Below are 56,163 nucleotides of genomic sequence, written 5' to 3' on the forward strand. Positions count from 1 at the left end.
CGCTGCCGGCGTTCCGCCGGTTCGACGTCGAGGCCGGGGTCCGCGGGGCCTGATACGGTTTCGTGTGAGTCATCACCGGTAGTTCGCCGCCACGGTCCGGCGAACCGCCAGTGGAACAGTTACAGTAATCCGTCTGAGCCGGGGGCGGCTCAGCGCCGGCGAGCTACCGCGGCGGCGGCCAGCGCGAGGAGCGCGGTCACGAACGCGAGCGGACCGAAGCCGGAGCCGTCGCCGCTCGTCGGCGCCGCCGTCGGCGTCGCCGTGGCAGTGGCGGTCGGGCGTTCCGTCGGGGTCGCCGTCGGCGTCGCCGTGGCAGTGGCGGTCGGGCGTTCCGTCGGGGTCGTCGTCGGGGTCGCCGTCCGCGTCCGGCCCACCACCACCGATCGAGTGAACGTGTTCTCGCCGTCGTCGACCTCGAGGGTGTACGTGCCGGGTGTGGCGTCGCTCGGCACCGCCAGCCGCGCCGTCCAGACGCCGTCGGCCGACCACGACGGCGCAGTCACCAACGGGAACGACGCCGCCGACGGCCCCTCGGTCACCTCGACGACGACGGTGGCGTCGTCGGGGTTCCGGTTGGTCGCCCCGCGGACGAGCATCGTCTCGCCGGGTGGGACGGCCAGGACGCCGGTCGCGTCGGGGGTGGACGCCGGCACCACGTCGGTCACCGTCGTCCGGGGACCGGCCAGCCGGAACGTTTCCCGGACTGCGAGGTCGTCGCCGCCAGCGACGGTCAGCACCTGGCCGTCGATCCGGGCGAGGACCTGCTGGCCGGTCGGGCTCCGGTCGCGCTGTGACTCGACGTAGCGCAGGAAGTCGCCCACGGAGTCGAGGGTGATCGACGTCCCGTCGGGCGTGCGCACGCTCCCGCTCCCGAACCGGCCGTCACGGCCGGGGGTCGCGATCAGCGCCGTGACGCGGCCACGCTCCAGGTCGTCGGGCGCGAACGTCACCTCGAAGGTCGTATCGCGGTCGACGCGAACCCGCTCGGTGCGGATCCCGCCGCGCTCGTCGACGAGGACGACCGCGACCTCGGTGGCGCCGGCGGCGGTTCCGCGGACGGTCACGTCGTCGACGTCGGCGACTTCGCCGCCGTGCGTGATCGGCCGGGCGGCGAGGCCGGGCGCGACGGTGCGGATGTTCCGCTGGACGCTCCGGAGGCGGTCGAACTCGGAGCGGGAGACCCGTCGCGGCGGGTCGCTCCCGAGTGCGTCGGCGTCGACGACGGCCAGCCGGTAGGTGCCGGGGATGCTCAACAGCCGACCGCCGTCGCCCTCCCGCGAGAGGACGACCCGCCGCGCCTCCCAGACGCCGTCGGAGTCGACCCGCGTCGTCGCACGGCCGTCGAGCGTCAGGAGGTACCAGTCGCCGCCGTCGCGGACGTACAGGGCTACGCGGTCCGCGTCCTCGCCGGTGCCGCGCACGTCGATTTCGGAGCCGACGGTGTAGGTGAGGTCCCCGACGTTCGTCGAGAGGCCGCCCCGTTCGACGTCGACGGTAACCCCGCGGACCCCGTCCGGCTGGCTGTCCACGCTCGCGACGGCGTCGGCCCGACTCGACCGGGCCGGGTGCAACCGCAGGGACGTCCGCCCGGTGTCGAGCAGTCCCGTGTCGACGGCGCCCACCGCCCGCCCGCTCTCGGGGATTTCGAGGACCGCGTAGACCGCCCGACTCGTGCTCCCGGTCGCCACCACGTCGCCGACGGAGCGGAACAGCCCGGCGGGGTCGGTCGACGAACTCCGGAGCCGGCTCCGATCGACGGAGACGGCGTGGTAGTCGCCCGGCTCGGCCCCCGAGACCGTGTACCGCGACCACTGCCCGCGCGTGACGGTCCGACCGTCGACGCCGATGGTCGGCGACGCGTCGGAGCCGATCCGAACCCGCATCGTCCGGGCGGCCGCCCCCTCGGTGAGGTCGTCGACGCCCTCGACCCGCAGGGTGTAGGTGCCGGAATCGAGGTCGGAGCAGTCGAATAGCCACGCCGCGGTCGGGCGACCGGTGGTCCCCGACCCCTGGACCTCGCGGGCCAGATCCGCCCGCGCGAACCCGTCGGGCAGGGCGGCCAGTTGCTCGCTCGACGCGTCGGTCGACAGGGCCTCGCGTTCGTAGCGGACGCCGTCGCGGACCAGATCGATCTGCAGGTCCTCGGCCTCGGCGAAGTTCCAGTCGGCCCGGAGGAGGAGGCGGCTATCGCGCGGGACGGTCGCGTCGGCACCGAGTTCGACGCCCCGGCGATTGAGCACGCGGAGGGACGTGACCCGCGGCTGGACGACCAGCGCCGACAGCCCCGAGTCCGAATACCGGCCGACCGGCTGTCTGCGGGGGATCGACGCCGAGAGGTCGAGAACCTGCCCCTCGGCGGCCCCGCCCTCGCCGATCAACGACGCCCCCGTCACGTCGGCGTCGTCGCTGGCGCGGCGCCACCGATCCACGTCGCGTTCGCCCTGGTAGATCCGGTAGTAGCTGCCGCCGTCGAGGACGACCTCGCCGCGGCTCGTCGCCGGGTTCCAGCGTCCGCGCGGGGCGAGCGCGCTCGCACCGCCGGTCTGGCTGATCTGTGCCGCCGCGTCCGGGACGTTCGCCGCCGTCTCCGTGCCCTCGACGGCGACGCCGACGCCCACCGTTGACAGCACCACGAACGCCGTCACGAGGACCGTCGCGATTGCGGGGGGTTCCATCGGGGATCGGTAGGCTCATCGACAATATAAACACATCTATTTGTAATTTGATTGACAGCCGGTTCGGCGCGAGCGGGCGATCAGCGCGCGTGGACGATCCGTTCCCCGGTGTCGAGGCCGTTCCGGACGGCGGCGTGGAGGCGGGCTTCGCCGGCGACCCAGTCGCCGAGGACGTAGCAGCCGGCGTCCTCGGCGGGGGTGCGGGCGCCACGGCGGAGCCCCGACTCGGGGAGGGCGTACCGCCAGCCTTGGTGGTCGGTCCACGCGGGGTCGGCCAGGCGCTCGTCGTCGAGGAGGGCGGCCGCGTGGTCGGCCAGGTCGGCGACGTTCCGCGCCGGATCCGCGTCGTAGCGCTCGACGGACCACTCGTGGTTCGCCTGCACCACCAGCACCGACTCGCCGTCGGGGACGTGACCGGGTTTGCACTCCTCGCGGGCGACCCACCCGACGTCGTGTTCCTTGTCGGTGTTCACGAGGGCGTAGTACGGACGGTCGAGTTCGAAGGGGTAGCCGAGGACGGCCGTCCACACCGTGCGGTAGTCAACGTCGCGGGTCGCCGCGAGGAGGTCGTCCCGGGCCGCGGCGTCCCAGTCGGCCGTCTCCAGGAGCGTCGCCGTCTGCGGTGCGGGCGGGTTCAACAGGAGGACGTCGAAAGGGCCACGTGTCCCGCCGTCGTCGTCAGTGAGGGTCCACGCGCCGTCGGATCGAGCGATCCGTTCGACCCGGGTCCGCCGGTGGACCGTCGCGTCGGTGGCGCCGAAGAGGTGTTTCGCCAGGCGGGTCAGGCCGGTCCGGTAGGTCCACTTCCGCTCGTCGGCGTCGCGCCCCTCGCTCACCGTCCCCGAGCGGTCGAAGACGTGGATATCGCCCGCGACCTCCACGAGGCCGTCGTCGAAGGTGGAGACGAGGTCGACCACCCGGTCGTCGTCGTCCTTGAGGTAGTTGGCGCCGTAGTCGTAGGTCACGTCGCCGCGGCGGCGCGTCGCCGCGCGGCCACAGAGCCCGCCCGACTTCTCGAAGACGGTGATCGATGCGTCGGGGAGCGCGCCGTCGATGACGTAGGTGGCGGCCGCGGCGGCCGCGCCCGCGCCCACGATGCCGATGTCGGTCATACCCACAGTACGGGCGGAGCGACAAAACGGCACGGCTTGGTCGACCGGGTCGCCGACGGGCCGCGGATCGGGGTTAGTCGCTCGCGCCGGCGGCGACGTGTGCCCGGCCGACGGCCTTCCAGCGGTTCGACCGCACGCGGGAGACGTTCAGGGCGGCGGGCACCGCCGATTCGACGACCATCGCCCCGAGTAGGGCGGCGGCGCCGAGGGGCGTCACGAGGCCGAGCGCCGCGAGCGGGAGCGCACAGGCGTACCGGCCGAACAGCGAGACGAGGAAGGGGTAGCGGGTGTCGCCCGCACCCCGGAGGGTTCCGGTGGCGGAGCCGTCGACGCCGAGGAAGACGACGCTGACGGCCGCGGCGGCGACGAAGGGGCCGGCGACGCCGATCACGGCGGGGTCGTCGACGAACAGGCCGGCGACGTGCCCCGAGAGCGCGAAGACGAGCGTGCCGGCGACGAGATACACCGTCGCCGAGAGGCGGACGATGGCACGGGCGTAGGCTTCGGCGTCGGCCGCGTCGCCGGCGCCGAGGCGCTGGCCGACGAGCGTGCTCGCGGCGATGGAGAAGCCCCACGAGAAGCTGTCGAGGAGGGTTCGGACCCGCCGGGCCACCTCGTAGGCGGCGACGACGGCGGGACCGAAGGTGGCCGCGATGGCGACCAGCGGGAAGGCGACGAGCATCTCGGCGGTGCGGCGGGCCATCAGTGGCGCGGAGACCGAGAGCAGCCGGCGGGTCAGGGCCGCGAAGCCGTCGAACCCGAGCGTCGAGCGCGTGACTGCGACGGGGCACGCGCCGCGGCCGGCGTACGACCGGCCGGCGAGTCCCCACGCGAAGACGAGGGCGACGACGCCCGTGGCGAGCGAGGTGCCGAGGGCGGCGCCGGCGACGCCGAGGCCGTACCCGAAGATCAGCGTCGCCGAGAAGGCGATGTTCAGCAGGGCACCGCCCGCGCGGATCAGCATGGGCGTCACGGTGTCGCCGACGCCCGCGTAGGTTCGGCTGGCGATCAGGTTCGGGAACTCGAACAGGAGCGCCGGCGCGACGAGGGCGAGGTAGGTGGCCGCGTGCCCCAGCGGTTCGGGGTCGGAGCCGAGGACAGCCACGAGTTCGGGCGCGAACGCGGCATAGAGGGTCGCTATCGGCGTCGCGATCAGGAGCGTGACGGCGAGGGAGACGGCGACGGTCGCGCTGGCCCGCGACGAGTCCCCGGCGCCGTAGGCCTGCGAGACGAGGGTGACCGTCCCGCCCGCGAGGCCGATGCCGAGGTACTTGCCCACCTGCCAGTAGACGTTGGCGAAGGCGAGACCGGCGACGGCCGCCGTCCCCACGTCCCAGCCGACCATCGCCAGATCCACGGTGGATTTGGACAGGATGGCCAGTCCGGTGACGATCCGGGGCCACGAGAGGTCGAACGTCTCGCGGAGACGCGGCGGGTCGATGATCCCGGCGCGGTCGAGGGCCCGGGCGAGCGCGTCGAACGGTCGCGCACCCATCGGCCGTCGTAGTGGTGGGGACGGTTAGTAGGTTGCGACGGCGGCCCCGAGACACGTCGTCGAGCCGACGAAACCGCCGCGCGCATGCTCGACGCAGCGCGCCAAGTGTGTCACGACTGCGGCCACGTCCACAAGGCGGCACCGGTCCCGACCACGTCGGGCAGTGTGGAGCCTGTGGTGGACCGGTCGGCGCGGCGGAACTCGACGACCCGATCGGTCCCTAGGCGACCCGGTTGCGGAGTTCCTCGCCGGCCCGGTGCTGTTCGAAGATCTCCATCACCAGGTCGGCGATGTCGAGGTGATAGCGGTTGGTAGCGGAGCCGCGGTGCGGGGAGATGATGACCTCCTCGAAGTCCCAGAGCGGGTTGTCCTCGGGGAGGGGTTCGGTCTCGAAGACGTCGAGGCCGGCGCCGGCGATGGTCCCGGCGTCGAGGGCCTCGATCAGGCCGTCTTCGTCGACGATGGGGCCGCGGGCGACGTTGATCAGGTAGGCGTCGTCGCGCATGACCTCGAACTCGGGGGTCGAAAACATCCCCTCGGTCTCCGGGGTGTGGGGGACGGCGATGGCGACGAAGCGCGCGCCGTCGATGGCCTCGTGGAGGTCGTCGGGGTGGTAGATCTCCGAGACCCCAGGGACCGACTCCTGGGAGCGCCGGACGCCGACGACGTCCATCCCGAGGGCGTCGGCGCGCTCGGCGATGCCGCGGCCCAGGGTGCCGAGGCCGACGACACAGAGCCGCTCGTTTTCCACGGTAAAGGGCCGTTCGTAGTCGGGTTCGAACCAGTGGTTCTCGTTCTGGTGGTCGCGGTAGACGTGGAGCATCCGGGCCAGCGACACCATGTAGCCGACGGCGATCTCGCCGACGGTCGTGTCGTGGATGCCCGTGCTGTTGGTGAGGGGGACGCCCTCGGCTTCGTAGGCGTCGGTGTCGAACTCGTCGTAGCCGGCGCGGATGCAGTGGACCCAGCCGGCATCGAGGAAGGCATCGCGGGGACGGAACGACGCGACCGCGTCCGTCCGGTCGAAGGTCTCGTCGTCGCCGACGACCTCGACGGGCACGTCGAGGTCGGCGAAGGCCTCGGCGAACCCCTCGACCGGGATCTTTGTCGATACGGACTCGTGGACACAGAGTCGTTCGAGCTGCGGTCTCTCGGGCATGTGTCCGAAATCCGGACTCTCGCTATTCAACGTTTCGACAGATGACGACTGTCGGTTGGACGTCCGTCCCCCAAATCTTCGACAATCGACGACTGCGAGTTAGGTATCTGTCCCTATCTTTAATAAAAATTAACTTTACAACCCCGGAGGTAATGGGTGAACGGTAGGATGAACGTAACAGACGCAGTCGCGGAGATACTGGCCGAGGAAGGTGTCGATCACCTGATCGGATTCCCGAGCAACCCCCTGTTCGACGACGACGCCGCCGAGGAGGCGGGCATCCGCCCCATCGTCGTCCGGCAGGAGCGAACCGGCGCCCACATCCTCGACGGCATCGCCCGGATCACCTCCGGGGACCAGGTCGAGGCGTTCGCCTGCCAGCACGGGCCGGGGACGGAGAACTCGGTGGGCGGGATCGCCCAGGCCTACGCCGAGTCGGCGCCCATCGTCGCGCTCCCGGCGGGCTACTCGCGGGCGAAAACGAACACGGACCCCAAGTTCAGTTCGCTCATCAACTACCAGGCGGTCACGAAGACGACGGAGCAGTTGACCGACCCCGAGGCGACCGGGGAGACGATCCGGCGGGCGTTCCAGGCGGCGCGAAACGGGCGCCAGCGGCCGGGTCTGGTCGAAATTCCGAAGGACGTCTTCTACGAGGAGGTCGACGACATCGACTACGAACCCACGTCGTCGACACGCTCTGGGCCGGACCCCGAGGCCGTCTCCGACGCCGCGGACGCGCTGCTTTCCGCCGACCTGCCGGTCATCAACGCCGGACAGGGCGTCCACTACGCGAAGGCCTGGGAGCCCCTGAAGGAACTCGCGGAACTGCTGGAGGCGCCCGTGGCGACCACGCTCAACGGCAAGAGCGCCTTCCCCGAGGATCACCCGCTCTCGCTCGGCGCGGGGTCGAAGAGCGAACCCCGTCAGCTCAACCACTTCGTCCACGAGGCCGACGTCCTCTTCGGCCTCGGGTGTAGCTTCACCAAGACCGCGTACGGCATCACGCCGCCCACGGAGGACAACACCCTCATCCACTCGACGAACGACCCCGGCGACGTGGACAAGGACTACAAGTCCGACCTCGCGGTCATCGGCGACGCGAAACTCGTCCTCGAGGCCATCGTCGACGAGATCCACAGCCGGATCGACGATACCGACTTCGGCCGGTACGACGACGTGACCGCGGAGATCGCGGCGATCGAATCCGAGTGGCGCGACGACTGGGCCGACGTGCTCGAATCCGACGAGACGCCGATCAACCCCTACCGGGTCGTCCACGAACTGAACGAGACGGTCGACAAGGAGGAGGTCGTCGCCACCGCCGACGCCGGCAACGCCCGCGACTTCATGGCCCCCTTCTTCGAGGTGACCGAACCGCTCTCCTACCTCGGCTGGGGCAAGACCACGCAGCTCGGCTACGGCCTCGGCCTGATGATGGGCGCGAAGCTCGTCCACCCCGAGAAGGTCTGTGTCCACGTCATGGGCGACGGCGCCATCGGCATGACCGGCATGGACTTCGAGACGGCCGTCCGCGAGGACATCCCGGTCCTCGAAATCGTCCTCAACAACTTCGAGATGGCGAGTTACGACACGCCGTTCTCGGGCCACTACGCCGACTTCGCCGAGTCCATGGGCGGCTACGGCGAACGCGTCGAGGACCCCGCGAACGTCGCCGACGCCATCGAACGCGGCGTCGAGAAGACCAAGGAGGGCACGCCGGTCCTGCTCGAGTTCCTCACCGACAAGTACACCGAGCTCTCGCGGCCCGACCTCGAGTAGCCGCCGCTGTTTCGGCCGGGATATAACCACATAGGGTTACGTTCGCCTCTAGAAGTTACTGTTCGTGGTTACACTTATGCCGCGACCGGCCGTAGGACGGGACATGTCCGGGGGCGTCACCGCGCGAACGCCGCGGCAAGCGCGGCGTCGAGCGCTCGTGAAGACGGTCTGTTATCGGCTGTCGATGGTGGCTGTCACCGTCATCGTCGCGTGGGTGGTCGTCGGCGACGTCGGCGACGCCGTCAGCGTCGGCCTCGTGGCCAACCTCGTGAAGACGGGGACCTACTACGGGTACGAACGGGTGTGGGACCGGATCTCGTGGGGGCTGATCGACGCCTGACCGTGGGAAAGGCTAACGGCCGTCGAGCCCGTACGGTCGCCGATGGCCTTCGAACTCGGCTTCCTCGTCGGGTCGCTCGCGATCCTCGGGGTCGTGCTTTACTTCACGCGGATCCGGGGTCCCTCGCTCCCGCACGAGGCGATGGCGGAGGGCGAGGGGGAGGGCCCCGACGGCGACGCGCGTGCAGTGCCCCCCGAGCGCACGGTCCCGGCGTGTGAACTCTGTGGGGAGAACCCGGCGGCCCGCTCCGTCAACGACATGCAGGTCTGCCCGGAGTGTGACGAGGAACTCCTGACGTAGGCTCAGGCCTCCCCCGCCTCGTCGGCGAACCGCTGGCGGGTGTGCGGGAGTTTCCCGCCGGCCGCGAGCAGTTCCCGTTCGCGCTCGTTGGCGTCGAGGCCGACCGTCGCCTCCCAGTCGTCGTCGACGCGGATCGTCAGCGTCTCCTGCCCGCTCTCGACGGCCGCGGCGGCGTCGTCGACGATATCGATCTCGTCGCCCTGGTCGATCCGCTCGTACGTTTCCTCGTCGATCGTCAGCGGGAGAAGCCCGAAGTTGATCAGGTTGGACTTGTGGATGCGGGCGAAGGACTGCGCGAGGACGGCCCCGACCCCCAGATACATCGGACAGAGGGCGGCGTGTTCACGCGAGGAGCCCTGACCGTAGTTCTCGCCGGCGACGAGGACGCCGCCGTCGGCCGCGGCGGCGCGGGCGGCGAACGTCTCGTCGACCCGCTTGAGCGTGAACTCGGAGAGCTTCGGGACGTTCGAGCGGTAGACCGACACCTCCTGGGTGGCCGGGATGATGTGGTCGGTCGTGATGTTGTCGGGCATCTTCAACAGCGCCGGGCCCGACAGATCGCGCCCCAGCGGGTCTTTCAGCGGCACCTCGTCGATGTTCGGTCCCTTGACGAGGCCGTCGTCGACCGCCTCGTCGGGCATGATGAGGTCCGATTCGCTGGCGCCGATGTAGCGTTCGGGGTACTCGAACCCCGGTTCCTCGACGTCGGCCGCGAGATCCCGGGGATCGGTGATCTCCCCCGCCAGCGCCGTCGCCGCGGCCACCTCCGGGGAGCAGAGGTAGACCGCGTCCGCCTCCATCCCCGAACGGCCCTCGAAGTTGCGGTTGAACGTGCGGACGCTCACGGAGTCGCTGGCGGGGACGTGACCGGCGCCGATGCAGGCGCCACACGTCGCCTCCGAGACGCTGACGCCGGCGGCCATCAGTTCCGCGGTGAAGCCGTCGCGTGCGAGCATCTCCGAGGCCTGTTTCGACGCCGGGGCGACGATGGTTTCGGTCCGTTTGGCCACCTCACGGCCGTCGAGCATCTTCGCCACCGGGAGGATGTCCTCGTAGGCGCCGTTGGTACAGGAGCCGACGAGCACCTGATCGACCTCGATCCCCGACACCTCGCGGACGGGCACGACGTTGTCCGGCATCGACGGACAGGCGATCAGCGGCTCCAGCTCCGAGAGGTCGACGACGATCTCGTCGTCGTACTCGGCGTCGGGGTCGGGCGCGAGTTCGACGAAGTCCTCGGGCCGGCCCAGTCGGTCGAAGAACTCCTTCGTGCGCTCGTCGCTCGGGAAGATCGAGGTGGTCGCACCCAGCTCAGTCCCCATGTTCGTGATGACGGTCCGCTCGTGGGCCGAGAGGGTCTCGACGCCCGGGCCGGTGTACTCGAACACCTTGTCGACGCCGAACTTGACGGAGTAGCGGCGCAGCAGTTCGAGGATCACGTCCTTGGCGGTCGTCCACTCGGGCAGTTCACCCTCCAGGCGGACGTTCACCACCTCCGGCACGTCGAGATAGAAGGGCGCACCGCCCATCGCGGTGGCCACGTCGAGACCGCCGGTGCCGATGCCGAGCGATCCCACGCCCCCCGCGGTCGGGGTGTGGGAGTCGGCGCCGAGCAGGGTCTTCCCCGGGGCGGTGAAGTTCTCCTTGTGGACCTGGTGCAGGATGCCGGTCCCCGGGCGTGCGAAGTACGCGCCGTAGGTGCCCGCCGCCGACCGGAGGAAGCGGTGGTCGTCGGAGACCTTGAAGTCCGGCTGGTAGGTCTGGTGGTCACAGTGCTGGCCGGCCACCTCGACTTTCACCTCGTCGAGGCCGAGCGCCTCGAACTGGAGCCACGCCATCGTCCCCGTCAGGTCGTGGGCGATGGTCTGGTCTACCTCGATACCGATCTCCTCGCCGGTCTCGATGTCGCCGTCGACGAGGTGATCGGCGAGGATCTTCTCCGTGAGCGTACGTCCCATAGTAGGTGGCCTTGCGGGCTGTGTCACATAACCGTTTCCTCCGACCGAGGGAGGGTAGCGCGGGCTACCCGCGGAGCACTTCGACGGGGTTGGCCGTCGACGCCTTCCAGGCGGGGTAGAGACCGCTGAGCGTGCTCGCGAGCACCGCGAAGCCGAACCCGAGCGCGAGGAACTCGAGGTTGCGGGGCTGCAAGACGAGGGCGGGCTGGCCGTTGAGGAGGCCGTTGACCGCGTAGCCGATCAGCAGGGAGAGGACGACGCCGACGAGACCGCCGACCACGCCCAGCAGCGTCGCTTCGGCGACGATCATCCGCATCACCTCGCGCCGGCGGATGCCCACGGCCCGGAACACGCCGATCTCGGCCTGTCGCTCGACGACGCTCATCAGCATCACGTTCAGGATGCTGACGCCGGCGACCACCAGCGAGATGGAGCCGACGCCGAGGAGCGCGGCGTTCAGCGTCGCGAAGAAGCCGCTGACGCTCTCCTGGATGTCGGCGGGGGTGAACGTATCGACCACCTCCTCGCGCTGGTTCAACTCCTGGGGAATCTCCGCGGCGAGTCGCTGGGCCGCCTCGCCGTCCTCGGTGACGACGGTCACCTGATCGTAACCGTCCCGGTCGACGTCGTCGAGCGGGACGACCACCGAGACGCCCTGCCCGAAGCCGCCCGGCTCGTCGAGGATGGCGATGATCCGATAGGATCGTCCGCCGATGGAGACCGTCTGGCCGAGTTCCACGCCGAGTTCGTCGGCGAGTTCGGCGTTGAGCAGGGCGCCGCTCCGCATCGGCGTCGGGATGGTCCCCTCGGCCGCGTCGTAGAGGGCGGCCGGCCGGGAGACGGCCTCGACGCTCACCTGCCGTCGCTCCGAGCGCGAGGCCACCTCCATCCGCTCCGAGCGCTGGGGGGCGACCACCGCGCCCGTCGCCACCCGCTCGATGGAGTCGACCTGTTGGTCGGTGATGACGTCGGCGGCGTTCTCCTCGCCGGGGAAGACCGTCACCGTGTTCGAGAGGCCGCCCAACTCCTGTGTGGCGCCGTACTGGAGCGCCGTACCCGTGATGCCGATGCCCGCGATGGCGACGACGCCGATGACGATGCCGAGGGTCGCCAGCCCGGTGCGGAGCGTGTTCCGGCGGAGGTTGAGCCACGCCATCCGGAGCGCCGGGAAATCGAGAGGGTCGATCACTGGATCACTCCGTCGATCAGTTCGACCGTCCGGTCGGTGAACTCCGTGACCAGTTCGTCGTGGGTGACCGACACCACGCCGACCTCCTCCTCGGCGCTGATGCGCTCGAACTCCTCCAAGATGTTGCGCCCGGTGTCGCGGTCGAGGTTGCCCGTCGGCTCGTCGGCCAGGAGGAGTCTGGGCTCGTTCACCAGCGCGCGGGCGATGGCGACGCGCTGGCGCTGGCCGCCCGAGAGCTGGTCGGGGCGGTGGTCGAGTCGGTCGCCCAGCCCCACCCGTTCGAGGAGGCTCCGCGCCCGCGGGCGCTGGTCGCCCTCGACGAACATCGTCGGCACGAGGACGTTCTCGACGGCGGTCAGCATCGGGACGAGGTGAAAGGACTGAAAGACGAAGCCGATGGTGCGCCGGCGGGCCATCGTGCGCGCCTCGTCGTCGTAGTCGGTCACGTCGCCGCCGTCGAGTCGGACCGTCCCCGCGGTGGGGACATCGAGGAGGCCGAGCACGTTGAGGAGCGTGCTCTTGCCGGACCCGCTGGGACCGATGACGGCGACCATCTCGCCGGGGTCGACCGCGAAGTCCACGTCCGCGAGCGCGGCGATGGTCTCGCCGCCGCTCCGGTACTCCCTGGTCACGCCGTCGAGTTCGGCGACCGGTCCGGCCGGTCGCTCGGGGGGCGAGTCGGCCTCGGGGGCGTCGCGGGTTCGCTCGGTCATTGCTCGTCGTCGCCGCGGCGCCGCCACCAGTAGATCACGCCGGCCCCGACGGCGAGGACGGCGGCGAGGCGAAGCAGGAGGCCGACCACGTCGATCCGGCCGACGCCGAGGAAGCCGCCACCGCCGGGCGGGCCGTCGGGCTCCCCCCTGCCAGCCTGCGGACCGGCGGGGGCGCCACCGCCGGCATCGGCGAGGTCGACTTCGACGACCCGGGAGTACTCCCGACCGTCCGCGATGTAGCTGATGCGGACGGGCACCGCGTCGGTCCGGTTCCCGGCCAGGCGCGCGGTCAACTCGAAGGACGTGAACTCGCCGGCGGGGACGTTGCCGACGAAGTAGTCCTTCGCCGGCGAAACCGGCGTCACGCGGTCGGTCCCGACGACGCTCACGACGGCGCCGGTCACGGTCGTCTCGCCGGTGTTCGAGGCGCTACCGGCGAGTCTGATCGAGCCGCCGGCCGGGAGGACCTCGATGCCGGTCAGCGTGATCCGCCCGTCGGTCGTCGGCGCGAAGTCGACGACCGTCGCCGTCTCGTGCGTGTCGCCGGCGGCCTCGTAGACCGCGTGGAGGGTCACCTCGCCGGCCGGCAGGCTGGACTCGCCGATGGAGACGTCACGGGTGGACTCGATCCCCACGTCCCCGACGAGTTTGCGGGCGACCGTCTCGCCGTCCGACTCGGCGCGCAGACGGACCCCCTCCAGCGGGACGTTCCCGAAGTTGGTGAGCGAGGTGTCGATGCGGGCCGTGTCGTTCTCGCGGACCACCTCCGCGTCGAGTTCGGCGTCGACGCGCGCTGGGTCGACGACGAACGTCCGCGTCTCGGTGACGGTGTCCCGGTTCCCGTTCGGGTCGCGATAGCCGAGCGTCGCGGTGAGCGGGTGCCGGCCGGCGCCGTCGAAGGTCACGTCGTACCCGACGACGCGCTCGCGACCGCCGAGGAGCGACGCGTTCACCCGGCTGGCATCCTCGACGGTGGCGTTCGGCCCCGAGAGCGTCAGGCGGAGGTTGGAGACGTTGGTGGCCGCGCCGTTGGCGACGGTGACGTTCACCCGACTCTCGGTCGAGGGGTCGGTCGGCGTCTCCAGCGACAGTTGCACGTCGCCGCCGTGGTCGTTGACCGTCATCGACACCGGATACTCGAGGTTGAACACGTTGCCGTCGGCGCTCACGCCGTAGACGTGGACCGTGAGTTGCTTGCGTCCGGGCGAGTCGAAGGTCGTCGTCAGGGGCAACTCGATCGAGCCGCCGGTGCCGATCGTGCCCGGGTCCTTCGACGTGGTGAGGGTGCGGGTGCCCTGCCGGAGCGACACCTGGTTGATCCGGGCGGCGGTGGTGGCACTCTCGAAGTTGCGGATCGTCGTCCTGACCGTCACGTCCTCGCCGACGCGTGGCGTCTCCGAATCGACAGTCGCGGACTGGATCGCCACCTGGCTGTCCGCCGCAGCGACGCCGGCCCCGAGCGTGAGAGTACTCGCCGTCAAGGCGACGATCAGGGCGAGGACGGTGAGGGAGGAGCGGTCAGGCATGGTGACACCACGTGGCGAGGGACGATCGGTCGACGAAGAGGTCGGGGCGTCCGAGACGAGGGACCATTACCACCCTCTCCGTCGGGGCGGAACTTATGTCGTCGGATAGGTGGAATCTGGATTTTCGTTACGGCCCGCGGCGCGTCACTCCGGATCGTCCGCCGATCCCGGCGGGTCGGCGGCGGGGCCGCGATCCGGAGCGTCGGGAGCGAGCGGCGGGCTCCGAAGCCATCACCTCCCGTGTGCGCCGCCGCACGCGTCTGCCCGCCATCGCGAAGGCTCACAGCAGTCCCTCCTCCCGGGCCAGCAGGACACCCTCGACCGTGGCGTCGTTGGTCGGCTGACGGCGGGCCACGTCGAGGGCCTCCTCGACGGGGACGGGACGGGGGGTGAGGAACTCGTTGCCGTCGAGGTCGCGGTCGGCGGGGGTCAGCCCCTCGGCGAAGACGATGCCGCGGCGGTGTCGGAGGACGCCGGTACAGGTCCAGAACTCCTGGAGGAGCGCGGTCGAGTCCGGAACGAAGCCCGTCTCCTCGCGGAGTTCGCGCGCCGCGGCCGTCGTGAAGGATTCGCCGGACTCGACGATGCCCGCGGGGAGTTCGAGGTGGGTCTCGCGGATCGTCGGCCGGTACTGTTCGACGAAGAGGAGGGACCCCTCGGCGACGGCGACGACGACGGCGGCGGGTGGGAGTTCCGCCCAGTAGTAGCGTTTGGTCGAGCCGTCGGGCTGTTCCACCAGGTCGTAGCCGCCGGTGTACCAGCCGGTCTCGTACTCGGTGACCGACTCGAGCACCGGCCAGTCGTGGTCCTCGCCGTCGTTCACGACCGCGTCACCTCCACTAGGTAGCGATCCTCGCCGTCGACGACGAGGACGCCGCCGTCCCGACGGGCGTCGGGGTTCCGGGCGATCAGTCCCTGTCGCTCGTCGAACGGCGAGTGCGAGAACGCCTCCTTCAGCCCGATAGGTCCGCGGCGGTAGGGGGCCGACCGCCCGGTGTCGATGGCCTCGGTGAGGTAGGGGTACCGACGGTCGGAGAGGTTCGTGGCGTCGACGGCGGGGCCGTCGGCGTCGGTCGGCGTCGCCGTCAGGTAGTATGGCTCGCCGGAGGCCAAAAGCGAGGGGAGGGCGCCGAGGGCGAGGAGGGCGAGGACGACGAACACGAAGCCGACGACCGCGCGGCGGGTGATCGGTCGCACGGTCGCCGTTGGGGCGGTTGGAATAAACTCGTTTCGCCACACCGCCGCGCGCCCGTCGCGTCACGTCCCCGAGACCGACCGGTCGGCGCCCACGTCCTGCCCCGCCGTCGGCAGTGTCACGACGAACACCGCGCCCTCGGGGTCGTTGTCCTCGACCCACACCGCCCCGCCGTAGGCGTCGAGCAGCGTTTGGACGAGATAGAGCCCGAGTCCCGTCCCCCCGCTCTCCAGCCCTTTCTCACCCTGCCCGAAGATCACCTCCTTCTGATCGTCGGGGACACCCGGCCCGTCGTCCGCGACGTAGACGACGACCTCGTCGTCGCGCGTTCGAGCCGAAACGGTGACCGTCGGCGCCGCTTGGTCGTTGTGTTGGACGGCGTTTTTCAGCAGGTTGCGGAACACCGAGTCGAGCATCTCGTCGGCGACGACGTCCACGTCCGGGATCGATCCCTCGACCGAGAACGTCGCCTCGGGGTACGCCGTTCGGATGGCGTCGAGTTCGTCTTCGAGCGCGGGCCGCAGGGGGACGGCGGCTCGCCCCTGCTCGGTGGCCAACATGACGTCGGCCAACTCCCGGGCGGTCTTCGTCAGCTCGACCGCTTGGTCGGCGCTCTCGACGATGGTCTCGACGTATCCACGCTCGTCGTCGACGCGTTCGTCGAGCAGTTCCGCGTACGACGACACCAGCTGGAGGTCGTTGCGGATGTCGTGGCGAACGACCTGATTCAGCAGTTCGAGGTTGTCGCGCTGTTCCCGCAGCCGCTGTTCGTACTCGACGTGGACGGTCCGGTCACGCCCGATTCCGGCCAGCGCGGGCTCGCCACAGGGATCCTCGAAGGTGTTCGCGATGAACTCGTACGGGATCGACTCCCCGTCGTCGGTCAGCAGGGCCAGTTCCATCCGGGTGTCGCCCGTCTCGAAGGCCTCTTCGACGGCCTCGACCGCGGCGTCGGCGTCGTCCGGGCCGAAGAAGTCCGCGATGTGCATGGTTTCGAGGGCCTCCCCGTCGTATCCGGTCACCGCTTCGAACGCCTCGTTCCACCGGCGGAGGTGGCCCGTCGAATCCAAGACGTAGACGATATCGTCGATCCCGTCCAGCAGGTCGTCGATGAGCCGTTTCTGCCGTTTGAGAGCGGTCTGTTGCTCGATCTGATCGAGCGCGACCCGGACGTTCCGCGCCAGCAGTTCCGTGAGCTGGATCTCCCGGTCGGTGAACTCGGTCGTCCCCGTGGCCGCACACGTGAGGACGCCGTGTTCGCCAAGCGGGAGGACGATCGACGACCGCAGGGGGACGTCCGCGGCGGGTGCGTCTCGGGGGAGCGAATCGCGAATCACGGTCTCGCCCGCCTCGAACACGTCCCAGAGCCAGTTACCCCGCGGGTGGGTCGGCGCCGGCGTCCCGGCCTCCTCGAGGAGTGCCTGATGCTCCGGCGAGTTCGCGACGAGGGCGAGTTCGGTCCGGTCGTCGGTGGGGAACCAGACCGAGGGCAACGAGAACCCGAGCAGGTCGGTCGCAGTCTCGACGGCGATCTCGGCGACCTCCGTTTTCGACGCCGCCTCGACGAACTCCCGAGTCGCCCCGTGGAGCGCCGACAGTTGCCGTTCGAACGCCTTGCGGTCGGTGACGTCCTGGATCGCCCCGTCGAACACCGTCTCCTCACCGACGTCCCTCGCGATTGCGGTGACGGCACCCCACAGCGCCTCGCCGTCGAGCGTTTCGAGTTCGATCTCCCGCTCTCTCACGACCGTCTCGTCCGCGAGTCGCTCGCTGAACGCCTCGCGCTCGGCGGAATCGCGGTAGAGGTCGCTGACCGAGTGCTCACGGAGGTGGGCTTTCGAGTCGGCGTCGAACATCTCGACCATCGAACGGTTCAGCAGCCGGAACTCGCCGTTCGGGCCGGCCGTACACCGGTAGACCCCGACCGGAAGGTTCTCGACGAGCCGTTCGTAGCGTTCGAGTTCCCGCTCGCGCTCCTTTCGCGCCGTGACGTCGACGCTGTTGACGATGATACACTCGAGGGACGGGTCGTCGAGACAGTTGGTTCCGAGCGACCGGAGCCAGCGCCACTCGCCGTCTGCGTTCCGGAACCGATACTCGACGACCCGTTCCAGGCCCGGGTTCTCCAGTCCGTTTCGGAACTGCCTGAGGACCCGCTCTCGGTCCTCGGGATGGATGTACTCGAACGCCGTCTCCCCCACCAACTCGTCGGGGTCGTGGCCGAGGACGCGCTCGACGGACGGGCTCTGGTACTCGATGGTCCCCCGCTCGTCGAGGACGGCGACGATGGACGCCGAGTGTTCGAGGAACGCCGCCTGTCGCTCGAGCGTGCGTTGGCGCTCCTTGCGTTCGGAGATATCCCGGCTCAGCGTGAGAAAGTAGTCGTCGCCGTCGAGTTCGATCCGACGGATGGACACCTCGACCGGGAACGTCGAGCCGTCCGCGCGACGGTGGGTCCCCTCCACCGTCTCCCGCTCGTCGGGAGCCATCCCCCGCCAGAGCGACCGTAGCTCCGCGTGACTGTGCGCTCGCTCGACGTCGGCGACGTTCATCGTGCGGAGCTCGGCGCGTTCGAGTCCCAGACTGTCGACCGTTCGGTCGTTGACGTCGATGATGGTGCCCTCGATGTCGTGAAGGATGATCGCGTCGGGCGAGATGTCGAAGAGAGGCTGCAGCCGCTGTCGGTCGACCCCCGAACCGTCCGAACTGGGCATGCTCGGCTATCGACAACCTGCTATGGAAAAAACCCCCTCCGATTCTCAGTGATTGCGAGCGCACGGCCGGTCGCCGTTCACAGACGGTCCCGATACAGCCGGCCGAACGCCTGCCGGCGGAGGGTGGCGACCGCGGCGTCGCGTTCGTCCTGAAACGTGGCGGCGACCGCCGCGTCGGCGAACGGCGCGGCGTGCCAGACCACGTTGTCCACGTCCTCGCTCCCGAGCATCGTCAAGTCCGCGTCGGTCGATGCGCGCCACGATTCGAACGCGTCGCGGTCGGCGACGTGGACGACGAGCAGCGAGGCGAAGATGGCGTCGCGGGCCGTCTCGACCACCTGGCTCGTCACGCGGTCCGCGTACTCCTCGCGGTCGAAGTCCATCGCCGTCGCCGTCTCGCGAACGGCGGTTTGGGCCGCCGGGCCGACCGACTCGTAGGCCTCGCGCGCCGCGTCGAGCGTCTCCGGATCGAAGACCCCCTCGGTGTCCATACGTGTGCCTCCCGGTACCGGGATTTACGCCTTTCCGTCGTCGTCCGCGTCGCCGTCCCCTTCGCCGAGCATCGCCCGCGTCATCTCCTTGGCCGCCGCGAGGGTCCGCTGGGCCTCGGGGTCCAGGTCGGCCGCCTCGAAGGCCGTGGCGCCGCCGGTTGGGGGGGCGTGGTCGTGCCCGTCGTGTCGGTCCGCGGGCATCGACTCCTCGAACACCTCGTCGTAGGGGGTCTCCTCGGCGTGGTCGGCGACGACGGGCGCCAGTTCCGCGGCGCCGTCCGATTCCCATCCCGGCACCGTCTCGTCGAGCCACCGCTCGTGGGCGTCGCCGTGGAGCATGGCGGTGAACGCCAGGTGGTTGGCGAGATGTTCGGCGTCGCGCTGGGGCGTCTCGCACACCGGACAGGCGAATCCCATGGGTGCCGTTGGGACTCCCGGGTGAAACCTCTAGCGCCGTTCCTGCCACTCGGGGACGTCGAGGACCATCACGAGGGCGTCCTCGCCGTCGCGGTAGTACCGGGGGACCCGCCGTGCCGTCTCGAAGCCGACGTCGCGGTAGAGCGTCTGTGCCGGGTCGTTGCTCTCGCGGACCTCCAACTTCACCAGCTTCGCCCCCTCGACGGCGAGGGCCACGAGCGAACGGACGAGGAGCGACCGACCGATGCCCCGCCGTCTGGCGGTCTCGGCGACCGCCAAGTCCTTCACGTGTCCGATATCGCGCCCGAAGTTGGGCGTCACGTCGCCGACGACGTAGCCGACGACCCCGCCGTCGCGGGTGGCGACCAGGAACCCGGGTTCGTCGAGGAACCGCTCGAAGGCGGTGTAGGGCCACGGCTGGCCGAACGACTCCCGTTCGATCCGGACGACCGCCCCCAGATCCGACTGCTCGGCGCCGCGAACCGTCACGTCGGCGGGCTGTGTCGGGACGGCCACACCGATCGGTACGGACGAGGGGAGCAAAAGCCCTCGGGCGAGGGGGTCGAAAACGGTGTCGCCTCAGTCGTCGGCGGGCGTCGCGCCGCCGGAATCCTCCTCGTACTGCTGTTTCGTCAGCGTGAGCTTGCCGCCGGCCGCGAGGATCTCGCGTTCGCGCTCGGAGGCGTCGAACTCGGCGGTCGCCTCCCAGTCGTCGTTGACGCGGATCGTGAACTCCTCGGCGCCGGACGCGACGGCCTCGGCGACGTCGTCGACGACCTCGACGTGGTCGCCCTGATCGATCCGCTCGTAGGTCTCCTCGTCGATCGTCAGCGGCAGGAGCCCGAAGTTGTACAGGTTCGCCTTGTGGATGCGGGCGAACGACTGCGCGAGGACGGCCTCGATGCCGAGATACATCGGACACATCGCGGCGTGTTCACGCGAGGAGCCCTGGCCGTAGTTCTCGCCGGCGACGAGGACGCCGCCGTCGGACTCGCGGGCGCGCTCCGCGAACGTGTCGTCGACGCGGGAGAGCGTGAACTCCGAGAGCTTGTCGATGTTCGAGCGGAACTTCAGGATGTCCGACGTGGCCGGGATGATGTGGTCGGTCGTGATGTTGTCGGGCATCTTCAGGAGCGTCTCGCCGGCGATGTCGGCGCCCAGGGGGTCCTTGAGCGGGACGTCGCCGATGTTCGGCCCCTTGATGAGGTCGTCGTCGACGGCCTCGTCCGGCTCGATGATGTCGGCTTTCGACCCGTCGTACCGGTCGGGGAGTTCGACGCCCGGCGACTCCAGGTCGCCGAGTTCCTCGGCCAGATCTCGGGGGTCGACGATCTCGCCCTTGAGCGCGGCCGCGGCCGCCACCTGCGGCGAGCAGAGGTAGACCGAGTCGTCCTCGATCCCCGAGCGGCCCTCGAAGTTGCGGTTGAACGTCCGCAGGGAGACGGAGTCGGAGGCGGGCACGTGACCGATGCCGATACAGGGGCCACAGGTGGACTCCGAGACGTTGACCCCGGCGGCCATCATCTCGGCGGTCCAGCCCTCGCGGGCGAGGAGTTCGCCGGCCTGCTTCGAGCCCGGTGCGACGATCATCTCGAGGTCCTTCTGGATCTCGCGGCCCGAGACCATCTTCGCCGCGGGCAGGATGTCCGCGTAGCCACCGTTGGTACAGGAGCCGACGATGACCTGTTCGACGTCCTCGCCGGCCACCTCGCGGACGGGCACGACGTTGTCCGGCATCGACGGCGCGGAGATCAGGGGTTCGAGCTCCGAGAGGTCGACGACGATCTCGTCGGCGTACGTCGCGTCCTCGTCGGGCGAGAGCTCGACGTACTCCTCGCCGCGGCCCTGCCGTTCGAGGTAGTCCTTCGTGCGCTCGTCGGTCGGGAAGATGGAGGTGGTCGCGCCCAGCTCCGTCCCCATGTTCGTGATCGTGGTGCGCTCGGGGACCGAGAGGCTCTCGACGCCGGGACCGGTGTACTCGAACACCTTGCCGACGCCGCCCTTGACCGACAGCCGGCGCAGCATCTCGAGGATGAGGTCCTTCGCGGTCGCCCACTCGGGCAGTTCGCCCTCCAGGCGGACGTTCACGACTTCGGGCATCTCGACGAAGTAGGGGCCGCCACCCATCGCGACGGCGACGTCGAGGCCGCCGGCGCCGATGGCGAGTTCGCCGAGGCCGCCCGGCGTCGGCGTGTGGGAGTCCGACCCGAGCATCGTCTTGCCCGGCGCGGCGAAGTTCTCCTTGTGGACGTTGTGGCAGATGCCGTTGCCCGGGCGGGAGAAGTACGCGCCGTAGGTGCCGGCGGCCGACCGGAGGAAGCGGTGGTCGTCGGTGTTCTTGAAGTCGAACTGGTAGGTCTGGTGGTCACAGTACTGCGCGGCGAGTTCCGTCTGGACTTCGTCGAGTTCGAGCGCCTCGAACTGGAGCCAGACCATCGTGCCGGTCGTGTCCTGTGTGAGCACCTGATCGATCTCGATCCCGATCTCCTCGCCGGGTTCGAGATCCCCCTCGACGAGATGGTCGTCGAGGATCTTCTCTGTGAGCGTCTGTCCCATAACGTCCGGCCATCGACCGCCGACGGACATAAATCCCGCGTTGAAGCGCGTTAACTCCTACCGAGTCGGTTTTCACTACGAACGTACCCCGATTCGACAGGCGCCGAACGACCGCCACGGTTTTGTCGCCGCTCGGCGACCCCCCGGTATGTTCCGTGCCGGCCCGTTCGTCGCCGACCACGTCACGCCCGTCACGCCCGAACAGGTCCAGCCCAACGGCGTCGACCTGACCGTCGAGGCGGTCCTCGAACCGACCGAGCGCGGCCGGATCGGTCGTGACGGCAAGCACGTCGCCGAGCGCGAACCCCTCAATCCGGACCCCGACGCCGACGCGTACGTCCTCTCCCCCGGCGGCTACGTCGCCCGCTACGGCGAGACCATCCGGATCCCCGAGGGCCACGTCGGCTTCGTCTACCCGCGCTCGTCGCTCATGCGGAACGCCTGCATGCTCCACACGGCAGTCTGGGACGCGGGTTACGAGGGCCGCGGCGAAGGACTCCTCGCCGTCCACCGCCCCGTCGAAATCGAACCCGATGCCCGGATCGCCCAACTGGTGTTCGCCGAGGCGAACCACGACGGCACCTACGACGGGAGCTATCAGGGCGAGCGGGTGGACTGACCGATCGGCGCGTCACACGATCCGGTTAGCCCCCTCGCCCACGCGCGCCGTCGGATCGACGCCGGTGTCGGTGTTGGCACCGCGACCGAACCGCGGCGAACCGCGAGTGAAAACAATCGTGCGTTTGTGTACGTCGCTCGGACAACCAGTCGCCCGAAACCGGCGATTAATTACGTGGGAGTCGTCCACACGGGGAACCGGCGGATGCGGGCGTCGGATCTCGCCATCCCCACGCCGGGCGCTCCGGGCACCCGGACGGCGGTTCGACTCCGCCGGTGGGCGTTCCCCACACGGGGAGACAGAACGGATGAGCAAGGACATCGCACTCTCGCGCCGCAAGGCGCTCGCGGCACTGGGCAGCATCGGCGTCGCCTCGGCCGGCGCCGGACTGGGAACGACGGCGTATTTCAGCGATCAGGAGACGTTCGAGAACAACCGGCTCACCGCCGGAACGCTCGATATGACGGTCGCGGCGACGAACTGGTACTCGGACTGGTCCGCCGACGAAGCCGAACACGCCGGGATGCCGTCCGGCGGCGAGTCGGCCGACTTCGTGCTCCCGGCACCGCCGGGCGCACCCGACGCACGCGACATCGAACTCGTCGTCGACGACGGGGAGGGACGGGCGCTGTTGAGCGATCTGAACGAGAACACGATCAACGGCGGCGTCTACGGGAGTCGGAACCTCTGTGGCACCGGTCGGAACGCGCCCGACGACGCCGTCCTCGTCGACCTGGCCGACGTGAAACCCGGGGATTTCGGCATCGTCGGGGTCCGGTTCGAACTCTGTGACAATCCCGGCTACGTCTGGATGCAGGGAGGACTGCGGTCGAAGGCCGAGAACGGCGTGACCGAACCGGAGGCGGACGACCCGGACGAGGCCGAGGGAGTGGTGGAACTGCTCGACGCGGTTCAGGTGGCCGTCTTCCGGGACCTGTTCGACGCGATGGACCAGCAGAGTTCACAGGTCTCGCTTCGGACCTTCCTCACGCTGATCGAGAACGCACCGGGCTACCCGCTCGTCGGCGACGTCGACGCCGAGGAGGGGGGCGGGACCGGACGGAGCTGTTTCGCCGGCGGCGACGACACCGACGCAGCCACCCCTCACGACGTGTTCGTCGTCTGGTGGCTACCGGTCGATCACGCCAATCAGGTCCAGAGCGATAGCGTCTCGTTCGACCTCGGCTTCTACACCGAGCAGTGCCGACACAACGACGGGACCGGACAGGTGGATCGGTCGTTCGGCAACGACTCGTCCGTGGCGACCGTCGGCGGTATCGACGTGACCGACCAGCGAGCGGGCGATCCCATCCCGCTTCCGGACGGATCGGAGACGTACGCCCGGATCACGCTCCCGGACGTGAAATACACCGGTTCGACCGACGCGCTCGGCGTCGAACCCGGCCCGATCCGGAACGTCGCCGGCCTCGTCGCGAACCTGAACGACGCCGTCCCCGCACCCGACGAGAGCGAGCCCTACTACGTCGTCGGCCTCCACACGCCCGGCGTCGGCAGCGGGGTTCCGACCCGGCGCGACTCGCTCGTCGGCGTCGCACCGCTCCCCGCGGGCCGGTACGAGGAGGTGATCGCACCCATCGCTCCGACGCCGTTCACCGGAACCGGCTTCCCGCCGACCGGCGAGACGGTGCTGACGGCGACGCTGTGGCACGGTCCCGGTGGCGACGAAACGGGGCCGATCACCGACGCCGACGGCGACCCCTACGCCGACGCGGCGGTGGTACGGTTCCCGTCGCCGTAGGTGGCGTCGACGCGGCGGACGGGCGGAGCGCCCTCGCGTCACGGCTCCGCCGGTCGCGTTGCACCGGATGGTGCCCCGTCGCACGGAAGCGGGCCGGGAGGGAGTCGAACCGGGTGGCGACGGACCGCTCGTGACTCCCTGATGCAACGCCCCCGCGGGTCGTTCGAAACCGTTCGCTGTCGCTCGCGGATTTCTCACGGGCCGGGAGGGAGTTGAACCCCCGACCGTCTGGTGACTTCCGCGACCTCCCGTCCGGGAGCGATCACGTTAAAAGCCAGACGCTCTGCCTGACTGAGCTACCGGCCCTCGATGTTCAGTATCCTTCGCTACGGTATAAACGTTTTCAGCCACGACGGCGGGGTCACGAATCCAGGTACGCCGACAGCGCCTCGGCCACCAGGTCGTCGGGGTCGCGGTTCTCGACCGACGCCAGCCGCCGGAGTTCGATATACTGCGCGGGGGGGAGCGTCAGGTCCATGCGGCCGAAGGTGAGACTGCGGTCGTCGAGGGTCGCTTCGACGGAGCGGCCGTCGCCCACCTCGCTGGCCAGTTGCCGGATTTCGCGGACGGTGAGGTCGTGTTCGAGCGTGGCCCACGCCAGGGCGTAGCGGTCGTCGCCGCCGACGCGGGCGATGTGTTTCGCCGCCGTCGGGGCGATGGTCCCCCGGGCGACGTGGCGCCGGATCGCCTGCGGGAGGTCGTGGACCCGCGCCCACTTCCGGATGAAGGCGACCGACACGTCACCCCCGGCGCGTTCGGCGGCCGCCTTGTACGAGCCGACGCCCCGAACCAGCGCGGCACACGCCGCCGCCCCCCGGAGCATGTAGACGTGGTCCTCGGAGCCGACGGTGTTCTCGGCGAAGGAACGAACCACGTCCGCGGCGAGTTGCACGCTCTCGGGGTCGTCGGGGTCGAACCCGACGGCCTCGTCCGCCCGTTCGCCCGTTACGGACGGATCGGCGCGCACGACCGGTTCGCCGACCGGCGACTCCCGGTCGGCCGGGCGCCCGGGCACATCGGGGTCGTCGCTCATCGTACCGTCCGTTCGGCGAGGAGACTCAAAAGTCCCCCGTGCGCGTGCGCCGTCGCCGAGCGATCACGCCGACGTCGCCGACACCCGAACCCGGTCACCGCGGGCGAAGTCGTGGTCCGGGGCGACCAGCTTCGCGCCGAACGCGGCGTCCCGGGCGACGAACAGCGACAGGCCGGTGATCGGGCGGCCGTTCGCCCGGAGGGTGACGCCGTCCCATGTCACCGCCCGCCCCTCGGCGACGCCGACGCGGTCGCCGGCCACCGAGACGGGCGTCCGGCCCTCGGCGTCCGGGAGGACGCCGCCGCCGTCGTAGTGGGGACACCCGCCGTCGAGGACGGTCCCCGGGGCGCCGGCGAGCCCGGCCCACGACCCCGGGTCGGGGTGACGGGGTCCGTCGAGGACGACGAACGTCTCGCCGGCCTCGCGGACGACGCCGGTCCCGTTCCAGTCGAGCGCCCGCACGGGCACGTCGACGGTGACCGGCAGCGAGCCGGCGGCGCGATACGGGTTCGCGTCCGGGTCGCGAAAGCCGAGGTGGACGTGGTCGTCGACCCAGGGGGCGAAAAAGCCCGAGCGGATCGTCTCGCCGAGGGTGTCGCCGACCGCGACCCGGGTCCCGGGATCGACCGCTGGGTCGACGTGCAGGATTCGGGCGACGCGGTCGCCGGTGTCGATCAGGAGGAGGTGATCCTCGGCGACGGCGTAGGGACGGGGCGGCGCACGCACGCTCCGGACGTCGGTCACGACGCCGGCGACCGGCGAGGGAGCGCGGTCGGTCGCCGGATAGAGGTCGATAGCACACCCGCGGTCGTGGGCGGCGTAGGGGGAGTTGAACAGCGAGAACCGCCGGAAGTGAGACAGCGCCGACGCCGTGACCGTGACCATACCGGGGGGTTGGCGCGAGCGGAGTTATACGGTCGGGTCGCGTTCGACCGCTCGCCGCGCCGAGGCCTCGCCAGTTATGTGCGTCCACATCCACGAACACCCATGCGCGTCCTGCGCGGTCGGGCGGCGACGGTCGAGGCCGACCGGGGACGAACCGGCGCGATGCTCGCGCGGACGGGAGCGACGGGCGAACCGGCCGTGCGCGTCTGGACGCCACACCGACAGGTGGCCTTCGGTCGGCGCGACGCCGCCGAATCGGGGTACGACCGCGCCCGTGCGGTCGCCCGGGAGCGGGGCTTCGAACCGATCGAGCGCCGCGTCGGCGGCCGGGCCGTCGCCCACACGGGGTCGACGCTCGCCTTCGCCCGCGCGGTGCCAGTGGCGGACGCCCGCGCCGGTCTGGCGGATCGCTACGAGGCGACGGCCGACCGGGTGCGGCGGGCGCTCTCGGCCGTCGGCGTCGAGACGGCGGCCGGGGAGCCGCCAGCGTCCTTCTGTCCCGGCAGCCACTCGCTGCGGGCGGGCGGGAAGGTGGTCGGAATCGCCCAGCGGGTGCGGACGGACGCGGCGCTGGTGGCGGGGTGTGTCGTGGTCGCGGACCGCGAGGAGTTGGCGTCGGTCCTCGCGCCGGTGTACGACGCGCTCGGCCAGCCGTTCGACCCGGGGAGCGTGGGGAGCGTGGCGGCCGCCGGCGGCCCGTCCGATCCGGAGCAGGTCCGGACGGCGGTCGAGCGGGAGCTGATCGACGGCGACGCGACCGTCCGCCGGCGGGCGGTGTGAGCGAGGGACTTACGGCGACCGGGTGACAGGTGGGGGTATGCTCGTCAGGAACGCACGGCTGGCCGACGGCCGTGTTCGGGACGTCCGGGTCGAGGGAGAGCGGATCGAGGCCGTGGGAGCCGGCCTCGACGCCGCAGGAGAAGTCATCGACGCCCGGGAGCGACTGTTGCTCCCCGGCGCCGTCGACGCCCACGTCCACTTCAGGGAACCCGGAGCGCCGCACAAGGAGACGTGGCGGACGGGGTCGCGAAGCGCCGCGGCGGGCGGGGTCACCACGGTGATCGACCAGCCCAACACCGATCCGCCGACGACGACCGGTGCCGCGTTCGACCAGAAGGAGCTGTGCGCCCGGCACTCGCTCGTCGACTACGGCGTCAACGGCGGCGTGACCGAGTCGTGGGACCCCGAGACCCTGTTCGACCGCCCGCTCGTCGCGCTGGGCGAGGTGTTCCTCGCCGATTCGACGGGCGAGATGGGCATCGACGGCGACCTGTTCGAGGACGCCGTCCACCGAGCCGTCGAGGCCGGCGTCCCCGTGACCGTCCACGCCGAGGACGCGACCCGGTTCGACGACGCCGCCCGCGACGCCGCCGGCGACGGGGTCGGCGTCGACGCCCACGCCGACGCGTGGAGCGCGTACCGCACCGCCGAGGCCGAAATCGCGGCCGTGGAGCGGGCCGTCGAGGTGGGCGTCGACGCCGGCGCCCGCCTCCACGTCGCCCACACCAGCACACCCGAGGCGGTCGACCTCGTCGCCGACGCCCCCGACCGGGTGACCTGCGAGGTGACGCCACACCACTGCCTGCTCTCGCGGGCGGACCTCGACGGCCTGGGCACCTACGGACGGATGAACCCGCCGCTCCGGAGCGAGGAGCGGCGGGCGGCCCTCTACGAGCGGGTGGTCGACGGCCGGGTCGATCTGCTGGCCACGGACCACGCGCCCCACACCCGCGAGGAGAAGGAGGCGTCGCTGCTCGCGGCACCGAGCGGCGTCCCCGGCGTCGAGACATTGGTGCCGCTGTTGCTGGCGGAGACGCGCGACGGCCCGTTGACCGTCGAGCGGGTCCGCGATCTGACCGCCGCGGCGCCGGCCGCCACCTTCGGGCTGGAACGCAAGGGGCGGATCGAAGCCGGCATGGACGCCGATCTGGCGCTGTACGACCTAGAACGACCGCGGCCGGTCGACGGGGGGCGGCTCCACTCGAAGTGTGGGTGGACGCCCTTCGAGGGGTTCGAGGGCGTCTTCCCCGAGTGGACGACGGTCCGCGGGGACCGGGTGTACGACGCCGCGATGGACACCTTCGGGACGGCCGCCGGCGAGAACGTCGGTTAGTCGAGGTCGTCCCGGAGTTCCGCGCTGGACTCGCGGACCTCGCGCATGGCCTCGGAGACGCGGTCCTCGGCGTCGAGTTCCTCGGCGACCGAGAGGTCGACGCCCTCCACCTCCAGCAGGAACTTCGCGACTTCGGTCACCTCGTACATCAGTTCGTCGAGTTCCTCGGCGGTGAAAAACCCGGACATGGCGCCGTAGAGGAAGGTCGCGCCGGCCTTCTGGACCTTGTCCTCGAAGGAGGTCCGGGCCTGGTTGACCGCCTGTGGCGTGTAGGTGTCGGTCATGAAGGGGACGAGCCGTGGCAGGTTCTCGCCGATCTTGGTCATCTCGACGCCGGTCTCGGTGCGGAAGTCGACACAGAGTCGCGCGATGGCCCACTCGCGGGCCGTGATGTACGTCCGGTCGCGGAGAAAGGAGTTGACGCGGTCGTACTCGGCGCCGTCCATCTTCTTGAAGCGCTCGTACTTGCGGACGTCGGCGGGGACCGAGTCGGCGTCCGCGGCCGAGTCGGCGCCGCGGGCGTCGGTCCGGTCGTCGGCGGTCCCCCGCCCGTCCTCGGCCGCCGGCGCGTCGTCGCTCATGTGCCGGCGTTCCGGTCGCCGACGCAAAAGCGTTCCGTCGCCGTCTGCCGGCCGTCTGACGACCGGTCGCGTACCTTTTTCAGTCGCCGTACCGAGACGTCGGTCATGAAGCTACTGCTGGGCATCGGCGGGAGCGACGACTCGATCCGCGCCCTGGAGCGCACCGTCGCCCGCGTCGCCGAGACGGGCGACGATCTGACGGTCGCCATCCTCCGGAACCCGGCAACGGAGGCGGACCCCGAGGGGATCGAACGACGAGTGCAGGACGTCCTCGACGACGCGGGCGTGCGGGCCGCGGTCCGCCACCTCGACGGCGATCCGGGGAGTCGGCTGGTCGAACTCGCGGAGGGGGAAGAGTACGATCGGATCGTCCTCGGCGGCGGCGAGACCAGCCCCATGGGGAAGATCAAGCTGGGAGGCATCGCCGAGTTCGTCCTGTTGAACTCCCACATCTCGGTGACGCTGGTCCGATGACCGACGACAGCACCTACCCCGACGAGGTATCGGGACCGTTCCCCCGGCCGCCGACGGCGTTCGAGGACCGCGAGGGGCGGTCGATCACCGTCCGGCGCTACGACCCGGACGACCGCGGGGCGCTGACGGCGATGTACGAGGCGTTCGACCCGGCGGACCGCGCCCAGGGCATCCCGCCGACGACCGAGAAACGCATTACCGAGTGGCTCGACGCCATCACGGGCGAGGAGACGGTGAACGTCGTCGCGACCCACGGGGACGACGCCGTCGGCCACGCGACGCTCGTCCCCGACGAACCCGAAGGCACCGCGGAACTCGCCATCTTCGTCCTGCAGGCCTACCAGCACGCGGGCATCGGCACCCGACTGTTGAAGACGCTCCTCGGCGCCGGCGCCGCGGACGGCTTCGAACGCGTGTGGCTGAGCGTCGAGCGCTGGAACGAACCGGCGATCAGCCTCTACGAGAAGGTGGGGTTCCGCGCCAGCGACACGGAGAGCTTCGAACACGAGATGGCGATCCGGCTGGCCGATCAGACCGAGAGCACGGGCTGACTCGCGTAGAGGAGGACGTACTCGGCGGCCTTCGCCAGCACGTCGTCCGTCTCGCCCGAGAGGGGTTCGCGGGGGACGACCACGAAGTCGGCGCCGAGTTCCTCCGCGGTGTCGAGGACGACGTTGCCCGGATGCTGGGAGAGGCGGCTGGTCGAGAACCCGTGGGCCATCGACGTCGAGAGCGGGACGTCGGCGTCGGCGACGGTGTCGACGACCGCGTCCAGGAACGCCTCGGAGTCGGCCGCGAGCGTCTCGTCGTCGACCGCCCCGGTGTCGATGGCGCGGGCGACGTCGTCACCGACGACGTAGAGCGCGTGGACCGCGGCGTCGTACTCGTCGGCGATGGCCGCTGCGTACTCCACGGCCGCGAGCGACTCCTCGCTCCCGTCCACGGGGACGAGCACGAGCGACGGCGAGAGCGGATCGGTCATAAGCGAGCCTGCGCGGGCCACGGGCAAAAACGCTCCCCCGACGCCCGCGCCGTGCTGCCGGACACCGGGTTTATGTCCCGACCGGCCGAACTCGCGTCCATGTTCGACACCATCGTCATCGCGACGGACGGTTCCGAGAGCGTCCGCCGGGCCGTGAGCGTCGCCCTGGACCTGGCCGAGCGCTTCGACGCGGCGGTCCACGCGCTCTACGTCGTCGACGAGGGGGAAGTCGAGAGTTCGCCCGATCAGGTGCGCGAGGAGATGCGCGCCGCCCTCGACGACGACGGACGGGCGGCGCTCGAGGATATCGAAACGGCCGCCGACCGTCCGATCACGACCGCCGTCCGCGAGGGACGTCCCGCGACGAAGATCAGGGAGTACGCGACCGAACACGACGCCGATATGGTGGCGATGGGGACCCGCGGCCGGCACGGCGAGAACCGGTTTCTCATCGGCAGCGTCGCAGAGCGAGTCGTCCGCACCTGCCCGGTGCCCGTGCTCACGGTCCGACAGCTCGACGAGAGCGAACACGACGGCGGGGACGGAGTTCGCGACGCGGCCGCGAGCGCCTAGTCGACCCGTCACCGGCCGAATCGCGGGATACTTCGGGGCGGCCCGCGTCCGGTCGGTATGGACGACGACCTGATCGACGACGAGGGACGCTCCCTCTCGCGGAAGTCGCGCCTCCCCGGTGCGGGCTTTTTCTATCCCGACTCGCTCGACGAGGAGTACGCCGACCGGCGCGCCCGCGAGGCCATCGAGGGCGCGGAGGCGGTGGTGGTCGCCGACGGCGACGCCGACGGCCTCGCCTGTGTGGCGCTCCTGCGGGAGCGCTACGACGCCGCGCTCGACGTGGCGCCGTTCGAGGCGTCGCTCGCGGCGCGGCTGGATCCGGGGCTGGACGACGGAGACGACGACGAGGACGAGGACACCGAGGACTCGCCCGTCGGCCTCGTGACCGCGAGTCCCCACTCGCTGTCCGAGGCGCTCGACCGCGTCGCCGAGTACGCCGACGCCGGCGTCGACGTCTACGTCTGTGACCTCTGTCCGGACGACGAGTCGGTCGTCGAGGCGGCCGACGCGGTGACCGACCGCGCGGCGACGGTCCGCTGGTTCGACCACCACCAGTGGGACGACGACGTGGCGAGCGCGGTCCGGGCGGCGGGTGTCGACCTCGTGATCGGCGAGTCCGACGAGGAGTGCACCGCCGACGTGGCGCTTCGCTCCCTGGACGACGACTTCCCCGACCACCTCGTCGACCTCGCGGCAGTCACACGGGATCACGACCTCTGGATCAAGGAGGACCCCCGGAGCGACGACCTGGCTGACTACGCCCACTGGGCGAGCGCCGAGGAGTACGTGACCGTCGTCGGGCGGTACGGCCCGGCGCTTCCGGAACCGGTCGTCGACTACCTCGAGGACCGGCGCGTGGAGAAAGAGCGGTTGATCGAGGCGGCGGTCGACCGCGCCGAACTGCACGACGTCGGGCCGTGGACCGTCGGCGTCACCTACGGCCGGTGTTCGCAAAACGAGGTGGCCGAGGCGCTGCGGGAGGACGGGGCCGACGCCGCGGTGATCGTCAAACCCGCCGGCAGCGCCAGCATCCGCGGGAGCGAGGGCTTCGAGCGCGCACACGAGGTGGCGGCACAGGTGAACGGCGGCGGCCACCCCCGCGCCGCGGGCTGCAAGCCGGACGTCTACGACGACATGCTCGACTACGCCCACCACTGGACGACCGAGGGGCAGGCGACCAAGCGGGTGATCCTCGCGGCGTTCGAACGGTTGATCGAGGACGACGGGACGGCCGACGAGTAGCGGGCCGTCGGGACGGCGGGAGTGAACGCAACGCCACGGGAGGAGGGGCGCAACCTGACCGGGACGAAAGTCGACGAGATGGCACGACCTCCCGTCGTCGGGCTCAGGAATATCTCCGGACGGAGCATCCCGATGGTATATTTACGCAGGACGACATCCCGACATATGGTAGAACCCGCCCTCATCCTTCCGCCCGAACCGGACGAACGATGGCAACTCGCCAAACAGATGGGTGTCACGCAGGCCGTCATCCACCCGCTGGAGATCGGCGACGGGCGGACCCAGTGGTCGTTCGACGACCTGCTCGGGCTACGAAACTGGCTCGAGGATGCGGGGTTGGAGTTCGCGGTCCTCGAAGGATCGGTCCCCATCTCCGACCGGATCCGCCTCGGCCGCGAGGGGCGGGACGAGGACATCGAGACGTTCAAAACATTCCTCCGTAACTGCGGTCGGGTCGGGATTCCGGTCGTCTGCTACGACTGGATGGCCGGGATTCGCTGGGCGCGCACCGGGGCACACGTCGAGTCCCGCGGCGGCTCCTACGTGACCGGCTACGACGACGCGAAACTGCGGGGAGGCGGCGACGGCGAGGGGATCACCCACGAGCAGCTGTGGGAGGCGCTCGAACACTTCCTCGAGGCGGTCGTTCCGGTCGCGGAGGAGGCGGGGGTGAAACTCGGCCTCCACCCCGACGATCCCCCCCGCGAGTCGGTTCGCGGGACGCCACGGATCGTCACCAGCGTCGACGCGTACGACCGCGTCCTCGACATCTACGACAGCGAGTACAACGGGATCACGTTCTGTCAGGGGAACTTCGCGGCCATGGGTGCGGACATCCCCGCGGCCATCCGCCGGTTCGGCGACCGGATCAACTTCGTCCACTTCCGCGACGTCGAGGGCGACGCCGACGGGTTCGTCGAGACGTGGCACGACGACGGGCCGACAGACATGCTCGCCGCCATGCGCGCGTACGAGGAGGTGGGGTTCGACGGGCCGATGCGTCCCGACCACGTGCCGACGATGGCCGGCGAGGACAACTCGAACCCGGGGTACCACACGCTGGGGCGACTGTTCGCCGTCGGGTACATGACCGGACTGCTCGAAGCCGCGAGCGAGTAACTACACCTCGCCGACGACCCAGCGATCGGAGAAGGCGGTGCCGTCGGGACAGGCGGCGTAGGCGTGGATCACGTCACCCTCTGTGTAGATGCCGCCGACCTCCTCGTTTTGTGCCTCCGCGAAGGCGAGGACGAACGCCGCGCCCTCGCCGCAGTCGGGGCAGGTACCCCCGGTCAGGCCGGGGTCGATGTCGCCTTCGGTACCCATCGCCTCCTTGGCGAAGGCCATGGCGTCCATGCCGGTCCCGGCCGAGAACAGCCGGCGGCCCTGTTCGCCCGGGACGACGAGGACGACGCCGCCGTCGACGGGAGTGCCGTGATCGGCGAGGGTGCCCTCGTCGTCGAGGTAGTCGTCGGTGAGGTAGAGCGCGACGTGGTCGAGTCGGTCGCCGGCGAGGAAGGCGTCGAGGTCGGGGTCGCTCATACCGTCGGCAGGTCGCCGAGGCGTAAAGAAGGGTCGCTTCCGGCCGGTGGGTCGACGGGACGACGGGGGTTTTTGGGCGTCGTCGTCGTCGATCGGGTATGAACCGAACACAGCTCTCGGGCGCGGCCTACGCGCTGTTCGGCACCGGACTGGTGGTCGACGGCGCGGTCGACCTGCGTGGATCGTTCGCCGTCCTCCCCGCGCTGACCGCGCTGTTCGGGGTCGGCATCCTGGTCGCCGGCGTCGTGACTCTCACCGGATCGGACGCGGCACCCCTCGACGGACGACTCGCCGTCGGCGAACGGCCGACGTGGGTGGTTGCGCTGCTCGCGCTGGCGGGGACGCTGTTGCTCGTCGGGGCGGCGTTCCGGCTACTCGTCGCGTAGGTCCTCGGCGATGGCGGTAAGCGAGTCGTCCGGGCGGCGGGTGACCGAGTACACCGTCCGGCGGCCGGGCACGCGGACGCCGTAGCGGTGGCCCGGCGTCACCTCGTCGACGTCGACGCTCCGGCCGACGTCGAGGTCGGTGCCGCGAACCCACTCGACGAGGCGGTTCGTCCCCTCGCGGTCGCTCCGCGCCAGGCGACGGTTGTCGTAGGCCCCACGGAGCAGGGGCCCCGACGCGTCGGCGTCGACGCGGGCGTGGTACTCGTCGCCGTCGAGGACCAGACGGACGAACTCGCCGGGGTCGACGGCGACGTCGTCGGGCAAGCGGAGACAGGGCCGGCGGGTGCCGCCGCTCCGGGCGAGTTCGGCACGGTACGTCGTCACCGCATCCCCGTCGCTGGCGACGCGGTCGGGCACGACTACTCGTCGTCCGCGTCGGCCTCGTCGTCGGCCTCGTCCGCGCCGAAGCCGGCGTCGCCGTCGACGACCTTCGCGTTGATCTGTGCCACGGCCTCGCTGATCTCGCGCCCGCGGACGGTCACGCGCTTTCGCTCGCCGTCGCGGGACGGATCGAAGCCGACGCCACCCTCGAGGAGGACCTCCTTGAGCGACGGCCCGGCGACGTCCGCGCGGAGGGGACGGCCGGCGTCGTCTGACCCGCCGGTCAGTTCGAGCGTCGTGCCGTCGAGGCCGACGGCGCCGCCGTCGACCTCGGCGCCGAGTTCGCGCCCGAGAAACCGGTTCGCGTCCTGTCCGTCGACCTCGAACTGCTCCGTTCGACCCGTATCCGGGTCCGAAACGACGACCTTGAAGTCTGCCATGCCCGGATTCAGACGGCCGCCGATAAAAAGCACGTCGAAACCGAGCGTCGCGGCCGACGCGCCCGGCGCGCGGGCGACGCCGAACATCCGGGGACGAATTATTAATTGATTCAGCTTATTTTGGCAAACATTCCACTCTAGATCCCGTATATTGGCAAGAGGATTAATATAGACGTGACGGCTAGGGCGAGCTGATGAGCGACGAGTGCGACTGTGACGACGGGGCGGCGGGCGCCGACCGCCGCCCGGACGGGACGGCCCGGGGCGAGCGCCTCCGGGCGTCCGTCCCGGCCATGGACTGCCCGTCGTGTGCCGGCAAGGTCGAGCGGAGCGTCCGGACGCTCGCGGGGGTGGGGACGGTCGAGACGCGGCCGGCGTCGGGGACCCTGATCGTCGACTACGACCCCGACGAGACGACGGCCGAGGCCGTCCGGGGGCGTGTCGACGCGGCGGGCTACGCCGTCGCTGACGTCGAGACGGAGACGCTCGCGGTGCCGTCGATGGACTGCTCGTCGTGTGCCGGCAAGGTCGAGTCGGCGCTGTCCGGTCTCGACGGCGTCGTCGACTACGACACCCGACCGGCGTCGGGTCGGGTCGAGGTGAGTTACGACCCCGGGCGGGCGACCCGCGGCGACGTGGTGGCGGCAGTCGAGAACGCGGGCTACGAGGTGGTCGAGGGCGACCGGACGGAGTCGTCGATCTGGCGGAGTCGGCGTGCGCTGAAGACCGGGGTCGGCGCCGTCGCCCTGCTCCTCGGGGTCGTCTTCGAGTACGCCCTCACGGGCGCGAACGCGACGCTCGCGACCGGGTTCGGGCGGACGATCACCGTCGACTGGGCGCTGTACGTCCTCGCGGCGGCGGTGGCCGGGCAGGCCATCCTGCGGAACGGGTGGTATTCGGCGCGGACCCGCAGCCTCGACATCGACTTCCTGATGAGCGCCGGCGTGGTGGGCGCCATCGCCGTCGACCTGCCCTTCGAGGCGGCGACGCTCGCGGTCCTCTTTTCGGTCTCCGAACTCCTGGAGCGCTACTCGATGGACCGCGCCCGGTCGTCGATGTCGGAGCTGATGGATCTCTCGCCCGATACGGCGACGGTGCGACGCGGGGCGGCGGGGAAGGACGGCCAGGAGGAGACGGTGCCGGTCGACGAGGTGACCGTCGGGGACCTGGTGGTGGTGCGGCCGGGCGACCGCGTGCCCGTCGACGGCGTCGTCCACGGGGGCCGGAGCGCGGTCGACGAGTCGCCGATCACGGGCGAGAGCGTCCCGGTCGACGTCGCGCCGGGGGACGAGGTGTACGCCGGCAGCATCGTCGCCGAGGGGTATCTGGAGGTGGAGGCGACGGCGCCAGCGGCGGAGTCGACGCTGTCGAAGGTGATCGACCTGGTGGAGGACGCGGAGCGCGACAAATCCGAGCGCGAGCGGTTCGTCGACCGCTTCGCGTCGTACTACACGCCGGTCGTGGTGGCGCTGGCGGTGGCGACGGCGCTCGGACCGCCGCTGCTCGTGGGCGCGGCGTTCGAGACGTGGTTCGTCCGCGGCCTGACGCTCCTGGTCGTCGCCTGTCCCTGTGCGTTCGTCATCAGCACGCCGGTCAGCGTCGTCTCGGGGATCACGAGCGCGGCACGCAACGGCGTCCTCATCAAGGGCGGGGACCGCCTGGAGGCGATGGGCGAGGTGGACACCGTCGCCCTCGACAAGACGGGGACGATCACGGCCGGCGAACTCGGCGTGACGGACGTGGTGGGGCTGAACGGGGCGAGCGAGGACGACGTCCTGGGGTGTGCGGCGGCGCTGGAGCGGCGGAGCGAACACCCCATCGCGACGGCCATCGTCGACCGCGCGACGGAGACCGGGGTGCCGGACCGCGAGGTGGCCGACTTCGAGTCGATCACGGGCGAGGGCGTCCGCGCCGACCTGGACGGCGTCACCCACTACGCGGGCAAGCCGGCGCTGTTCGAGTCGCTCGGATTCGACCTCGAACACGCCCACATCGCGACCGACGGGGGCCTCGCCGTCGGCGCCGACCTCGAACCCGAGGCCTGCGACCACGGCCAGGGGGCGTACCTCGACCTCGTGAACGACGTGGTCCCGCGCCTGCAGGCCGAGGGCAAGACCGTCGTCCTCGTGGGCACGGCCGAGGAACTGGAGGGCGTGATCGCCGTGGCCGATACGGTCCGCCCGGCGGCCGCCGCGGCCGTCGACCGCCTGCACGACCTCGGCATCGAGCGGGTGGTCATGCTGACCGGCGACAACGAGCGGACCGCCCGCGCCATCGCGTCGCAGGTGGGGATCGACGAGGTGCGGGCCGACCTCCTCCCCGACGAGAAGGTGGCGGCGATCCGCGAGTTCGCGGCCGACTCCGAGGCGGCCGCGGCCGACGACGCCCGCCTGCCCTGGAACCGGACGAACGGCGGCGTGGCGATGGTGGGCGACGGGGTCAACGACGCGCCGGCGCTCGCGGCCGCGACGGTCGGCGTGGCGATGGGCGCCGCGGGCACCGACACCGCCATCGAGACGGCCGACGTGGCGCTGATGGGCGACGACCTGACGCGCCTGCCCTACCTCGTCGCGCTCGCCCAGCGGGCGAACCACGTCATCAAGACGAACATCTGGTCGTCGCTCGGCGTGAAGATGATCCTCGCGGCGGGCGCCCCGCTCGGCCTGGTGAGCGTCATCCACGCCGTCGTGATCGGCGACATGGGCATGAGCCTCGCGGTGACGGGCAACGCGATGCGGCTGGCGAACGTCGAACCGGAGGAGTGAGCCGCGCGAGGCGGGGGATCGGCGCACCGTCCGTCAGTTTCGACACCACTTTTTTCCGACTCGACCTGGTCGTCGGTGGATATGTGGGGGACACGATCGAGTGACAGCGGGTCGACCGATGGTGACATCTTTCTAACAGTATCGCCGATCGAAATCGCATCTCGATGACCGGGGGAACACGGATACGCCTCACGGCGGTAGCGATAGCGCTCCTGCTCGTCACGAGCGGCCTCGGGGCGTTCGGCGGGACCGCCGCCGCCAGTTCCGGCGGCAACCCGCCGCCAACCGCCGATCCCGGACAACTCGCCGTCTCGCTGACCGACGGCGACGGCACCGTCAACGCGACGTATCGGGTCGACGAGACGACGGGGACGATCAACGCCTCCTACGCCGGGGCGAAGGCGGACGTAAACGTCTCCTACACCGACAGCGCGACGGCCATCCAGTTCGCGCTGGACAACGGGACCGCCGAGAACGACACCGTCGTCGTCGGCGGTGGGACGTTCAACGGGAGCGTCGACATCGATTCGACGGCTGGAATCGTGCTCGACGGCGGGTACAGCCGACTCGACGGTGGCGGTGTTTCACTCGGATATCCCGCCGTCAACGTGACTGTCGACGGGGCGACGGTGCGGAACCTCACCGTCGTCGACTCCGGAGGCGACGGAATCGGCAGCCTGAGCGCCGCCGACGTGACGCTCCGGAACGTCGAAGTCATCGACAGCAACAACCACGGCATCGACTTCGCCAACGGGACCATCCGGAACACGACGGTCGAGGGAGGAAGCGTCGGCCTCTACCAAGGGATATCGAACGGCTCGACCATCACGGGGATGACGATCCGACAGGCTTCGTCCACCGGTCTCGAGATCGACAGTGCGAACCACACGATCCGGGACGTGACGGTGAACAACACCACGAGCGGCAAGGGGGTTCTCGAAGCCGGCGTGAACAACACCTACGAGAACGTCACGGTCACGAACAGTAGCACCGAGGGGTTCGAAGTCGGGGAGTCGGAGTCCGTCAGCACGAACGCGACGCTGCGGAACGTGACCGTGGAGGACAACGCGGCGAACGGGATCATCGCCAACGAGGGCGACGGCGTCCTGCTGTCGAACGTCACCGCCGTCGACAACGGGGAACACGGCGTCCGGCTCGAAATCTCGGGAACGGTCCGCCATCTCACCGCGACTGGCAACGACTGGGACGGGCTCAAAACCACGTTCGGCAGCGACGGCGCGACTATCGTCGACGTCACCGCGAAGCGGAACGGCGACGGGCTAGAGATCAGCGCGGCCAACACGACCGTTCGGGACGCGATCGTGACGAACAACAGCGACTACGGAGTGAGCGCGACGGGGTACGTGAACAACACGTTCGACGACGTGACGATCACCCGGCACGGTGACACCGGGATCAGACTCGGCGAAGGGGGGACGCTGGTCGACAGCGTCGTCTTGGACAACGCGAAGAACACCTTCGGCGGTTCGGGAATCTTCGTGAAAGGAAAGAACGCCACCGTCCGGAACGTGACGGTTTGGGGCAACGGTCTCGACGTCGAGGCGGCGAACGTCGTCGTCCGGAATCTCACCCAGAAGGGGAGTGGCGGTACCGGTTTGGCGGTCGACGCCAGCAACGTGACCGTCGACGACGTGAGCGTCCGGAACAACCGCTACTACGGCCTGCACGACCAGGGTGGGGACAACGCCTTCTCGAACGTCACCGCCGCCGACAACGGACGCGCGGGGATCAAGGTCGCGAAGGGGACGGTCCTGACGGACAGCCGTGCGTCGAACAACGGCGACGGCTCCGAGTCCGGCGTCAGGGTGGACGAACGGAACATCACGCTCCGGAACGTGACGGCGACGGGGAGCCCCGAGGGATTCAACGTCAGAGAGCCGAACGCGACCCTCACGGACGTCGTCGCCCGGAACAACAGTGATGTGGGGTTCAGGGTCAAGGATCGAAACGCCACCCTGACCGACGTCGTCGCCCGGAACAACGGCGACGGGATCAGAATCGTCAACGACGGGTTCGACGCGACCCTGCGGAACGCCACGGTCGCGAACAACTCGGACGACGGCGTGTACCTCGAGGACCGAAGCGCCAGAGGACTCCTGATCGCCAACGCGACGGTACGGGACAACGGGAACGCCGGCATCGACATCAGCCCGCAGACCGGGTCACGGATCGTCGACACGACGCTGACCGCGAACGGCGGGCCGGAGCTGAACGTGCAGCCGACCACCGACACCTTCGAGGTGTCACCGGCACCGCTCGACGCCTCGAACGTCACCGTGGGAGCGACGACGTTCGATGCCATCGAAGCGAAAAACGTCTCGTTCGAGGGGTCGGCTACGTCCCCGTCCCCGGGTGACGAGCGGAAGCGGGCCAGGACTGTCGGGAAACTGAGCAGGTTGGACGCCGGCGCGTTCGCCGACGTGACCGTCGACTACACCACCAACGACACGCTCGGACTGCAGGAATCGAGCCTCGTACTCGCCCGATACGACTCCGCGTCCGGGTCGTACGCGCCGGCCGCGAGCACCCCCGATTCGGCGGCCAACACCGTCACGGCCAACCTCACCAGCTTCGGACCGGTCGTCGTCCTCGGCGACCCCGAGAGCGGCGAGGGCGGCACAGTCGTCGACGGCACCTCGACCGGGACGCTGGACGTGAACGGCACGGAGGTCGTCGACGCGAGCATCGACTACACGGCGGGGCAGAGCGGTACGGCGACGGTCAGCGACCTGTCGTCGAAGCCGTCGAGCGTGCCGAACGCGACGACGAGCGGCGGCGGCGACGTGAACCGCGTGGCGTCGTACGTCGAGATCACGGCGCCGGAGCCGGCGAGTGGCGCGAACGCGACGGTCGAAATCGTCGTCGACCGAAGTCGGATCGGCGAGCCGAACGACACGCAGGTGTGGCGGTACGTGGGCGGCGGGAACGGCTACCAGCCCCTCGCGACGCAGGTCCAGAGCGTGACCGGAAGTAGCGTGCGGTTGTCGTTCGAGACGCCCGGGTTCTCCGTCTTCGTGGTCGGCGATCCGACCGCCGAGACCGCCGGCGGTGCGTCCGGTGGCGGGGGGAGCGCCGGCATCGGGGAGTCGATCCTCGCCGGCGAGCGCTCCGTGACTCAGGCGCTGTACGAGGGGACTGCACGTCGGGTGACCGTCGAGTTCGACCGAGAGACGACGGGTGCCGTCGCCGTCGAGTCGGTCGGCAGCCTCCCCGACGCAGCCCCGGACCCCGACGGACGGACCGTCGCGGCCGTCGACGTAACCGTCCCCGACGATGCGGCGAGCCGATCCGCGACCGTCGAGATCGCCGTGCCGCGATCGGCGGTCGAGGGTACGGGAGTCGATCCCGCGGCGCTCCGGGTCGTCGAGTTCGAACGGGGGAGCGACGACCTCCGGCGACTCGACACCGAGGTGATCGATCGTGGCGACGGGACGGTCGTACTCGCGGCCGAGACGCCCGGGTTCTCGACGTTCGCGGTCGTCGCGCCGACGAGCCCGGGGACGGCGGTACGGACGCCGACGCGGACGGCGACGTCGGATCGGTCGCCGAGCGAGATGGACACGGCGACGCCGAGCGGTACCGCGACGTCGACGCGGACCACGACGCCGAGCGGTACCGCGACGCCGAGTCCCGAATCGACCGGAGGGAGTGGCGATGGGTTCGGCTGGTTCGTCGCGCTCGTCGCCCTGTCGGCTGTAGCCGCGGCGACGCGGTCGGACTGAGCTCGTCCGCACCGCACATCGACGGGGTCCACGCCCGACGTCGGGCACTGTTCAGATTAGCGCAATCGGATTAGGGACACCTCGAAAGCCCCCGACGTCTCGGCTCCCGGGACTCGCTGCGCTCCTCACTGCGTTGCGGTGCTTGCATCGTCCGGGCGCGCCGAGACGCCGGCCCCTTTCAGTCCCACCCGCATCGGCTGACCGACCGGCCGCCGTCGGGCGGGATTGAAAGGGGCGCCTCGTAATCGGGCGGCGAAGCCGCCCGATTGCCCGAGGGAGCTTCGCTCCCTCGCTGCTGGAGGAAGGCGGCCGACGCAAGCACGCGACCGCAGGGAGCGCGCGCAGCGAGGCCCCCGACTCCAGCGAGGCGGGGCTTTCGAGGTATCCCCGGTTTCACCAGCTTATCTGAACACTACCCGACGTCGAGGGGAAACGGTTTTTGAACGCCCGCCACGGAGGGTGCGTATGACGGCGCGGACGCTCGTGGTCGTCGGGCTGCTCGTCCTCGCGGGGTGTACGACGCCGCTCGATCCGGAGGCGACGACGGCGACGCCGACGCCGACCCCCGTGGCGGCCGACGGATCGACGACGCGGCCGGCGGAGTCGGCCACGCCGACGGGGTCGGCGGCGACGGCGAATCCGGACGGGAACCCGTGGGGGGTCGACCCCGTCGTGATCGCCGTCCGCAACGAGGGCGAGCGCGACCGGGCGTTCGCGCCGCGGGTGCGCGAGGCGGCGGCGTTCTGGGAGGCGAACGGCGAGCAGTACCTCGGCTTCCCGGTGCAGTACGAGGTGCGGCCCGACGCCGCGGATCCGGACCTCGTGATCGCGTTCACCGACACGCTGCCGGACTGTGGGGGCGTTGCGGACGCGGTCGGGTGTGCCCCACGGATCACCGACTCCCGGATGATCGACCGCCCGGAGACGGTGTGGGTGAAGACGGGGCTGTCGAACGACTCGACGACGCTCGTCACCGAACACGAACTCGGACACACGCTCGGACTGGGGCACGACGACGAGCCGCAGTCGGTGATGCAGGCGCGGTCGGTCATCTACACCGAACCGCAGCCGAACGCGACGGAGCGGGCGTTCCCTTGGGCCGACGGCGACTTCACCGTCCGGGTCGACCGGGAGAACGCCTCGGACCCGGACGGCGTCGACCGGCAGGTCGGGCACGCGCTGTCCTACTACGAGTCGGGCGCGCCGGGGATGCCGGACAACCTCTCTTTCGAGCGGACCGAGGCGCCGAACGCGACGGTCCGCGTCCGGTTCGGCGCGACGCCGACCTGCGGGGCCTCGAGTGGCTCGTGTGTCAACACGTACGGCACCGATCCGGACGGCGACGGCGCCATCGAGACGTACAAGCGGGTCGAAATCCGGCTGGTCGACCTCGACACCGACGCGGTGGGGTGGCACGTCGGCTACTGGCTGGCACACGTCTTCGGCGCCGAGGCCGACGGGGAGAAACCCCCGCCGTTCCGGGACGCGAGCTACCGCGAGCGACGAAGCGAATGGTGGCGGTAGCGTGGACGAAGAGCGCCTCGACGCCGCGCTCGCGGACGCCTTCGACGCCGGCGCGGGGGAGCGTCGGGCAGTGGTCCGAGCGGCCCGGGATCTGACGGACTCCGGTCGCCTGACGACCGACCGGGGGACGGCGCCGGACGCCGAGACGGTCGTCGCGGAACTCGCGGACGCCCCCGACGGCGCGTCGCTCGCCGAGCGGTGGAACTGGTGGGTCGGCGCGCTCGACGTCGCGTACGGCGGCTACGCCGAGTTCCGGATCAATCGGTACGAGGGGAACGACAGGCGTGGTTGATCGACGTACAAGTTTACTTTTCCAGGCGAAAGTCTGATTTCCGTGCTGGCACGAGAATCACAACCGCGCCCGGACTAGGGAAAAAATACTTGAGGAGCGCGGGCGGAGTGACGGCGATGGAAGAGAGCGCCGACCGCGAGGCTGGCGTCCTGCAGAGCAAGCGTGCCGCGACCCGGTATCAGATCCTAGTCGGCATCGCGGAGCGACAGCCGGCCGTCAGCCAGCGGGAGATCGCGGACGACATTGGCATCACCGCACAGGCGGTAAGCGACTACCTCCAAGGGCTCATCGAGGAGGGATACGTCCGGAGCCCCGGGCGCGGGCGGTACGAGGTGACCAAGGAAGGCGTCGACTGGCTCATCGGGCGGACGGACGAACTCCGGGAGTTCGTCGGCCACGTCGCCGAGGACGTGATCGGCCAGGTCGAGATCGAAACCGCACTCGCCACCGCGCCGATCATGGAAGGCGAGGCGGTCTCGCTGTCGATGCGCGGCGGCGTCCTCCGGGCGACGCCCGGCGCGACGGGAAGCACAACCGCGGTTGCCGTCACGAGCGCCGATCCGGGGCGTGACGTGGGCGTCACCGACTTCGAGGGCGTCCTCGACTACGACCTCGGGCGGGTGACCGCCGTCTCGATCCCCCGGGTGCAGGACGGCGGGAGCGCGGCGGTGGAGACGGCGACGTTCGCCGGCCACGCGGCCGACGCGGACCTGGTCGCGACGGCGGGCACCGAGGCGTACGCGGCGGCGCAGGCGGCCGACCTCGATCCCGACGTGCGCTTCGGGACGCCGGAGGCCGTCGGGGAGGCCGCCGCCCGGGGGCTCGACATTCTGTTGCTCGCCGTCGCGGACGAACTCTCGACGCACCTGGATCGCCTCCGGGACGGCAACATCAACTACCGGGTCGTTGACACGGCGGAGTGATCAGACGGTGAACTCGTCGCCGACCGCGGGCGCCGTCGCCTCGAAGCCGTCGGCGGCGAGTTCCGCCGCGAACGCCACACAGCGGTCGCCGTGGTTCACCAACACGCGCGTGTCCCGGTACGACTCGAGGAACTCGCGGAGGCCGGTCCGGTCGGCGTGGGCGGAGAAATCGTACTGTTCGACCTGCGCGCTGACGGGCATCACGCGGCCGTCGATTTCGGCGCTCCCCGTCTCCACGAGGTCCCGCCCGGGGGTCCCCTCGACCTGATAGCCGGTCATCGTGACCTTGTTGGTCGGGTTGGCCCGGATCTCGGGGATGTAGGTCATGGCGGGGCCGCCGGAGAGCATCCCGCTGGTGGTGATGATCGCCGCCTTCTGGTCGGTGATGCGCTTGCGCTGTCCGTCGCGCCCGGTGACGAACCGGGCGTGGGACGCCGCCCGCCGGAGCGCGTCGGCGTCGCGGACGAACTCGGGATACCCCCGAAGCATCTCGGTGACGCCTTTCCCCATCCCGTCGACGTAACAGGGGATGTCGTACGCCTCGCAGACGAGCATCATCTCCTGGGTGCGTCCGATCGCGAACGCCGGAACGACGACCGTACCGCCCTCCCACAGCGTCCGCTCGACGCTCCGCGCGAACCGCTGCTCGACGTCTTCCCGGGCCTCGTGTTCGACGTCGGCGTACGTGCTCTCGCAGAGCACCACGTCCGCGTCCGGCCGCGCGGTCGTCCCCGAGACGAGCCGCTGGTCGTCGGTGTGGAAATCGCCCGTATAGAGGAGCCGGGTGTCGCCGTCGTCCACGAGGACGTGCGCGCTGCCGGGGATGTGCCCGGCGTCGTAGAGCGTCACCTCGTGGCCGGCCGCCGCGAACGTCTCACGGTACCCGTGTGGCTCCGAGACCTCGGTGACGCGTTTGAGGTCGTTCTCCGTGAACGGACACCGGTACGACCCGCCGTGGAGCTTGAGCGTGTCCCGAGCGAGGGTGAGCGCGAGTTCGTACGTCGGCGGCGTCCAGTGGACGGGCGGTCGGTCGTCACCGGAGAGCAGCGACGGGACCGTCCCGACGTGGTCGAGGTGGCCGTGGCTGACGACGACCGCCCCGGGGGACGGGGTCTCCACCGGGAACTGGGGCGGGTTCCCGGTCAGCATCCCGAAATCCAGCAGGAGGCGGTCGTTCACGAGGACGGCGCTCCGACCGACCTCGCGAGCCCCGCCGAGAAACCGGATGTCCATCGGCGGGCCGTAGACGGGGGTCCCGTTTGGGTCCGTCGATCCGAGCCTACCGCTCCGCGACGACGACCACGTGCCGGAGATGCGGGAGGGCATCGTGGGCCCGGCGGATCCGTTCGGTGACGGCCGCGGGATCGAGGTCCAGACGCCGGAGGACGGCGGCGAGGGGCCGCCCGCCCAGCGCGTCCGCCAACCGCAGGTACAGCGCGGTCCAGGTCCGGAACCGGCCGACGCTGTGGGCGGTGACGTCCTCGACGGAACGGACGGCGAGGTGGTTCGCGACGACGCGCTCGTAGGCGTCGGCCGCGAGAAGCGGCGGCATGTCCCACGCGTCGGCGAAGGCGTCGACCGCGCGGCGGGCGGCGTCGTCGACGTCCGGGGCCGCCACGAGGTCCGAACAGACGATGACGCCGCCGGGTTCGAGGACGCGCCGTAGTTCGGCGAAGACGGCCGCGGTGTCGGGGACGTAGACGATCGAGTCGGCCGCGACGCAGGCGGGGACCGCCTCGGCGACGACCGGGAGGCGGGTCGCGTCGCCGACGACGAACGCCGGATCGGCGCCGGCCGACCGGGCCGTCTCGGCGGCCCGGCGGACGTTGTAGGGGACGAGGTCGACCCCGATCACGTCGAAGCCGAAGCGTTCGGCGAGGCGGACGGCGGGGCCGCCCCGTCCACAGCCGAGGTCGAGGAGGCGGACGCCGTCGGTCGCGGGGAGCGCGGCCGCGAGTCGGTCGCCGAGGCGGTCGGCGAGCCGCGCCTGGCTCGACCCGACGGCGTGGGGGAGATACCACGGCGAGTAGCCGAGGTTGAGGAAGGCCTCGGTGTCGAGCAGGTGGTCGAACCCCCGCCAGACGTCGGCGCGCTCGCCGCGGTAGGAGAACTGGTCGGCGATCCGCTCCCGGAGGTCTCGGGCCATCTACCGGCGCTCGGACACCTCCGAATAACAGTACGCCGACTCGTCGCAGTACGCCAGGTCGGCACAGCCGCGGGGTCGCTGGTAGTCGATATCCCTGTGTCGTCGGAGGTAGGTCACGTAGCCGTCGTCGACGCGGTCGAGGACGTCGTGACAGAGCCACTTCTCGCCGAACCACGCCGCGCCGAGGTTCCGGTAGGGACACAGGAAGACCGTCCGCTCGACGTCGTCGACCCGCGGGGTCTCGACGACGTCGACGCCGACGAGGCGGTAGGCCAAGCGGAGGCGACGGGCGACGGTCGTCGGGGTGTCGGCACCGAGAAAGAGGACGTGGGCAACCGCGTAACCGAACGCGTGTAGCGCCGCTCTGAGCATACCGGCGGTACGGCCTCCGCTCCGAAATACGTGGCCCCGGCGTCATACTGTTTGGCGTAAGTCATTACCGGTGGTTCGCCGGACTTCTGTCGAACCACCGGTGAACAGTTACAGTACTCCGTATCAGGGTTCGAGGACGTACTCGATCCGCTCGACGTCAGCCCCCTTCGAGACGCGGTTCGTGAGCCGGACGGCCCCCACCTCGCCCAGCCGGTCGACGTGGGTCCCCCCGCAGGGACACAGGTCGAAGTCGCCGATGGCGACGACCCGGAGTGGATCGACGCTCTCGGGGATGGAGTCGAGTTGGGTCCGCCCCTCCGGCACCGCGTCCTCGACGGCCGCACGGGGGCGCTCGACCTTCTCGACGGGGAGGTCCCGGTCGAGAATCCGGTTGGTCAGGCGCTCGACTGTCGCCAGGTCCTCGTCGTCGAAGTCGGCGGGTTCGAAATCGATCCGGGCGCCGTCGACCGAGACGCTGTTGCCCACCGTCGCCGCCCCGTACTCGTCGAGGACGACCCGCGAGACGACGTGTTGGGCGGTGTGGGTCCGGCGGAGTCGGTCGCGCCGGCCGGCGTCGATCCGACCGGTGACCGTCGCACCCGGTTCGGGGAGCGACCCCTCGACGTCGGCGACGTGATGGCGCACGTCGCCGTGGTTCTTCTCGGCGTCGACGACGGTCGCCCGGCCGCGGTCCCACGACAGTTCGCCCCGGTCCGGGGGCTGGCCGCCGCCACCCGGGTAGAAGTACGTCCCGTCGAGGACGACGTAGTCGTCGGTCGTTTCGGTCACGGTCGCCTCGAACTCGGTGACGCCGTCGGCGGCGGGCAGATAGCGGAGGTCGGTCACGGGGGATCGATCGGTCCCCCAGGGACAAAACGGATGGGGCGGAGACGGCCGGGAGTCGCCGGACGGGAGCGTTCCGAGAATCCGGGAACGCGCCCCGGAGTACTTTATTCGCCCGCGGGGAGCCCGACGGGAGGTGTGAAAGCTATGCACGATCCGTCCGATTGGTCCCGGCGCGAGTTCGTGACCGTCTCCCTCCTCGGCACCGGCGCGTTGGCCGGCTGCACGGCACGAGGGCAATCGACCGGCGCGACGTCCGGCGCCGGTCACGATCACGACGACTGCGGCTGTCTCGACGACTGGTTGGCCGACGCGAACGGTTACGAGGGGGCGGTCGAGCGGTACGCCCCCGACGCCGACCCGACGGTGACCGTCGGCGACGGCCGCGGGGCGGGCCACGGCCACGACGCGTTCGGGCCCGCCGCCGTCCGCGTCGTCCCCGGCACGACCGTCACGTGGGAGTGGAGCGGTCGCGGCGACCCCGCGAACGTCGTCGCCGCCGACGGGGCGTTCGATAGCGGTGCCCCCGTCGGATCCCACGGGACGACGTTCGCCCACCGGTTCGAGGAGCGTGGGGTCTATCGCTACGTCTCGGAGCCGAGCCGCGACGCCGGCATGATCGGCGTCGTCGTCGTGGCCGACCCCCCGTCGAGCGACTATCCGGCCGTCGACGACTGGCTGGCCGGGGTGAACATCTACGACGGGACGGTCGTCGACTGGCGGGACTACTCGTCGCCACTCGTCACCGTCGGTTCGGCGGAGGGGGAGAGCGACTTCACGTTCTCGCCCCCGGCGGCCCGGGTGTCGCCCGGGACGACCGTCCGCTGGGTGTGGACGGGGGGACCCCACCAGATCCGCTTCGAGGACGCCGACATCGGGACGGAGGTGTACACCGAGCCGGGTGTCCGGTTCGAACACACGTTCGAGGAGCCGGGGACCTACCGCTACGCCTGCGCGCCGCACCACTCGCTCGGCGCGAGGGGTGCCATCGTCGTCGAGTCGGAGGCGGAGTCCGGCTGATTCACTCGGACGGCACCGCGGGCCCGAACTCGTCGACCGGCATCACCGAGTAGTCGACGCTGAGGGTGTCCTGGGTCGCCCGGATCTTGCCGACGAACGTGGAGATGGGTTCCAGCCGCCCTTCGAGGACGAACAGCTCCATGCAGTAGTGGGAGCCGACGTGGCTGTGGAAGTTGGCGGCGACCAACCCCTCGTAGTCGTGACGGAGCCCCATCATTCGCTCCTCGACGCTCGTGGTCTCGTAGTCGAAGATGACCGTCACGACCGCCATGAGGTCGCGGTTCTCCAGTCGCTTGTCCTCGAACTCGCCGAGGAGGGATCGGGAGGCGTCGCGGACGACCTCGCTCCGGCCGGTGTAGCCGTGTTCGTCCGCGAAGGCGTCGATCCGCTCTACCAGTTCCTCGGGCATCGAGACGCTGACCACCGTCATGTATTAACACATCGGCGCTCAGATAATAACTATTGCTATCGGGTCAGCAGGTGGGGAGAAAGTCGACGGCGTCGACGGTCGTCGTCTCGCCGAACAGCCAGTCGGCGTGGTCGACGGCGTACTCGTGGTCGGTCTCCTCGATGTAGCCGATGGCGTCGGTGACGAGGACGGGTCGGTAGTCCCGCAGCCCCGCGCTCCCGGCGGTGTGGAGGACACAGACGTTGGCGAGGGTGCCACAGATGAGCAGGTCGTCGATCCCTCTGGCCGAGAGCCAGCCGTCGAGTTCGGTGTCGTGGAACGCGTCGTAGGTGTGTTTCTCGACGACGTGGTCGGCGGGGCGGACGTCGAGTTCGTCGACGAGGCGGGCCTCCCACGAGCCTTCGAGGACGTGTTCGCCCCAGCGGTCGAACTCGTCGTAGTAGTGGGTCCCGTCGAACTGCTCGGGCGGGTGGACGTCGCGCGTGTAGACGACGCGTGCGCCCGCTTCGTGGGCCCGGTCGACCAGCGACGCCACCTCGCCGACCGCCGCCTCGCTCGGGGGGGCATAGAGGCTCCCGTCGGGGTGACAGAAGCCGTTCTGCATGTCGACGACGACGACTGCCGTTGTGTCGGGATCGTACGGCATGGTCGTCGATAAGAGTGCCGGAACCCTAAAAACACGTTCGGCACGCGTCGGGATGTCGCTGATCGTCGGTCTTCGGTCGTCTCCGACGGTCGTCGATCACCTCCTCGCGCAGTTCCCTCCATACGGGCTCACATCCCGATACAGCGCGATCCGAACGGTTTTGTTACATCTATTCCATTACTGTGCATGAATCACGAGTCTGATGAAGCCGTGGCCACGACAGGTCCATCACTGGAATCGTCGCGTGATCAGCAAGCAGTCGGGCGCACAGACGGGCAGATAGAGCCCCAGTCGCCCGACTGGACGAGTGTGCACGAACACGTCTCGGGACAGTCGTGATGTCGAGGGCGTCGAAACTGCGCGCAGTTACCCTGTCGGTGCTGCTGGTCACGTCGGCGTTCGCCGGCGTTGTCGCGTTCTCGGGGACGGCTACGGCCGAGACGACGTCCCAACTCGAGTTCTCGGGTATCTACAACGCCGACGTCGTGCGCGGGGCGAACGACGATACGGCCGGCGATTTCGACAACGGCGACTACTCGCTCGTCTCGTCGTCGGTGGCACAGAACAACGGTAATCCCGCCGACCAAGGCGTTCCGGACGACGGCGTGTTCGCCGCAACGGCGGGTGTCCACCCGAAGTTCGACCTCGCCGACTTCGACTCCAACGACAGCAACGCGTGGCAGACCACCGGGACGGGGAGCGTGACGGCGTCGGTCACCAAGGGCCAGTACAACACCACCCACGTCGTCGCGTCGGCCGGGGGTGCCGGGCCGAGCACGCCGGCGAAGTTCAAGATCAAACTCAACTACACCGACGGATCGACCGAGACATCACAGAATTTCACCGTCCCCGACTGGTTCAATACCTCGGGACCGAGCGACCCCGGCTACGCGGTTCGGGACGGGATGGATCGATACTACAGTACTAGTTACAAAAACGCCAACGAAGCCGGAATCTGGGGCTACGCCGTAAAGACGAACTCGAGCAAGACGCTCCAGAAGGTCACGATCAACGTGACCAAGAACGATGCCGGTTCGTTCAACTTCTTCGGCGGCGCGGCGACCACACAGGGGAGTAACGTGATCGCCGGTGCCCCGACTGCGAACGACGACACCGCCACCACCGACGAGGACACGAGTGTCACCGTCGACGTCGTCGCCAACGACACCGACCCGGACGGCGACGCCCTCGACGTGAGTAACATCACGAACGGTCCAAGCCACGGCACGGCCCAGATCACGGGCGAGAGCAACGACAAGATCCAGTTCGACCCCGGTGACGACGCGACCGCTAATATCAGTATCACCTACGAAGTGAGCGACGGTAACGGGGGCGCCGACACGGCGACCCTGAACGTCACCGTCGATCCGGTCAACGACGCACCCACCGCGAGCGACGATTCCGCGACGACCGACGAGGACGCGAGTGTCACTGTCGATGTCGTCACCAACGACAGTGACGTCGACGGCGACGCCCTCGACGTGAGCGCCATCACGAACGGTCCGAGTCACGGCACGGCCCGGATCACGGGTCCGAACAACGACAAGATCCAGTTCGACCCCGGCGACGACGCGACCGCCAATGTCAGTATCACCTACGAAGTGAGCGACGGCAACGGCGGCACCGACACGGCGACCCTGAACGTCACCGTCGCTCCGGTCAACGACGCGCCCACGGCCAACGACGACACCGCCACCACCGACGAGAACAGCCTACTCACGGTCGACGACGGGGACGGTGCCGATCTGCTGGAATTGTCCACCGACGTCGAGGGAGACTCGCTCTCGCTCGGCGCGGTCGACGGGGAGAGCTTCGCCTCGGGAAGCATGGTCACCCTCGACAGCGGGGCGACGGTCACCGTCGACAGCGACGGCAGTTGGGTCTACGATCCCAACGGCCAGTTCGGGAGCCTCGGCGCCGGTCAGACGGCCACGGACAGTTTCACCTACACCGTCGACGACGGAAACGGTGGCACTGACCAGGGCACGATCACCGTCACCCTCACCGGGGTCGTCGAGCGAAGCACCCGCGACGACGTCGGCCGATCGGTTCTCGTCGGGGAGGATTCGGTGTCTCAGACCGTCCACGCCGGTCCAGTCAAGGAGGTCGGAGTGACGTTCGGGTCGGCGACGACGGGGTCGGTCACCGTCGACCCGGTCGGGTCGTTCCCGAGCGTGGCGCCGGAACCGGACGGACGGGTCCTCGGCGCCGTCGATATCAGGCCACCGGGCGACGTAGCGTCCGACGGCGGGTCGCTCAGGATCACCGTAGCCCGGTCGACGGTCGACGCGATGGGCGGGACGCCGGAGCGTCTCCGGATCGTCCGTTACGACGGTGACGGGCTTCGGGTCTTGGAGACGACCGTCGCGCGGGCCGACGACCGGGTGGTCGTCCTGACGGCCGAGACACCAGGGTTCTCCGTGTTCGGCGTCGTCGTGCTCGACCGACCGACGGCGGCCCCGACCGCGACGCCGACGCCGACCGCGACACCTACCGGGACGCCGGTCGTGACACGCACGCCGCCCCCGACGGCGTCCACGTCGACGACGGACGCCGGCGGACGGACGGCGACGACCGGGATCGGCCCCGGATTCGGGGGTATCGGCGCGGTGGCCGCGTTGCTGGCGGTCGGGCTGCTGGCCCGCCGGGGCGACTGACGCCCCGACAGCCACGGACTCCGTACCGACGGGTTTTCCAACCTCGGGGACCAGTCGTGAACAACGAATGATCTCGAAGGGCTGTGAACAGTGCGCCAAGGGCGGGAAGATGGTGCTGTTCGTCTACGGCTACTGCGACCAGCGCGACTGCTTTTACTGTCCGCTCGGGGAGAACCGGAAGAACGTCGATACGGTCTACGCCAACGAGCGGGAGGTCGAATCCGACGAGGACGTCCTCACCGAGGCACGCCGGATGGACGCCCTCGGCACGTCGATCACCGGCGGGGAACCACAGGAGTCGCTGGACCGCACCTGCCACTACCTCTCCCTGCTGAAAGACGAGTTCGGCGAGGACCACCACACGCACCTCTACACCGGTATCACGGGCGGCCGGGAGAACATGCGTCGGCTCTCGGAGGCCGGCCTCGACGAGATTCGCTTCCACCCGCCGCTGGATCTCTGGGGCGACCTCCACGGCACCGAGTGGGAGGAGATCCTGCATATCGCCCGCGAGGAGGGCCTCACCCCGGCGTTCGAGATTCCGGGAATCCGCGCCGAACCCGAGTTCCTCGAGTTCCTCGACGAGGGGGCCGCCGAGTTCTGTAACATCAACGAGTTCGAGATGTCCGACGGCAACTACCGGCGGATGCAGGAGGCGGGCTACGACCTCCGCGAGGGGCACATGAGCGCGGTCGAGTCGCCCAAAGAGGAGATTCTGGACGTGATGGGCGACCACGACCGAGTCTACTTCTGTACCTCGGTGTTCAAGGACGCCGCCCAGCACCGCCGCCGGCTGAAGCGGATGGCCCGGAGCATCCGTCGGGAGTTCGACGAGGTGACCGACGACGGGACCCTCGTCTACGGCAAGACCTGGGTGACCGAGGAGCGCCTAGCGGAACTGGGCATCCCCGAGGAGTTCTACACCGTCAAATCCGACCACGTCGAACTGGCGTGGTGGCTGCTGGAGGAGATGGTCGACGAGGGCGACGTCGGCCAGGGCGAAATCGTCGAGCAGTACCCGACCGTGGACGGGACGGTCGTGGAGCGGACGCCGCTGGCGTAGGGTTTTGCTCCAGCTTTTGCGAGCGAGCGTAGCGAGCGAGGAAAAGGTGGGACTGGGACGGTCGTGGAGCGGACGCCGCTGGCGTAGGGTTTTGCTCCAGCTTTTGCGAGCGAGCGTAGCGAGCGAGGAAAAGGTGGGACTGGGACGGTCGTGGAGCGGACGCCGCTGGCGTAGGGTTTTGCTCCAGCTTTTGCGAGCGAGCGTAGCGAGCGAGGAAAAGGTGGGACTGGGACGGTCGTGGAGCGGACGCCGCTGGCGTAGGGTTTTGCTCCAGCTTTTGCGAGCGAGCGTAGCGAGCGAGGAAAAGGTGGGACTGGGACGGTCGTGGAGCGGACGCCGCTGGCGTAGGGTTTTGCTCCAGCTTTTGCGAGCGAGTCGTCACTCGGCCAGCCGCCGTCGAACCGTCGCCAGTTTCGGCCGGAACTTGTCCGTCGCCATGAGGTAGGCGAAGTAGAACGCCATCGCGCCCATGAACCCCATCCAGGCCCCGAGTTTGACCTGCCCGCTCTCGGCGGTGGCGAGGGCGACGCGTTCGACGTAGAGCCCGGCAACCGACAGGCCGACGCTCCCGAGGCCGAACGCGGCGAGTTCGAGGAGGGCGGGCACCAGTTCGAGCAGGGTCGCGTTCATACGTGCCGGCAGACGGCGTCCGATGCTGTATCTTTCGGTCGACGAGCGCAACCTTCTTACCCCGAAGCGGTCGAGCGTGGCGTATGGCCGGACGATACGGCGATCTGGACTACGGAGCGTGGACGAAGCGGGGGACGCTGCTCGGACTCGCGCTGTTCGCGGTCGGCGCGCTCGGCGAACTCGCGGCCCACGCGCTGGGGATCGGACTCCCGGCGTGGGAGGCGACGCTGCTGTTCGACGCCGAGGTGCTCGGCGTGTGTCTCTTCTTGCTGTCGCCGCTCGTCTTCGGCGTCGTCCTCCCGCTGACGGAGTGAGGGCAGTCGTCGGCGGTAGCGTTCCGCAAACACCTTATATCCGATACCGCAAGGTTCCAACGATCAGTAGTATGCCGAGACCAGAGGTTCTCGAACGGATCAAGACGGCCGAGGACGACGCCGAAGGGATCGTCGAGGAGGCCGAGGCCGACCGCGAGGAACGGATCGCCGAGGCGCGGGAGCGGGCCGACGAGATCCGCGCCGAGGCCGAACGCGAGGCCGAGGAGGCGGCCGAGCGCCGCCTCGAGGAAGCCACCGCCGAAATCGAAGCGGAGGCCGAGGAGATCCGGCAGGACGGGGAGGAGACTCGGGAGGAACTCATCGCTCAGGCGGAGGCGCAGATGGACGAGGCGATCGAATTCGCCATCGCACAGTTCGAGGAGGCGGTGCATGCTCAGACCTGAGCGGATGAGCAAAGTGTCGGTGACGGGCTCGAAGGCGGTCATGGACGACGTCGTCGAGGCGGTCCACGACCGTAACCTGCTTCACGTCACCGAGTACGACGGGACCTGGGAGGGGTTCGAACCGGGGAACCCGATCGACGGCGCCGAGGAGGCCTCCGAGAAGCTGGTGACCGTCCGCTCCATCGAGAGCATTCTCGACGTGGACGACGCCGACGCCGGCCCGACGCGGATCGTCACCGACGACGCCCTCGAGGAGGAACTCGGGGAGATCCGCGAGCGCGTCAACGACCTCGAAGACCGGCGCGACGAGATCCGGAGCGAACTCGGCGAGGTCGAGGACCGGCTCTCGGCGGTCGAGCCCTTCGCGACGCTCGGGATCGATCTGGACCTGCTCGCCGGCTACGACACGCTCGACGTGGTGGTCGGCGAGGGGAACGCCGACGAGGTCGAACGCGCGATGGTCGACGCGGACGGCATCGAGGACGTCGAGCTGTTCGCCGAGGACGGCGTGATCGCCATCTTCGCCCGACCGGTCGAGGGCGCCGACGACGACGTGATCACGGACGCCCTGGTCGGCGTCGACTTCACCGCACTCGAAGTCCCGGACGCCGAGGGCTCCCCCGAGGAGTACGTCTCGGAGCTCGACCACCGAAAACAGCAGCTCGAATCGAAGCTCCGGACCGTCGAGAACGAACTCGAAGAGGTGAGACTCGACGCCGCGGGCTTCCTGCTGGCCGCCGAGGAGAAACTCACCATCGACGTCCAGAAGCGTGAGGCGCCGCTCTCCTTCGCGACGACGGACAACGCCTTCGTCGCCGAGGGCTGGATCCCGAGCGAGGAGTACACCGACTTCGCCGCGGCGATCACCGAGGCGGTCGGCGACCACGCGGAGGTCGAGGAACTCCAGCGGGCGACCTTCGACGCCCACGGCGAGGAGGCGGTCCGCGAGGACGTCGCCGGCGGCGTCGAGGGGGCGACGGCCGCCGACGGCGGCGACGAGGTGCGGGCCGACGGCGGCGGCGTCGTGATGAACGACGACGACCCGCCGGTCGTCCAGGACAACCCCGGGGTGGTCAAGCCCTTCGAGGTGCTCACCCAGGCGGTGAGCCGCCCGAAGTACGCGGAGTTCGACCCGACGGTCGTCCTCTTTCTGACCTTCCCGGCGTTCTTCGGGTTCATGATCGGCGACGTGGGCTACGGGGTGGTCTACACCCTCATCGGCTACTACCTCCTCACCAACTTCGACAGCGACGCCTTCCGGAGCATGGGCGGCGTGACCGTCTTCGCCGGGATCTTCACGATACTGTTCGGTATCCTCTACGGCGAACTCTTCGGAACCCACCAGGTGTCGAAACTGCTCTGGGGCGGCCACGCACCCCTGCACAAGGGCCTCCAGCCGCATTACCTGCTCTGGGCGCAGGCGTGGCTGGTCATCAGCGTCCTCGTCGGCGTCCTCCACCTCAACATCGGGTGGCTGTTCGACTTCGTCGAGAACTACCAGTTCCACGACGTCAAGCACGCGGTCCTGGAGAGCGGGTCGTGGCTGCTGATGCTCAACGGCCTGTGGGTGTGGGTGTTCTCGGAGCACGCCGCGAACGCCAAGCCCGCCCTGCTGTACGACGTGTGGGAGATCGTCGGCCTGGAGGCCGGCCTCGGCATCGGGCCGACGGTCGGCATGGTCGCCGGCGTGCTCTTCGCCGTCGGCCTCGTGTTGCTGATCATCGGCGAACCCGTCGAGGCCATCGAGTTCCTCAACGTGTTCGTCAACGCGCTGTCGTAC

At 69.8% G+C, this 56,163-nt stretch carries 54 protein-coding genes and 1 tRNA gene (2 of these 55 only partly in view); 25 read left to right on the top strand and 30 right to left on the bottom strand.

Going from position 1 to position 56,163, the window contains the following annotated elements:
• Positions 1–53, top strand: the 3' portion of a protein-coding gene (locus EI982_RS10830; protein ID WP_157689718.1) for an MFS transporter. The gene continues 1,129 nt to the left of window position 1, outside the view; 53 of the gene's 1,182 nt are visible here — the last part of the coding sequence; its start codon lies beyond the left edge, outside the window; it ends in the stop codon at positions 51–53.
• A gap of 96 nt (positions 54–149) precedes the next feature.
• On the opposite strand, the gene csg is transcribed toward EI982_RS10830, so the two are convergent.
• From csg to ddh, 4 genes are all read right to left on the bottom strand, one after another.
• Positions 150–2,675: an HVO_2072 family ArtA-dependent S-layer glycoprotein gene (gene csg, locus EI982_RS10835; protein WP_157689719.1), complete on the bottom strand. Its 2,526-nt coding sequence runs from the start codon at positions 2,673–2,675 to the stop codon at positions 150–152.
• Positions 2,676–2,755: 80 nt separating this feature from the next.
• Positions 2,756–3,787 carry an NAD(P)/FAD-dependent oxidoreductase gene (locus EI982_RS10840; protein WP_157689720.1) on the bottom strand — a complete coding sequence of 344 codons (1,032 nt, stop codon included), beginning with the start codon at positions 3,785–3,787 and terminating at the stop codon, positions 2,756–2,758.
• A gap of 73 nt (positions 3,788–3,860) precedes the next feature.
• The gene (locus tag EI982_RS10845) at positions 3,861–5,282 is read right to left on the bottom strand and encodes an MATE family efflux transporter (protein WP_157689721.1); all 1,422 of its coding nucleotides are present in this window, start codon (positions 5,280–5,282) and stop codon (positions 3,861–3,863) included.
• 220 nt (positions 5,283–5,502) lie between these two features.
• A complete protein-coding gene (ddh, locus tag EI982_RS10850; protein ID WP_157689722.1) occupies positions 5,503–6,441 on the bottom strand; it encodes a D-2-hydroxyacid dehydrogenase in 939 nt (312 codons plus the stop codon).
• 168 nt (positions 6,442–6,609) lie between these two features.
• On the opposite strand from ddh, the gene EI982_RS10855 reads away from it, so the two are divergent.
• From EI982_RS10855 to EI982_RS10865, 3 genes are all read left to right on the top strand, one after another.
• Positions 6,610–8,223 carry a thiamine pyrophosphate-requiring protein gene (locus EI982_RS10855; RefSeq protein ID WP_157689723.1) on the top strand — a complete coding sequence of 538 codons (1,614 nt, stop codon included), beginning with the start codon at positions 6,610–6,612 and terminating at the stop codon, positions 8,221–8,223.
• A gap of 103 nt (positions 8,224–8,326) precedes the next feature.
• The gene (locus tag EI982_RS10860) at positions 8,327–8,563 is read left to right on the top strand and encodes a DUF2061 domain-containing protein (protein WP_157689724.1); all 237 of its coding nucleotides are present in this window, start codon (positions 8,327–8,329) and stop codon (positions 8,561–8,563) included.
• A gap of 42 nt (positions 8,564–8,605) precedes the next feature.
• Entirely contained in the window at positions 8,606–8,863 is a 258-nt protein-coding gene (locus tag EI982_RS10865) for a hypothetical protein (RefSeq protein ID WP_157689725.1), read from the top strand.
• 2 nt (positions 8,864–8,865) lie between these two features.
• Here the strand turns inward: EI982_RS10865 and EI982_RS10870 are convergent, their stop codons facing one another.
• The 11 genes from EI982_RS10870 to EI982_RS10920 form a co-directional block, all read right to left on the bottom strand.
• A complete protein-coding gene (locus EI982_RS10870; protein WP_157689726.1) occupies positions 8,866–10,821 on the bottom strand; it encodes an aconitate hydratase in 1,956 nt (651 codons plus the stop codon).
• A gap of 64 nt (positions 10,822–10,885) precedes the next feature.
• Positions 10,886–12,010: an ABC transporter permease gene (locus EI982_RS10875; protein WP_233255220.1), complete on the bottom strand. Its 1,125-nt coding sequence runs from the start codon at positions 12,008–12,010 to the stop codon at positions 10,886–10,888.
• Positions 12,007–12,723 (bottom strand): ABC transporter ATP-binding protein, encoded by a 717-nt coding sequence (locus EI982_RS10880; RefSeq protein WP_157689727.1) that lies wholly within the window; start codon positions 12,721–12,723, stop codon positions 12,007–12,009. Before EI982_RS10880 ends, EI982_RS10875 begins: the two co-directional genes overlap by 4 nt.
• Entirely contained in the window at positions 12,720–14,249 is a 1,530-nt protein-coding gene (locus EI982_RS10885) for a COG1361 family protein (protein WP_157689728.1), read from the bottom strand. Before EI982_RS10885 ends, EI982_RS10880 begins: the two co-directional genes overlap by 4 nt.
• Positions 14,250–14,529: 280 nt before the next feature.
• On the bottom strand, positions 14,530–15,072 hold the full coding sequence (locus EI982_RS10890) for an NUDIX hydrolase (protein ID WP_157689729.1): 543 nt from the start codon (positions 15,070–15,072) through the stop codon (positions 14,530–14,532).
• A complete protein-coding gene (locus tag EI982_RS10895; protein ID WP_157689730.1) occupies positions 15,069–15,446 on the bottom strand; it encodes a hypothetical protein in 378 nt (125 codons plus the stop codon). Before EI982_RS10895 ends, EI982_RS10890 begins: the two co-directional genes overlap by 4 nt.
• Before the next feature lie 60 nt (positions 15,447–15,506).
• Positions 15,507–18,158, bottom strand: a complete 2,652-nt coding sequence (locus EI982_RS10900) for a PAS domain S-box protein (protein ID WP_157689731.1) — start codon at positions 18,156–18,158, stop codon at positions 15,507–15,509.
• Between the two features lie 77 nt (positions 18,159–18,235).
• Positions 18,236–18,649: a DUF5809 family protein gene (locus tag EI982_RS10905; RefSeq protein WP_157689732.1), complete on the bottom strand. Its 414-nt coding sequence runs from the start codon at positions 18,647–18,649 to the stop codon at positions 18,236–18,238.
• Positions 18,650–18,673: 24 nt separating this feature from the next.
• On the bottom strand, positions 18,674–19,066 hold the full coding sequence (locus tag EI982_RS10910) for a DUF5810 domain-containing protein (RefSeq protein ID WP_157689733.1): 393 nt from the start codon (positions 19,064–19,066) through the stop codon (positions 18,674–18,676).
• Between the two features lie 30 nt (positions 19,067–19,096).
• Entirely contained in the window at positions 19,097–19,582 is a 486-nt protein-coding gene (gene rimI / locus EI982_RS10915; RefSeq protein WP_233255221.1) for a ribosomal protein S18-alanine N-acetyltransferase, read from the bottom strand.
• Positions 19,583–19,645: 63 nt separating this feature from the next.
• Positions 19,646–21,622, bottom strand: a complete 1,977-nt coding sequence (locus EI982_RS10920; protein ID WP_157689734.1) for an aconitate hydratase — start codon at positions 21,620–21,622, stop codon at positions 19,646–19,648.
• A 148-nt stretch (positions 21,623–21,770) separates the two neighbouring features.
• Here EI982_RS10920 and EI982_RS10925 point away from each other — a divergent pair, with 148 nt between their 5' ends.
• A complete protein-coding gene (locus tag EI982_RS10925; RefSeq protein WP_157689735.1) occupies positions 21,771–22,241 on the top strand; it encodes a deoxyuridine 5'-triphosphate nucleotidohydrolase in 471 nt (156 codons plus the stop codon).
• 307 nt (positions 22,242–22,548) lie between these two features.
• Positions 22,549–24,000, top strand: coding sequence for a SipW-dependent-type signal peptide-containing protein (locus tag EI982_RS10930; protein WP_157689736.1), 1,452 nt, complete (start codon positions 22,549–22,551; stop codon positions 23,998–24,000).
• Between the two features lie 197 nt (positions 24,001–24,197).
• On the opposite strand, the gene EI982_RS10935 is transcribed toward EI982_RS10930, so the two are convergent.
• From EI982_RS10935 to EI982_RS10945, 3 genes are all read right to left on the bottom strand, one after another.
• Positions 24,198–24,306 (bottom strand) — tRNA-Lys (locus tag EI982_RS10935).
• 55 nt (positions 24,307–24,361) lie between these two features.
• Positions 24,362–25,033, bottom strand: a complete 672-nt coding sequence (locus EI982_RS10940; protein ID WP_157689737.1) for a DUF7119 family protein — start codon at positions 25,031–25,033, stop codon at positions 24,362–24,364.
• A gap of 63 nt (positions 25,034–25,096) precedes the next feature.
• Positions 25,097–25,918: a DUF8155 domain-containing protein gene (locus EI982_RS10945; RefSeq protein ID WP_157689738.1), complete on the bottom strand. Its 822-nt coding sequence runs from the start codon at positions 25,916–25,918 to the stop codon at positions 25,097–25,099.
• A gap of 102 nt (positions 25,919–26,020) precedes the next feature.
• On the opposite strand from EI982_RS10945, the gene EI982_RS10950 reads away from it, so the two are divergent.
• Positions 26,021–26,698 (top strand): lipoate--protein ligase family protein, encoded by a 678-nt coding sequence (locus EI982_RS10950; RefSeq protein ID WP_157689739.1) that lies wholly within the window; start codon positions 26,021–26,023, stop codon positions 26,696–26,698.
• A gap of 37 nt (positions 26,699–26,735) precedes the next feature.
• A complete protein-coding gene (locus tag EI982_RS10955; protein ID WP_157689740.1) occupies positions 26,736–28,031 on the top strand; it encodes a dihydroorotase in 1,296 nt (431 codons plus the stop codon).
• Here EI982_RS10955 and EI982_RS10960 read toward each other — a convergent pair.
• The gene (locus tag EI982_RS10960) at positions 28,028–28,639 is read right to left on the bottom strand and encodes a DUF5806 family protein (protein WP_394352049.1); all 612 of its coding nucleotides are present in this window, start codon (positions 28,637–28,639) and stop codon (positions 28,028–28,030) included. The two genes, EI982_RS10955 and EI982_RS10960, sit on opposite strands and share 4 nt — an antisense overlap.
• A gap of 78 nt (positions 28,640–28,717) precedes the next feature.
• Between EI982_RS10960 and EI982_RS10965 the strand changes: the two genes are divergently transcribed.
• Positions 28,718–29,086, top strand: a complete 369-nt coding sequence (locus EI982_RS10965) for a universal stress protein (protein WP_157689741.1) — start codon at positions 28,718–28,720, stop codon at positions 29,084–29,086.
• Entirely contained in the window at positions 29,083–29,637 is a 555-nt protein-coding gene (locus tag EI982_RS10970) for a GNAT family N-acetyltransferase (protein ID WP_157689742.1), read from the top strand. Before EI982_RS10965 ends, EI982_RS10970 begins: the two co-directional genes overlap by 4 nt.
• On the opposite strand, the gene EI982_RS10975 is transcribed toward EI982_RS10970, so the two are convergent.
• Entirely contained in the window at positions 29,616–30,068 is a 453-nt protein-coding gene (locus EI982_RS10975) for a universal stress protein (protein ID WP_157689743.1), read from the bottom strand. The genes EI982_RS10970 and EI982_RS10975 overlap by 22 nt on opposite strands.
• Before the next feature lie 99 nt (positions 30,069–30,167).
• Here EI982_RS10975 and EI982_RS10980 point away from each other — a divergent pair, with 99 nt between their 5' ends.
• From EI982_RS10980 to EI982_RS10990, 3 genes are all read left to right on the top strand, one after another.
• On the top strand, positions 30,168–30,641 hold the full coding sequence (locus EI982_RS10980; RefSeq protein WP_157689744.1) for a universal stress protein: 474 nt from the start codon (positions 30,168–30,170) through the stop codon (positions 30,639–30,641).
• Between the two features lie 57 nt (positions 30,642–30,698).
• A complete protein-coding gene (locus EI982_RS10985) occupies positions 30,699–31,883 on the top strand; it encodes a DHH family phosphoesterase (protein ID WP_157689745.1) in 1,185 nt (394 codons plus the stop codon).
• Between the two features lie 165 nt (positions 31,884–32,048).
• Complete coding sequence (locus EI982_RS10990) at positions 32,049–33,002, top strand: mannonate dehydratase (protein WP_157689746.1); 954 nt, start codon at positions 32,049–32,051, stop codon at positions 33,000–33,002.
• On the opposite strand, the gene EI982_RS10995 is transcribed toward EI982_RS10990, so the two are convergent.
• A complete protein-coding gene (locus tag EI982_RS10995) occupies positions 33,003–33,425 on the bottom strand; it encodes a DUF5807 family protein (protein WP_157689747.1) in 423 nt (140 codons plus the stop codon).
• Between the two features lie 98 nt (positions 33,426–33,523).
• On the opposite strand from EI982_RS10995, the gene EI982_RS11000 reads away from it, so the two are divergent.
• The gene (locus EI982_RS11000) at positions 33,524–33,811 is read left to right on the top strand and encodes a hypothetical protein (protein WP_157689748.1); all 288 of its coding nucleotides are present in this window, start codon (positions 33,524–33,526) and stop codon (positions 33,809–33,811) included.
• On the opposite strand, the gene EI982_RS11005 is transcribed toward EI982_RS11000, so the two are convergent.
• Both EI982_RS11005 and EI982_RS11010 read right to left on the bottom strand, forming a co-directional pair.
• Positions 33,797–34,228 (bottom strand): DUF7112 family protein, encoded by a 432-nt coding sequence (locus EI982_RS11005; RefSeq protein WP_157689749.1) that lies wholly within the window; start codon positions 34,226–34,228, stop codon positions 33,797–33,799. The two genes, EI982_RS11000 and EI982_RS11005, sit on opposite strands and share 15 nt — an antisense overlap.
• 2 nt (positions 34,229–34,230) lie before the next feature.
• Entirely contained in the window at positions 34,231–34,632 is a 402-nt protein-coding gene (locus EI982_RS11010; RefSeq protein WP_157689750.1) for a 30S ribosomal protein S6e, read from the bottom strand.
• 194 nt (positions 34,633–34,826) lie between these two features.
• On the opposite strand from EI982_RS11010, the gene EI982_RS11015 reads away from it, so the two are divergent.
• The 5 genes from EI982_RS11015 to EI982_RS11035 all read left to right on the top strand — a co-directional run bounded on the left by EI982_RS11015 (position 34,827) and on the right by EI982_RS11035 (position 43,879).
• Positions 34,827–37,397 (top strand): heavy metal translocating P-type ATPase, encoded by a 2,571-nt coding sequence (locus tag EI982_RS11015; protein WP_157689751.1) that lies wholly within the window; start codon positions 34,827–34,829, stop codon positions 37,395–37,397.
• 164 nt (positions 37,398–37,561) lie between these two features.
• On the top strand, positions 37,562–41,140 hold the full coding sequence (locus EI982_RS11020; protein ID WP_157689752.1) for a right-handed parallel beta-helix repeat-containing protein: 3,579 nt from the start codon (positions 37,562–37,564) through the stop codon (positions 41,138–41,140).
• 465 nt (positions 41,141–41,605) lie between these two features.
• On the top strand, positions 41,606–42,664 hold the full coding sequence (locus tag EI982_RS11025; protein WP_157689753.1) for a matrixin family metalloprotease: 1,059 nt from the start codon (positions 41,606–41,608) through the stop codon (positions 42,662–42,664).
• 1 nt (position 42,665) lies between these two features.
• Positions 42,666–42,956 carry a WNWW family protein gene (locus EI982_RS11030; RefSeq protein WP_157689754.1) on the top strand — a complete coding sequence of 97 codons (291 nt, stop codon included), beginning with the start codon at positions 42,666–42,668 and terminating at the stop codon, positions 42,954–42,956.
• Positions 42,957–43,072: 116 nt separating this feature from the next.
• Positions 43,073–43,879, top strand: coding sequence for a DUF7839 domain-containing protein (locus EI982_RS11035; protein WP_157689755.1), 807 nt, complete (start codon positions 43,073–43,075; stop codon positions 43,877–43,879).
• On the opposite strand, the gene EI982_RS11040 is transcribed toward EI982_RS11035, so the two are convergent.
• The 4 genes from EI982_RS11040 to EI982_RS11055 form a co-directional block, all read right to left on the bottom strand.
• A complete protein-coding gene (locus tag EI982_RS11040) occupies positions 43,880–45,112 on the bottom strand; it encodes an MBL fold metallo-hydrolase (RefSeq protein ID WP_157691156.1) in 1,233 nt (410 codons plus the stop codon).
• 46 nt (positions 45,113–45,158) lie between these two features.
• A complete protein-coding gene (locus EI982_RS11045) occupies positions 45,159–46,025 on the bottom strand; it encodes a class I SAM-dependent methyltransferase (RefSeq protein ID WP_157689756.1) in 867 nt (288 codons plus the stop codon).
• Positions 46,026–46,397, bottom strand: coding sequence for a hypothetical protein (locus EI982_RS11050; RefSeq protein ID WP_157689757.1), 372 nt, complete (start codon positions 46,395–46,397; stop codon positions 46,026–46,028).
• Between the two features lie 123 nt (positions 46,398–46,520).
• Positions 46,521–47,243, bottom strand: coding sequence for an alanyl-tRNA editing protein (locus EI982_RS11055; RefSeq protein ID WP_157689758.1), 723 nt, complete (start codon positions 47,241–47,243; stop codon positions 46,521–46,523).
• A gap of 144 nt (positions 47,244–47,387) precedes the next feature.
• On the opposite strand from EI982_RS11055, the gene EI982_RS11060 reads away from it, so the two are divergent.
• Entirely contained in the window at positions 47,388–48,260 is an 873-nt protein-coding gene (locus EI982_RS11060; RefSeq protein WP_157689759.1) for a halocyanin domain-containing protein, read from the top strand.
• A 1-nt stretch (position 48,261) separates the two neighbouring features.
• Here EI982_RS11060 and EI982_RS11065 read toward each other — a convergent pair whose 3' ends face one another.
• Positions 48,262–48,690 carry a CopG family ribbon-helix-helix protein gene (locus EI982_RS11065; RefSeq protein ID WP_157689760.1) on the bottom strand — a complete coding sequence of 143 codons (429 nt, stop codon included), beginning with the start codon at positions 48,688–48,690 and terminating at the stop codon, positions 48,262–48,264.
• Positions 48,691–48,733: 43 nt separating this feature from the next.
• Positions 48,734–49,315, bottom strand: a complete 582-nt coding sequence (locus tag EI982_RS11070; RefSeq protein WP_157689761.1) for a cysteine hydrolase family protein — start codon at positions 49,313–49,315, stop codon at positions 48,734–48,736.
• Positions 49,316–49,653: 338 nt separating this feature from the next.
• On the opposite strand from EI982_RS11070, the gene EI982_RS11075 reads away from it, so the two are divergent.
• Together EI982_RS11075 and EI982_RS11080 are read left to right on the top strand one after the other, a co-directional pair.
• Positions 49,654–51,972: an Ig-like domain-containing protein gene (locus tag EI982_RS11075; protein ID WP_157689762.1), complete on the top strand. Its 2,319-nt coding sequence runs from the start codon at positions 49,654–49,656 to the stop codon at positions 51,970–51,972.
• Positions 51,973–52,039: 67 nt separating this feature from the next.
• Positions 52,040–53,035, top strand: a complete 996-nt coding sequence (locus EI982_RS11080) for a radical SAM protein (RefSeq protein ID WP_157689763.1) — start codon at positions 52,040–52,042, stop codon at positions 53,033–53,035.
• 378 nt (positions 53,036–53,413) lie between these two features.
• Here the strand turns inward: EI982_RS11080 and EI982_RS11085 are convergent, their stop codons facing one another.
• Positions 53,414–53,665, bottom strand: a complete 252-nt coding sequence (locus EI982_RS11085) for a DUF8151 family protein (protein WP_157689764.1) — start codon at positions 53,663–53,665, stop codon at positions 53,414–53,416.
• A gap of 83 nt (positions 53,666–53,748) precedes the next feature.
• Here EI982_RS11085 and EI982_RS11090 point away from each other — a divergent pair, with 83 nt between their 5' ends.
• The 3 genes from EI982_RS11090 to EI982_RS11100 all read left to right on the top strand — a co-directional run.
• Positions 53,749–53,979: a DUF7860 family protein gene (locus tag EI982_RS11090; protein WP_157689765.1), complete on the top strand. Its 231-nt coding sequence runs from the start codon at positions 53,749–53,751 to the stop codon at positions 53,977–53,979.
• Between the two features lie 71 nt (positions 53,980–54,050).
• Positions 54,051–54,383: an ATP synthase archaeal subunit H gene (ahaH, locus tag EI982_RS11095; protein WP_157689766.1), complete on the top strand. Its 333-nt coding sequence runs from the start codon at positions 54,051–54,053 to the stop codon at positions 54,381–54,383.
• On the top strand, positions 54,370–56,163 hold the 5' portion of the coding sequence (locus EI982_RS11100; RefSeq protein ID WP_157689767.1) for a V-type ATP synthase subunit I. The gene runs 348 nt beyond the window's last position; only the first 1,794 of its 2,142 coding nucleotides appear in the window; the start codon lies at positions 54,370–54,372; its stop codon lies beyond the right edge, outside the window. Before ahaH ends, EI982_RS11100 begins: the two co-directional genes overlap by 14 nt.

This window comes from Haloplanus salinarum (assembly GCF_009762275.1).
GTDB classification, from domain to species: domain Archaea; phylum Halobacteriota; class Halobacteria; order Halobacteriales; family Haloferacaceae; genus Haloplanus; species Haloplanus salinarum.

What these genes read in the sequence shown, in the direction of transcription:
- EI982_RS11050 (WP_157689757.1), bottom strand. Translation starts at nt 46,397, where the DNA reads ATGCTCAGAGCGGCGCTACACGCGTTCGGTTACGCGGTTGCCCACGTC.
- EI982_RS11000 (WP_157689748.1), top strand. Translation starts at nt 33,524, where the DNA reads ATGAACCGAACACAGCTCTCGGGCGCGGCCTACGCGCTGTTCGGCACC.
- ahaH (WP_157689766.1), top strand. Translation starts at nt 54,051, where the DNA reads ATGCCGAGACCAGAGGTTCTCGAACGGATCAAGACGGCCGAGGACGAC.
- EI982_RS10910 (WP_157689733.1), bottom strand. Translation starts at nt 19,066, where the DNA reads ATGGGATTCGCCTGTCCGGTGTGCGAGACGCCCCAGCGCGACGCCGAA.
- EI982_RS10900 (WP_157689731.1), bottom strand. Translation starts at nt 18,158, where the DNA reads ATGCCCAGTTCGGACGGTTCGGGGGTCGACCGACAGCGGCTGCAGCCT.
- EI982_RS10840 (WP_157689720.1), bottom strand. Translation starts at nt 3,787, where the DNA reads ATGACCGACATCGGCATCGTGGGCGCGGGCGCGGCCGCCGCGGCCGCC.
- EI982_RS10975 (WP_157689743.1), bottom strand. Translation starts at nt 30,068, where the DNA reads ATGACCGATCCGCTCTCGCCGTCGCTCGTGCTCGTCCCCGTGGACGGG.
- EI982_RS10860 (WP_157689724.1), top strand. Translation starts at nt 8,327, where the DNA reads ATGTCCGGGGGCGTCACCGCGCGAACGCCGCGGCAAGCGCGGCGTCGA.
- EI982_RS11075 (WP_157689762.1), top strand. Translation starts at nt 49,654, where the DNA reads ATGTCGAGGGCGTCGAAACTGCGCGCAGTTACCCTGTCGGTGCTGCTG.
- EI982_RS11065 (WP_157689760.1), bottom strand. Translation starts at nt 48,690, where the DNA reads ATGACGGTGGTCAGCGTCTCGATGCCCGAGGAACTGGTAGAGCGGATC.
- EI982_RS10885 (WP_157689728.1), bottom strand. Translation starts at nt 14,249, where the DNA reads ATGCCTGACCGCTCCTCCCTCACCGTCCTCGCCCTGATCGTCGCCTTG.
- EI982_RS10845 (WP_157689721.1), bottom strand. Translation starts at nt 5,282, where the DNA reads ATGGGTGCGCGACCGTTCGACGCGCTCGCCCGGGCCCTCGACCGCGCC.
- csg (WP_157689719.1), bottom strand. Translation starts at nt 2,675, where the DNA reads ATGGAACCCCCCGCAATCGCGACGGTCCTCGTGACGGCGTTCGTGGTG.
- EI982_RS10925 (WP_157689735.1), top strand. Translation starts at nt 21,771, where the DNA reads ATGTTCCGTGCCGGCCCGTTCGTCGCCGACCACGTCACGCCCGTCACG.
- EI982_RS10990 (WP_157689746.1), top strand. Translation starts at nt 32,049, where the DNA reads ATGGTAGAACCCGCCCTCATCCTTCCGCCCGAACCGGACGAACGATGG.
- EI982_RS10920 (WP_157689734.1), bottom strand. Translation starts at nt 21,622, where the DNA reads ATGGGACAGACGCTCACAGAGAAGATCCTCGACGACCATCTCGTCGAG.
- EI982_RS11085 (WP_157689764.1), bottom strand. Translation starts at nt 53,665, where the DNA reads ATGAACGCGACCCTGCTCGAACTGGTGCCCGCCCTCCTCGAACTCGCC.
- EI982_RS11090 (WP_157689765.1), top strand. Translation starts at nt 53,749, where the DNA reads ATGGCCGGACGATACGGCGATCTGGACTACGGAGCGTGGACGAAGCGG.
- EI982_RS11015 (WP_157689751.1), top strand. Translation starts at nt 34,827, where the DNA reads ATGAGCGACGAGTGCGACTGTGACGACGGGGCGGCGGGCGCCGACCGC.
- EI982_RS10865 (WP_157689725.1), top strand. Translation starts at nt 8,606, where the DNA reads ATGGCCTTCGAACTCGGCTTCCTCGTCGGGTCGCTCGCGATCCTCGGG.
- EI982_RS10870 (WP_157689726.1), bottom strand. Translation starts at nt 10,821, where the DNA reads ATGGGACGTACGCTCACGGAGAAGATCCTCGCCGATCACCTCGTCGAC.
- EI982_RS10880 (WP_157689727.1), bottom strand. Translation starts at nt 12,723, where the DNA reads ATGACCGAGCGAACCCGCGACGCCCCCGAGGCCGACTCGCCCCCCGAG.
- EI982_RS10970 (WP_157689742.1), top strand. Translation starts at nt 29,083, where the DNA reads ATGACCGACGACAGCACCTACCCCGACGAGGTATCGGGACCGTTCCCC.
- EI982_RS10985 (WP_157689745.1), top strand. Translation starts at nt 30,699, where the DNA reads ATGGACGACGACCTGATCGACGACGAGGGACGCTCCCTCTCGCGGAAG.
- EI982_RS10940 (WP_157689737.1), bottom strand. Translation starts at nt 25,033, where the DNA reads ATGAGCGACGACCCCGATGTGCCCGGGCGCCCGGCCGACCGGGAGTCG.
- EI982_RS11070 (WP_157689761.1), bottom strand. Translation starts at nt 49,315, where the DNA reads ATGCCGTACGATCCCGACACAACGGCAGTCGTCGTCGTCGACATGCAG.
- EI982_RS11020 (WP_157689752.1), top strand. Translation starts at nt 37,562, where the DNA reads ATGACCGGGGGAACACGGATACGCCTCACGGCGGTAGCGATAGCGCTC.
- EI982_RS11080 (WP_157689763.1), top strand. Translation starts at nt 52,040, where the DNA reads ATGATCTCGAAGGGCTGTGAACAGTGCGCCAAGGGCGGGAAGATGGTG.
- EI982_RS10980 (WP_157689744.1), top strand. Translation starts at nt 30,168, where the DNA reads ATGTTCGACACCATCGTCATCGCGACGGACGGTTCCGAGAGCGTCCGC.
- EI982_RS11045 (WP_157689756.1), bottom strand. Translation starts at nt 46,025, where the DNA reads ATGGCCCGAGACCTCCGGGAGCGGATCGCCGACCAGTTCTCCTACCGC.
- EI982_RS11035 (WP_157689755.1), top strand. Translation starts at nt 43,073, where the DNA reads ATGGAAGAGAGCGCCGACCGCGAGGCTGGCGTCCTGCAGAGCAAGCGT.
- EI982_RS11060 (WP_157689759.1), top strand. Translation starts at nt 47,388, where the DNA reads ATGCACGATCCGTCCGATTGGTCCCGGCGCGAGTTCGTGACCGTCTCC.
- EI982_RS11010 (WP_157689750.1), bottom strand. Translation starts at nt 34,632, where the DNA reads ATGGCAGACTTCAAGGTCGTCGTTTCGGACCCGGATACGGGTCGAACG.
- EI982_RS10995 (WP_157689747.1), bottom strand. Translation starts at nt 33,425, where the DNA reads ATGAGCGACCCCGACCTCGACGCCTTCCTCGCCGGCGACCGACTCGAC.
- EI982_RS10930 (WP_157689736.1), top strand. Translation starts at nt 22,549, where the DNA reads ATGAGCAAGGACATCGCACTCTCGCGCCGCAAGGCGCTCGCGGCACTG.
- EI982_RS11025 (WP_157689753.1), top strand. Translation starts at nt 41,606, where the DNA reads ATGACGGCGCGGACGCTCGTGGTCGTCGGGCTGCTCGTCCTCGCGGGG.
- ddh (WP_157689722.1), bottom strand. Translation starts at nt 6,441, where the DNA reads ATGCCCGAGAGACCGCAGCTCGAACGACTCTGTGTCCACGAGTCCGTA.
- EI982_RS10955 (WP_157689740.1), top strand. Translation starts at nt 26,736, where the DNA reads ATGCTCGTCAGGAACGCACGGCTGGCCGACGGCCGTGTTCGGGACGTC.
- EI982_RS10855 (WP_157689723.1), top strand. Translation starts at nt 6,610, where the DNA reads ATGAACGTAACAGACGCAGTCGCGGAGATACTGGCCGAGGAAGGTGTC.
- EI982_RS10965 (WP_157689741.1), top strand. Translation starts at nt 28,718, where the DNA reads ATGAAGCTACTGCTGGGCATCGGCGGGAGCGACGACTCGATCCGCGCC.
- EI982_RS10945 (WP_157689738.1), bottom strand. Translation starts at nt 25,918, where the DNA reads ATGGTCACGGTCACGGCGTCGGCGCTGTCTCACTTCCGGCGGTTCTCG.
- EI982_RS10950 (WP_157689739.1), top strand. Translation starts at nt 26,021, where the DNA reads ATGCGCGTCCTGCGCGGTCGGGCGGCGACGGTCGAGGCCGACCGGGGA.
- EI982_RS11040 (WP_157691156.1), bottom strand. Translation starts at nt 45,112, where the DNA reads ATGGACATCCGGTTTCTCGGCGGGGCTCGCGAGGTCGGTCGGAGCGCC.
- EI982_RS10905 (WP_157689732.1), bottom strand. Translation starts at nt 18,649, where the DNA reads ATGGACACCGAGGGGGTCTTCGATCCGGAGACGCTCGACGCGGCGCGC.